This window comes from Oligoflexus sp., assembly GCF_035638955.1.
Classification (GTDB): domain Bacteria; phylum Bdellovibrionota_B; class Oligoflexia; order Oligoflexales; family Oligoflexaceae; genus Oligoflexus.
This window is the reverse complement of record NZ_DASQYZ010000013.1, coordinates 173,015-230,685: the sequence shown is the minus strand read 5'-3', so window position 1 is coordinate 230,685 and position 57,671 is coordinate 173,015. Positions and strand designations below refer to the sequence as shown.

Annotated in this window: 53 protein-coding genes and 3 pseudogenes (2 of these 56 running past the window's edge); 29 read left to right on the top strand and 27 right to left on the bottom strand. The window is 52.7% G+C overall.

What is annotated here, in order from left to right; all coding sequences use genetic code 11:
* The 3 genes from VE954_RS01770 to VE954_RS01760 all read right to left on the bottom strand — a co-directional run.
* A protein-coding gene (locus VE954_RS01770) for a YybH family protein (RefSeq protein ID WP_324949025.1) crosses the window boundary here: on the bottom strand, positions 1-429 show its 5' portion. 45 nt of this gene lie to the left of the window's left edge; 429 of the gene's 474 nt are visible here — the first part of the coding sequence; the start codon lies at positions 427-429; its stop codon lies beyond the left edge, outside the window.
* 33 nt (positions 430-462) lie between these two features.
* A complete protein-coding gene (locus VE954_RS01765; RefSeq protein WP_324949023.1) occupies positions 463-1,065 on the bottom strand; it encodes a type 1 glutamine amidotransferase domain-containing protein in 603 nt (200 codons plus the stop codon).
* A gap of 147 nt (positions 1,066-1,212) precedes the next feature.
* Entirely contained in the window at positions 1,213-2,031 is an 819-nt protein-coding gene (locus VE954_RS01760; RefSeq protein WP_324949021.1) for a metal-dependent hydrolase, read from the bottom strand.
* Between the two features lie 189 nt (positions 2,032-2,220).
* Between VE954_RS01760 and VE954_RS01755 the strand changes: the two genes are divergently transcribed.
* A complete protein-coding gene (locus tag VE954_RS01755) occupies positions 2,221-2,829 on the top strand; it encodes a TetR/AcrR family transcriptional regulator (RefSeq protein WP_324949019.1) in 609 nt (202 codons plus the stop codon).
* Between the two features lie 7 nt (positions 2,830-2,836).
* Here VE954_RS01755 and VE954_RS01750 read toward each other — a convergent pair whose 3' ends face one another.
* From VE954_RS01750 to fumC, 9 genes are all read right to left on the bottom strand, one after another.
* Positions 2,837-3,709 carry a sigma-70 family RNA polymerase sigma factor gene (locus VE954_RS01750; protein WP_324949017.1) on the bottom strand — a complete coding sequence of 291 codons (873 nt, stop codon included), beginning with the start codon at positions 3,707-3,709 and terminating at the stop codon, positions 2,837-2,839.
* Positions 3,709-4,869: an NAD(P)/FAD-dependent oxidoreductase gene (locus tag VE954_RS01745; protein WP_324949015.1), complete on the bottom strand. Its 1,161-nt coding sequence runs from the start codon at positions 4,867-4,869 to the stop codon at positions 3,709-3,711. The genes VE954_RS01750 and VE954_RS01745 overlap by 1 nt, the downstream gene beginning before the upstream one ends.
* Before the next feature lie 86 nt (positions 4,870-4,955).
* Positions 4,956-6,185 (bottom strand): hypothetical protein, encoded by a 1,230-nt coding sequence (locus tag VE954_RS01740; protein WP_324949013.1) that lies wholly within the window; start codon positions 6,183-6,185, stop codon positions 4,956-4,958.
* 211 nt (positions 6,186-6,396) lie between these two features.
* The gene (locus tag VE954_RS01735; protein WP_324949011.1) at positions 6,397-9,180 is read right to left on the bottom strand and encodes a 7TM diverse intracellular signaling domain-containing protein; all 2,784 of its coding nucleotides are present in this window, start codon (positions 9,178-9,180) and stop codon (positions 6,397-6,399) included.
* A gap of 204 nt (positions 9,181-9,384) precedes the next feature.
* Positions 9,385-11,211 (bottom strand): hypothetical protein, encoded by a 1,827-nt coding sequence (locus VE954_RS01730; protein WP_324949009.1) that lies wholly within the window; start codon positions 11,209-11,211, stop codon positions 9,385-9,387.
* A 135-nt stretch (positions 11,212-11,346) separates the two neighbouring features.
* Complete coding sequence (locus VE954_RS01725; protein ID WP_324949007.1) at positions 11,347-11,874, bottom strand: hypothetical protein; 528 nt, start codon at positions 11,872-11,874, stop codon at positions 11,347-11,349.
* Complete coding sequence (locus tag VE954_RS01720; RefSeq protein WP_324949004.1) at positions 11,853-12,215, bottom strand: phage holin family protein; 363 nt, start codon at positions 12,213-12,215, stop codon at positions 11,853-11,855. The genes VE954_RS01725 and VE954_RS01720 overlap by 22 nt, the downstream gene beginning before the upstream one ends.
* Positions 12,212-12,424 (bottom strand): hypothetical protein, encoded by a 213-nt coding sequence (locus tag VE954_RS01715; protein WP_324949002.1) that lies wholly within the window; start codon positions 12,422-12,424, stop codon positions 12,212-12,214. Before VE954_RS01715 ends, VE954_RS01720 begins: the two co-directional genes overlap by 4 nt.
* Positions 12,425-12,639: 215 nt before the next feature.
* Positions 12,640-14,031, bottom strand: a complete 1,392-nt coding sequence (gene fumC / locus VE954_RS01710) for a class II fumarate hydratase (RefSeq protein WP_324949000.1) — start codon at positions 14,029-14,031, stop codon at positions 12,640-12,642.
* Positions 14,032-14,248: 217 nt separating this feature from the next.
* Between fumC and VE954_RS01705 the strand changes: the two genes are divergently transcribed.
* The 3 genes and pseudogenes from VE954_RS01705 (at position 14,249) to VE954_RS01690 (ending at position 16,994) form a co-directional block, all read left to right on the top strand.
* Positions 14,249-15,172, top strand: a complete 924-nt coding sequence (locus VE954_RS01705) for a YgaP-like transmembrane domain (RefSeq protein WP_324948998.1) — start codon at positions 14,249-14,251, stop codon at positions 15,170-15,172.
* A pseudogene (locus VE954_RS01700) lies at positions 15,169-16,352 on the top strand (zinc-dependent alcohol dehydrogenase). The gene VE954_RS01705 and the pseudogene VE954_RS01700 overlap by 4 nt, the downstream one beginning before the upstream one ends.
* A 297-nt stretch (positions 16,353-16,649) precedes the next feature.
* Complete coding sequence (locus tag VE954_RS01690) at positions 16,650-16,994, top strand: hypothetical protein (RefSeq protein WP_324948992.1); 345 nt, start codon at positions 16,650-16,652, stop codon at positions 16,992-16,994.
* On the opposite strand, the gene VE954_RS01685 is transcribed toward VE954_RS01690, so the two are convergent.
* Complete coding sequence (locus VE954_RS01685) at positions 16,970-17,200, bottom strand: hypothetical protein (protein WP_324948990.1); 231 nt, start codon at positions 17,198-17,200, stop codon at positions 16,970-16,972. The two genes, VE954_RS01690 and VE954_RS01685, sit on opposite strands and share 25 nt — an antisense overlap.
* 446 nt (positions 17,201-17,646) lie before the next feature.
* Positions 17,647-17,949 (bottom strand): hypothetical protein, encoded by a 303-nt coding sequence (locus VE954_RS01680; RefSeq protein ID WP_324948988.1) that lies wholly within the window; start codon positions 17,947-17,949, stop codon positions 17,647-17,649.
* Positions 17,950-18,221: 272 nt separating this feature from the next.
* Between VE954_RS01680 and VE954_RS01675 the strand changes: the two genes are divergently transcribed.
* A complete protein-coding gene (locus VE954_RS01675) occupies positions 18,222-19,106 on the top strand; it encodes an OmpA family protein (RefSeq protein WP_324948986.1) in 885 nt (294 codons plus the stop codon).
* 50 nt (positions 19,107-19,156) lie between these two features.
* On the opposite strand, the gene VE954_RS01670 is transcribed toward VE954_RS01675, so the two are convergent.
* Both VE954_RS01670 and VE954_RS01665 read right to left on the bottom strand, forming a co-directional pair.
* On the bottom strand, positions 19,157-19,969 hold the full coding sequence (locus VE954_RS01670) for an Hpt domain-containing response regulator (RefSeq protein WP_324948984.1): 813 nt from the start codon (positions 19,967-19,969) through the stop codon (positions 19,157-19,159).
* 300 nt (positions 19,970-20,269) lie between these two features.
* Positions 20,270-21,700 (bottom strand): sigma-54 dependent transcriptional regulator, encoded by a 1,431-nt coding sequence (locus VE954_RS01665; protein WP_324948981.1) that lies wholly within the window; start codon positions 21,698-21,700, stop codon positions 20,270-20,272.
* A 306-nt stretch (positions 21,701-22,006) separates the two neighbouring features.
* On the opposite strand from VE954_RS01665, the gene VE954_RS01660 reads away from it, so the two are divergent.
* Positions 22,007-22,450 carry a BON domain-containing protein gene (locus tag VE954_RS01660; protein WP_324948979.1) on the top strand — a complete coding sequence of 148 codons (444 nt, stop codon included), beginning with the start codon at positions 22,007-22,009 and terminating at the stop codon, positions 22,448-22,450.
* A 27-nt stretch (positions 22,451-22,477) separates the two neighbouring features.
* Positions 22,478-23,080, top strand: coding sequence for a hypothetical protein (locus tag VE954_RS01655; protein WP_324948977.1), 603 nt, complete (start codon positions 22,478-22,480; stop codon positions 23,078-23,080).
* A gap of 128 nt (positions 23,081-23,208) precedes the next feature.
* Here VE954_RS01655 and VE954_RS01650 read toward each other — a convergent pair whose 3' ends face one another.
* The gene (locus VE954_RS01650; RefSeq protein ID WP_324948975.1) at positions 23,209-24,096 is read right to left on the bottom strand and encodes a phospholipase A; all 888 of its coding nucleotides are present in this window, start codon (positions 24,094-24,096) and stop codon (positions 23,209-23,211) included.
* A 233-nt stretch (positions 24,097-24,329) separates the two neighbouring features.
* Here VE954_RS01650 and VE954_RS01645 point away from each other — a divergent pair, with 233 nt between their 5' ends.
* A complete protein-coding gene (locus tag VE954_RS01645) occupies positions 24,330-24,962 on the top strand; it encodes an outer membrane beta-barrel protein (protein WP_324948973.1) in 633 nt (210 codons plus the stop codon).
* 39 nt (positions 24,963-25,001) lie between these two features.
* Positions 25,002-25,625: a hypothetical protein gene (locus tag VE954_RS01640; RefSeq protein WP_324948971.1), complete on the top strand. Its 624-nt coding sequence runs from the start codon at positions 25,002-25,004 to the stop codon at positions 25,623-25,625.
* 34 nt (positions 25,626-25,659) lie between these two features.
* On the opposite strand, the gene VE954_RS01635 is transcribed toward VE954_RS01640, so the two are convergent.
* From VE954_RS01635 to VE954_RS01620, 4 genes are all read right to left on the bottom strand, one after another.
* Entirely contained in the window at positions 25,660-26,940 is a 1,281-nt protein-coding gene (locus VE954_RS01635; RefSeq protein WP_324949048.1) for a sodium:proton antiporter, read from the bottom strand.
* 124 nt (positions 26,941-27,064) lie between these two features.
* Complete coding sequence (locus VE954_RS01630; protein WP_324948969.1) at positions 27,065-28,033, bottom strand: BON domain-containing protein; 969 nt, start codon at positions 28,031-28,033, stop codon at positions 27,065-27,067.
* A 70-nt stretch (positions 28,034-28,103) separates the two neighbouring features.
* Entirely contained in the window at positions 28,104-28,520 is a 417-nt protein-coding gene (locus VE954_RS01625; RefSeq protein WP_324948964.1) for a hypothetical protein, read from the bottom strand.
* A 214-nt stretch (positions 28,521-28,734) separates the two neighbouring features.
* Positions 28,735-28,956, bottom strand: a complete 222-nt coding sequence (locus VE954_RS01620) for a hypothetical protein (protein ID WP_324948962.1) — start codon at positions 28,954-28,956, stop codon at positions 28,735-28,737.
* A gap of 159 nt (positions 28,957-29,115) precedes the next feature.
* On the opposite strand from VE954_RS01620, the gene VE954_RS01615 reads away from it, so the two are divergent.
* Genes VE954_RS01615 through VE954_RS01595 form a run of 5 tightly spaced genes read left to right on the top strand, consistent with a single transcriptional unit; the run spans position 29,116 to position 35,680 of the window.
* A complete protein-coding gene (locus VE954_RS01615; RefSeq protein WP_324948960.1) occupies positions 29,116-30,564 on the top strand; it encodes a hypothetical protein in 1,449 nt (482 codons plus the stop codon).
* Between the two features lie 20 nt (positions 30,565-30,584).
* On the top strand, positions 30,585-31,628 hold the full coding sequence (locus VE954_RS01610) for a Hint domain-containing protein (RefSeq protein ID WP_324948958.1): 1,044 nt from the start codon (positions 30,585-30,587) through the stop codon (positions 31,626-31,628).
* A gap of 11 nt (positions 31,629-31,639) precedes the next feature.
* Positions 31,640-32,284, top strand: coding sequence for a hypothetical protein (locus VE954_RS01605; RefSeq protein ID WP_324948956.1), 645 nt, complete (start codon positions 31,640-31,642; stop codon positions 32,282-32,284).
* A gap of 36 nt (positions 32,285-32,320) precedes the next feature.
* Complete coding sequence (locus VE954_RS01600) at positions 32,321-33,484, top strand: hypothetical protein (protein WP_324948954.1); 1,164 nt, start codon at positions 32,321-32,323, stop codon at positions 33,482-33,484.
* Between the two features lie 12 nt (positions 33,485-33,496).
* Positions 33,497-35,680: a hypothetical protein gene (locus VE954_RS01595; RefSeq protein ID WP_324948952.1), complete on the top strand. Its 2,184-nt coding sequence runs from the start codon at positions 33,497-33,499 to the stop codon at positions 35,678-35,680.
* Between the two features lie 72 nt (positions 35,681-35,752).
* Here the strand turns inward: VE954_RS01595 and VE954_RS01590 are convergent, their stop codons facing one another.
* On the bottom strand, positions 35,753-36,025 hold the full coding sequence (locus VE954_RS01590; RefSeq protein WP_324948950.1) for a DUF2171 domain-containing protein: 273 nt from the start codon (positions 36,023-36,025) through the stop codon (positions 35,753-35,755).
* A 12-nt stretch (positions 36,026-36,037) separates the two neighbouring features.
* Positions 36,038-37,249: an acyl-CoA dehydrogenase family protein gene (locus VE954_RS01585; RefSeq protein WP_324948948.1), complete on the bottom strand. Its 1,212-nt coding sequence runs from the start codon at positions 37,247-37,249 to the stop codon at positions 36,038-36,040.
* 157 nt (positions 37,250-37,406) lie between these two features.
* Here VE954_RS01585 and modA point away from each other — a divergent pair, with 157 nt between their 5' ends.
* The 9 genes and pseudogenes from modA to rsgA all read left to right on the top strand — a co-directional run bounded on the left by modA (position 37,407) and on the right by rsgA (position 47,117).
* On the top strand, positions 37,407-38,207 hold the full coding sequence (gene modA / locus VE954_RS01580) for a molybdate ABC transporter substrate-binding protein (protein ID WP_324948946.1): 801 nt from the start codon (positions 37,407-37,409) through the stop codon (positions 38,205-38,207).
* A pseudogene (modB, locus tag VE954_RS44045) lies at positions 38,204-38,848 on the top strand (molybdate ABC transporter permease subunit); the annotation flags it as partial. The gene modA and the pseudogene modB, both read left to right, overlap by 4 nt.
* A pseudogene (locus tag VE954_RS44040) lies at positions 38,822-39,428 on the top strand (ATP-binding cassette domain-containing protein); the annotation flags it as partial. The pseudogenes modB and VE954_RS44040, both read left to right, overlap by 27 nt.
* Before the next feature lie 612 nt (positions 39,429-40,040).
* Positions 40,041-41,291 (top strand): hypothetical protein, encoded by a 1,251-nt coding sequence (locus tag VE954_RS01570; protein WP_324948941.1) that lies wholly within the window; start codon positions 40,041-40,043, stop codon positions 41,289-41,291.
* Positions 41,292-41,350: 59 nt separating this feature from the next.
* A complete protein-coding gene (locus tag VE954_RS01565) occupies positions 41,351-42,661 on the top strand; it encodes a cytochrome P450 (RefSeq protein ID WP_324948939.1) in 1,311 nt (436 codons plus the stop codon).
* A gap of 345 nt (positions 42,662-43,006) precedes the next feature.
* Complete coding sequence (locus VE954_RS01560) at positions 43,007-43,921, top strand: TIGR02147 family protein (RefSeq protein ID WP_324948937.1); 915 nt, start codon at positions 43,007-43,009, stop codon at positions 43,919-43,921.
* Between the two features lie 10 nt (positions 43,922-43,931).
* Entirely contained in the window at positions 43,932-44,798 is an 867-nt protein-coding gene (locus tag VE954_RS01555; RefSeq protein WP_324948935.1) for a hypothetical protein, read from the top strand.
* An 8-nt stretch (positions 44,799-44,806) separates the two neighbouring features.
* On the top strand, positions 44,807-45,778 hold the full coding sequence (locus VE954_RS01550) for a hypothetical protein (RefSeq protein WP_324948933.1): 972 nt from the start codon (positions 44,807-44,809) through the stop codon (positions 45,776-45,778).
* Between the two features lie 265 nt (positions 45,779-46,043).
* The gene (rsgA, locus tag VE954_RS01545) at positions 46,044-47,117 is read left to right on the top strand and encodes a ribosome small subunit-dependent GTPase A (RefSeq protein WP_324948931.1); all 1,074 of its coding nucleotides are present in this window, start codon (positions 46,044-46,046) and stop codon (positions 47,115-47,117) included.
* A 40-nt stretch (positions 47,118-47,157) separates the two neighbouring features.
* Here the strand turns inward: rsgA and VE954_RS01540 are convergent, their stop codons facing one another.
* The 3 genes from VE954_RS01540 to VE954_RS01530 all read right to left on the bottom strand — a co-directional run bounded on the left by VE954_RS01540 (position 47,158) and on the right by VE954_RS01530 (position 48,690).
* Positions 47,158-47,280, bottom strand: coding sequence for a hypothetical protein (locus tag VE954_RS01540; RefSeq protein WP_324948929.1), 123 nt, complete (start codon positions 47,278-47,280; stop codon positions 47,158-47,160).
* Positions 47,277-47,705 carry an adenylate/guanylate cyclase domain-containing protein gene (locus VE954_RS01535; RefSeq protein ID WP_324948927.1) on the bottom strand — a complete coding sequence of 143 codons (429 nt, stop codon included), beginning with the start codon at positions 47,703-47,705 and terminating at the stop codon, positions 47,277-47,279. The genes VE954_RS01540 and VE954_RS01535 overlap by 4 nt, the downstream gene beginning before the upstream one ends.
* Positions 47,706-48,132: 427 nt before the next feature.
* Positions 48,133-48,690, bottom strand: coding sequence for a 7TMR-DISMED2 domain-containing protein (locus tag VE954_RS01530; RefSeq protein ID WP_324948925.1), 558 nt, complete (start codon positions 48,688-48,690; stop codon positions 48,133-48,135).
* Between the two features lie 272 nt (positions 48,691-48,962).
* On the opposite strand from VE954_RS01530, the gene VE954_RS01525 reads away from it, so the two are divergent.
* Genes VE954_RS01525 through VE954_RS01515 form a run of 3 tightly spaced genes read left to right on the top strand, consistent with a single transcriptional unit; the run spans position 48,963 to position 52,115 of the window.
* Entirely contained in the window at positions 48,963-49,424 is a 462-nt protein-coding gene (locus VE954_RS01525; protein WP_324948923.1) for a (2Fe-2S)-binding protein, read from the top strand.
* A 12-nt stretch (positions 49,425-49,436) separates the two neighbouring features.
* Entirely contained in the window at positions 49,437-51,743 is a 2,307-nt protein-coding gene (locus VE954_RS01520) for a xanthine dehydrogenase family protein molybdopterin-binding subunit (RefSeq protein ID WP_324948921.1), read from the top strand.
* Between the two features lie 27 nt (positions 51,744-51,770).
* The gene (locus tag VE954_RS01515) at positions 51,771-52,115 is read left to right on the top strand and encodes a hypothetical protein (RefSeq protein WP_324948919.1); all 345 of its coding nucleotides are present in this window, start codon (positions 51,771-51,773) and stop codon (positions 52,113-52,115) included.
* A gap of 94 nt (positions 52,116-52,209) precedes the next feature.
* Here the strand turns inward: VE954_RS01515 and VE954_RS01510 are convergent, their stop codons facing one another.
* Positions 52,210-53,208: a hypothetical protein gene (locus VE954_RS01510; RefSeq protein ID WP_324948917.1), complete on the bottom strand. Its 999-nt coding sequence runs from the start codon at positions 53,206-53,208 to the stop codon at positions 52,210-52,212.
* 224 nt (positions 53,209-53,432) lie between these two features.
* On the opposite strand from VE954_RS01510, the gene VE954_RS01505 reads away from it, so the two are divergent.
* The 3 genes from VE954_RS01505 to VE954_RS01495 all read left to right on the top strand — a co-directional run.
* Positions 53,433-54,107 carry a hypothetical protein gene (locus tag VE954_RS01505; protein ID WP_324948915.1) on the top strand — a complete coding sequence of 225 codons (675 nt, stop codon included), beginning with the start codon at positions 53,433-53,435 and terminating at the stop codon, positions 54,105-54,107.
* Between the two features lie 152 nt (positions 54,108-54,259).
* The gene (locus tag VE954_RS01500; protein ID WP_324948913.1) at positions 54,260-56,332 is read left to right on the top strand and encodes an adenylate/guanylate cyclase domain-containing protein; all 2,073 of its coding nucleotides are present in this window, start codon (positions 54,260-54,262) and stop codon (positions 56,330-56,332) included.
* Positions 56,333-56,434: 102 nt separating this feature from the next.
* Positions 56,435-57,671: the 5' portion of a response regulator gene (locus VE954_RS01495; protein WP_324948911.1), read on the top strand. Its footprint extends 773 nt past the window's final position; only the first 1,237 of its 2,010 coding nucleotides appear in the window; it begins with the start codon at positions 56,435-56,437; the stop codon falls past the right edge of the window.

Sequence of the window (57,671 nt, the reverse complement as noted above, 5' to 3'; positions counted from 1 at the left end):
AGGCACAGAGTTATGCTCGTGCACAATGAGCCATTGACCTTCAACTTTTTCCCAGCCGGTCGTGTTGCGCGTCCAGGCCTCCATGACCTGCCCGTCTCGGGTTTGACCTCGCATGTGGATCATGCAATGGCTGTAGGCGACGTCACCATCAGCATGAACCCGCAGGTCGTGCTGCTCAAACTCGACGGGAAACTGAAAGACGTTGCTGAAGCAGTCTTCCCAGGCTTCTTTCTGATAGGAGCGCTTGTTGATAAATTGTAAAGGCGGCATCATATCAAAAGCCCGAACGTCGTCAGTGTAGAACGACATGATTTTGGCCGAATCGCCTTCGCGTATGGCTTTGGACAGCTCATGTTCCAGCGCACGAATCTCGGATTCGGATTTCGAAGAGTCTTTAAAAAATTCGGGTACGATGGCGTCCAGATCCATGGGATCTCCCTCCTGTATGGTCCAAGGTATCATTCAGGGATGACTGTTGACCGCAGACTGCGACCGATCACGACCCGCCGATGGATCGTGTACGCCTTCGGCAAACTCCTCGATCATTTTCTTATTGAACGCAGGAATGTCATCGGGTTTGCGACTGGTAACCAGGCCCTGATCGGTGACCACTTCCTGATCCACCCAGTTCGCTCCGGCGTTGATTAAATCTGTTTTCAAGGAAGGCCACGACGTCATTTGCCGTCCTTTGACCATGCCTGTCTCAATGAGAATCTGCGGTCCGTGACAGATGGCAGCGATCGGTTTGCGCGCATCGACAAAACTTTGCACAAACTGCACAGCTTCTTCATCGATGCGCAGCTTATCAGGATTCATCACACCACCTGGAAGCATGAGCGCTGCATAATCATCCGCATTCGCGTCGGCCAGCGTCATATCAACATCAACCGACTGACCCCAGTCGGTGTGATTCCAACCCTTGACCGATCCGCCTTGGGGCGAAATGACATCAACTTTCGCGCCAGCGGCTTCCAGAGCTTTTCTGGGCTCTATCAATTCCGACTGCTCGAATCCATCCGTGGTCAGGATGGCGACTCGCTGGCCTTTTAGATATTGACTTGCCATGGTTTCATTCTCCTTGCCGTTAGCAAACAGGCCTTCCAACTTGCAAGTCCAGGGCCACCCTGGGCGTTTTCCTTTCGACCAGACTGAGCCCCAATAAAAAACGCCCGCCTCCTATCGAAGCGGGCGCAATCCCTTCAGTCAACATCACTAGAAACTTCCTGCTGAAGCCTCCGCGCCCAACATCCGGCGCCCGTGCACCACCAGATTGTAATTATCGTGTCGTGCCGGGTGAAAACCGGGAGCAAAGAACTTCAGAATATCCAAGGCGGTCAGACGAACCAAACCCTTCTGACCAAACATCAGACCAAAAATCTGCCACCAGGTTTTCGGTTTGAAGAGCAATCCATCACGTTTCAGCATATGAAACATGCGGGTGAAACTATCCCAGAGAATGCCTGATACGCTATACATCATGGCTCGAACCAGCTGCGAATACGTGCCCCCAGCGGCCAGGAAGAGATCCATGGCAACGGCCTTGTGATCGACTTCCTCCAAAGCATGCCAGATCCAAATTTTTCGCAGCTCGGGATCGATGCCTTCGGGAACCAGATCGCCCTGCAGAACTTTCTCTCCCAGCACAGCGGTGATATGCTCCGTGGCGACGGTGACAGCCAGCAGCGCGATCGGCGGCACATGCTTCTGGCCAAAACTGATTTTTTTATGCAGCTTGTCTTCCATCCAGGCCACATCATAGCCGGCTTTGGTGAGGCAGCGATTATAAGCCTTATGAATAGCCGCGTGATTTTTTTCCTGGGTCACAAAATCACGAATCTGTTCCTTCAGCGAAGTCGATTGCGCACAATTTTCGAAATTTCGAATGGACGCGATGAAAAAATTCTCACCTTGTGGGAAAAGCGTGGATAAAGCATTGAAGAAATGCGTTTTCACGGGATTATTCTGGTACCAGAGCTTTGGCAAACTCATGGCACGCACCGGCACAGGATGAATCGTGAGCGTTGAATGCATGGGCATGTCCTCGGTATTACAATTTCCCTACCAAACCAGTATATATTTGGAAGCCCTGAGCCGATACTCGCGTTCATTCATTGCCTGGGGTCGCATGTAGGGTCCCAATATGATAGAAAAATTGGGAAATCAAGCAAGGTTCATCGGAAACCCTGGGCAGGGATTACTCCGGTTTCATGGAGCGTTAATATGACCATAGGTTTTCGCAAATCTCCCAAACAGAAGCGATCACAGAGTCTTGTCGATGATGTGATGGAAGCGACAGCCAAATTGATTCCTGACTTTGGTTTTGATCGCGCCACCACCAACAAGATCGCGGAGCTGGCGGGAGTCAGCATTGGCTCGCTGTATCGCTACTTTCCCAACAAGGAAGCCATCTTTATATCTCTGATTCAGCGCGTCGAGGAATATCATCGGCAGCAGCTCGGCGAAGCCCTTCAATCTGTACGCGAGCTGCCCCCCAGGGAGCGGGTTGAACCTGTGGTGAGCGCCATCGTCGATCTGGTCATGAAGCGTCGCAAACTGGTCATGGTCCTCTACAGCCATGCGCCGCAGCTGGGGGCGCTCGAATATCTGGTCCAATCCCGGCTGCGTTTTCGCGTGGAAATTGAAATGGTGCTCCAGGAGTTTTCCAGCCACATTCCCAAGCGAGCCCCGAAAACCGCAGCGCGACTGATCGTCGGCTGCGTTCACGGCGTTCTGGAGGATCTCGTGCAGGACGACAGCGCCGACGAGGTGGTGGATACGGTCAAGAAGGAACTGGCGGAACTCTTCTGCTGTTATCTTTTTGCGGAATGAGTGGCTATCATGCAGGTTCATCATTGAGCCGTGCCTGGAGCCGGGCAATCTTATCCGGATTTCGTACAAAATAGAGGTTACGGATACGTTCGCCTTCAAAATCGAGCGAAATCACTGTCTCCAGTTTTCCATCGACCAGGAGACAGGTGAGATCCGGTGGCAGAAAGCGGGCTCCAACGTTGACATTGGGGCCAGCCGCGCGCACCAAACTGAGCAGGAACCTGATGATCGATTTCGCGCCTGCAATGGGCTGAACGGTGGCCGAGACTTTGCCTCCACCATCGGAATATAAAACGGCCTCGCTTTGCAGGAGCTTGATCAGTTCATCGGTCTGCCCCTTGGACCAGTATTGAAGGAAAGCCATAGTCATGTTTTGATGGATCTGCGGATCGGCTTGAAATCGCTTGCGCCCCTGATCCATATGCGCTTCCGCACGCTGCCATGTTTTGCGGCAGGCGGCTTCCGTCATCCCAAGGATCGACCCAATCTCACTGTATTTCATATCGCAGGTCTCACGCAGGACGAACACAGCGCGTTCGATCGGATTGAGCCGTTCAAGGACCACCATCAAGGCCATCGACACATCATCATGGACCTCGCGCACGGTCCTGGCTGATTCGATCAAGGGCTCCGGCAGCCATGAGCCCACATAATCAACTTTGTGTCGGTAAAACGACCGTTTTTGATCAATCGCGGTATTAACGACGATACGGATCATCCAGGCCTTGGGGTTTTCTATGGCTTCACCCTCATAAGCCATGATTTTTAGATAAAGGTCCTGCAGAATATCCTCGGCCTCGCTTTGCGAGCCCATGATTTTATAGGCGACCCGTAACAGCATCGGGCGTTCCCGCAGATAGTCCTGAAGCAGCTTATCCATCATATATCCTTGGGCTGATACCAGCGGTTGAGAGCCAGACCCCAACGGAGCTCCCACTGGGGAACCTGAACCGTTCCGCGACAGATCATTTCCTTGATCCACACGGCGAGTCGACCGCGAAAGAACCAGCGTCGAGGCTGATCCAGCGCATTCACGAGTTGCACCACGGCGGCCCGACGACCCAAGGAAACGCAGCGTCCGGTAAAACCAAAGCGAAAGGGTAACAATTTTTGGCCACTTTGCAAACGGTGGAGCGTATCCGCCGCATAAGTGCCCATGGGGCAGGCCGCAGCACAGGACATGCGCGGGGCCGGACAGGACGCGGCATCAAGTTCGGCGGCGTCACCTACGGCTAGAATATTCGGATGACTCAGTGACCTCAGATAAGGATCCACCTGAATCTGGCCATTCGCGGCGGTGCGAATGCCAGCATCACGGGCCAGGCTGGAAACTTCCAAACCCATGCAGTGGATCGCCACCGCGCAGGGCATGGAACTTCCATCATCACAGTGAATGCGTGCCGCCTCGACCCGAGTCACCTGCCGACCTTCCATCAATCGGATATCGAGCCTGCGCAGCACATTTCGAATTTCCTGTTCTGCACCCGGAGCATAACCTGGGAACGCCCGACCCGCATTCACCAGGGTCACGGCCAGATGAGGGTGGGCTTCCTTGATTTCCGTGGCCGCTTCGAGTCCGGTCAGCCCCGCTCCCATGATGACCACCGACTCGCCCGCTGGCAATTCCTGAAGGCGCTGACGCGTGCGATCCAGTTGCGGACCAGCATCCAGCGTCTGAGCCCATTCGTTCAATCCTGGAATATGATCCCAACGTTTGGTTCGACTGCCAAGACCATATAGCAGCCAATCATAACGAACGATGCGCGCGCCTTCAGCCGCTTCCAGAATTAATGTCTGCTGATCCGGTTGAATCGATTGAATGCGACCCTGGATAAAATCAAGACCATGGCTTGCTAGTAATTCCCGATAGGCGAGCTTCGGCATGGAACCACCGGCCAGATATTCATGCAAACGCACACGCTGCACAAAATGATCATGAGCATCGATGAGGACGACATTCATACCGGAATACTTACGCAGACGGGCCGCAGCGAAAAGGCCAGCGTATCCTCCGCCTGCAATCACGATCTGAGTCTTCATGGGATCACCTCCTGTTGATGGACAACCCAGAGACGAACGGCCCATGAAGAATGGGACAGGAATCTTATAACATAATGTAATTTATACTATTTTACGGATTGATAGGCATTCAAATAGGCGGCCGGCAGCCTTTGCGAAAGGATTGGATGGTTCAGGATATCCTGCTGCACATCGGTCCGGAAATCTTCCATAAGCTGGGGCAGAGCCGCCGTGAATTGCTTGAGAACGCCCATATCCACGCCGGACAAGGCCTTGATTTGCGTATAGAACGCCATCTGTTTCATAATCTTATCGTAGTCCGCGTCGGTCATGGTGCGGGGAAAATGTTCGATCAGATCACGTTCTTCCGCGGACGGAAAAGGCACCAATTCTGTGGCCGCATAGACACCTGGAACCACGACCCCATGTTCATAAGCTTGAAAAACTTCCTGCACGGACGCGGCCACGGCCTGCATCGGAATTTGAATCGCCGGATCCTGCAGCGTGTTATTCCAGAACAGTTGCGAATCGCAGCGGGTCAACCACGTATCCCCGCGGGCGTTGGTCACATGCAAACCATGTTCCCCGGAAACCCGAACCTCGCCATCACGATCATGAACGATCTTGGCCAAAGTTCCAGCTGCCCGGTCGCTTAAATTCGCGGTTTGCGCCCAATTCATAATCTGCACCCGTGGCGCTCGCACATGACCTGAGGCAAATCCGTCGGTCAGGAAATGATCGGCAAAGGCATTCATGAAAAGCGCTTGCGTCAGAAGCTTCTGGGCCAGAGCTGGATGGTCCGTCGCCTGACGGTGGGCCTCCAAAGCGATATGCAAGGCCTGTCCATGATAGTTCACATAAGCCAGCATATTATGGAAACCAAAATGCGAGGCATTATCCAGAGCCAGGGCCAGGTAATCCGGATAATTCCAGGCATAACTCAGATTGAAATCCGGATACGCTTCCTGGGAATGACCGTGCAGAAAATTCTCGATGGTCGCCACTTCCCGCTCGAAACCCTTTTTTGCGTCTTTGATATCATTGCGGTGCCACTTGAAAAATGATTCCACTTTTTCAAAGTAGACGCTTTCCGGTGTCGCATAGAAATCACCGCTGAACGCCACCAGCTCGCCATAGGAAAAACTCTGTTTGCCGTCCGCGCGCACCAGCCGGTTGGTGCATGTCCCCATGAGCTGATCACAGGCTATTTCATAGCCCTGATCACCTAGAATCACATGTTCACCCGAACTGAAGTCCAGCTCGGAATCCGCTTTCTCGACAGGGGCGCAGGCCATCGACACCAATGCGACAAAGGTCGCAGGAATAAGTGGTCGCATAGGATTTTCTCCCGGGCATCCGTGATTTTTTTGATCCGAACTGAGAAAACTAACTACGAATTCTTGACTTGTTCTGCTGCTGAATATGGCAGGGATTTTATTGTTTGGGAAGACCGCATTCCGGTGGGTACAGCAATAAATTTGCTCAGCATGCAAGCCCGCAGGCGCTTACGCTGACTCACAGAAGATCAGGGCCTATGCAGTCAAGGATTTAGGCGGCTTCGTCGATCGACAAGGCTTCCAGAGCTTTGTTTTGTGGCGGTAGAATGATCCGGAATTCACAGCGTTGATAGCCGGGGATGTTCGCTTCCCCGAGCAGCCGCAGGTCAATGGTGCCACGCAACCTTTCGATGGAACCCCTGACGGCATCCATGCCCACGCCGCGTCCCGAGATTTCGGTCACGATCCTGGCACTGGACACTCCAGCCACGAAAATACAGCGCGCAATGGTCAGCTCGTCGGCGTCCTTCGCCATGGCACCTTTCTCCAGGGCCTTTTTCCGTAACGCCGGCAGATTCAAACCCCGACCATTATCATAGTAAAGGATTTCGGTTTGGTCCCGGCCGTGAGTCACTTCAATCGTAATGCGTCCGACATCGCCCAGCATAAAGCCATGATCCAGACTATTGCGCATCATGTGCACGAATACATCTTCATAGTAGTTCAGCTGGTCCGGTTCGATAAAGAAGTCAGCTCCGCTCACCTGCACCTCGGGCGGGGTTTTATTCAGCTGCTGAGCCAGACTGGGAAGCGAATCCACCAGAGGCTGGATCACCTTGATAAAGCTATTGGTATTCAAAGCATCCAGACGTTGGAGCGTCTGCTTATAACGGCGCCGTTTCTCGGGACTCAGATCGGGCCACACATCAGTGAGCATCTTGGATGCCTGCACGATAAGGCTTTCCGTTTCAGCTACCGCGCCACGCTTGAGTTTTTCATCGTGGATGCGCTGGTAGAATCCTATCATTTTTTCAATGCGACCCAGGCCGTGCAGGCTGGCTGCAATACTCTCCTGAGTGATGCGGTCCGGGTTCAAGGCGAACAGATCATTTTCGACTTCATGCACGATGGTCGAAATATCCAAAAGTCGATAGGTTCGGGCATTGCCTTTGATGGTATGAACATTGCGCAACACAATCTGCCAGGATTCACGCGATAAATCGAGATCCAGGCGTTGTTTCGCCTCTTCCAAAAGCACGGACGAGGACTTGATAAAGCGGCGGAACTTGGTGGCCGACAGATCCAGGATTTTACCGATAACTTCCAGTTCCTGTTGTTTGACAGCAGCGGCTTCCTCGGCCTTGCGAATATCGGTAACGTCACGAATGGATACCAACAACTTGTCGATGATGCCGTCCTTATCCTCGATACCCGCCCAGTCCAGTTCCAGAATCCTGGGCTCGCGCTGCTGAAAATGCAGAAGCCTCGGCAGCAGATGATCGTTGATTTCCAGCTGCATCGCATCACTGCCAATCGAGGCCGAGACGGTCGAATGCACGATATCACGCTGCTCCTGACCCAGCTCGCAGTGTTCAAACAGCAGCTGGGTGAGGGCCCGGCCTTCCAAATCAGTCGTGCCTAAAATATCGCCGAGGCGTTTGGAGTGCTGGGGCTGAACCCGCAGTTCGCCATCGACGGTGCAGATGCCCTGATTGATATTATCGAGCATGACGCTCATGCCCTTGCTCTGCTTCCACAGCTCTTCCGTGCGCTGCTGCACCTGCACTTCCAGCTGCGTGTTCATCACTTCCTGCAGACGGTTCGTTTCAATCTGGGCCGTCAGCGCGTCCGCCTGGGCAATCTGCAGTTGCCGGTTGGTCTCATTGATTTTGTCACTGACACCAAGCGCCAGCAGAATCGTTTGCATCACCGTGGCAATTTCAGGACCATAGGTACCCAGAAAACTGACCGGCAGCAGCCCCAGTTTTTGCAGACCAAAGGTAATCGAACCCACCACCATCGCGGACCAGGCATACACGAAATACCGGGCTGGACGGAAGCCTTTCAACTGGGAATACACGCTGGTGACGATGATGAGTGCGGCTGTTGTAATGCCCAGCAGGGTATAGACCTTGAGCATACGATACGGCAGAACAAAGGAAAACAGGACACAGGCTCCATTGAGAGCCGCAAAAATCCGAATGATCAGACGAAAGCGAGGATAGTTATCGATCGGCAAAAAGGCAGCGGTCGTGGTCAATGCTGTAAAGAAGACCAAAGGCACGGACAACGCAACCACCGCGTGAGCCAGGTCAGGCGCATTGGGCCATAGATATTCATAGGCGAAACCGTTGATGGCCATCCGGAAGATGAAAAGGCTGAAAAGGAAAATGCACAACCATGTAACATCCGATTTCCGGGTATTCAACATCATAACAAAATAATAGCCCGCCATGATCAGCGGCAGCCCCAGGCAGATACCCAGATAGAACTGGATATCATGGTCCGCCCGCGCGATGGTCTTCAGATCCTTGAAGGTCATGCGGAATTCCGATGATCCATCGGTCTGCAGGCGCAGAAAAAAATGCTTCTGCTCCTGGGGAGCAAAGTCGACTTTCAGGTAAATGAAGCGGCTTTTCAGATCACGCTGCTCGAATTCGTAGGCATTGCCGGCTTTGCGGTGCACCCACTGACCATCGGGACCCTGGTAGTAGAGATCAATATGGTTCACCAGGGGATATTCCAAACCAAAAAACCATTCTTTGGCCAGGGGAGCCATGTTTTGAGCGGAAAAGCGATACCAGTAGGCATGCCCGGTGAATCCATAATTGGGATCCTTGGCGGTTTCCTGCTGAAATTGCCCAGCGTCCCAGGCCTTCATTGCGGCGTTCAAATCGAGTTCGCGCGTGGGGTCGATCAGGACCTGACTATGCGGCCCGACCAGATTCGCACCCTTGGCAGGATCCAGAGGTATGGGCGTAATATCAGCCGCACGAGCCTGGGTCATGATCCCAAGCAGGCTGATTAAAAAAGTGGCTTTAAGAAGCAGAGACATAAGACTCCCTTACCTGGCATACGATCCTGGTGGTGCATGAGCAGACGGCCGTCACCTCGCATACAGGTGTCCATAGCGCATCGGTCGACCCTTGCTAACAATTAAGGCAGATCCAGGGGGCGTGTTTGGGAAATAAGCGAAAGAAAAGGGAGGGTGAGGTTGGAGAGGCGGGTTGGCGAGGAGCTGAAGCCCCTCGCCCACTGCTTAATGCCCGACTGAGGCCAGCGTTACCTTGGTAACGCGATTCTGATTTTGGTTTTGGTTTTGAGTTTGATTTTTGGCTTCGGGTTCGGTGGTATCGAAGTTCTGCTCAAGCTTGGCAAACATCTTTTTGAAATCAGCAATTTTATGCACGATGACTTCTTCTACGGGTTGAATCGGGGCTTCGAGGCTTTGATTATTGTTATGGCCGCCGTTGCCATGGTCCCGTGTTTCATGAACCGTTGTCTGATTCATGCTGACCACCCAGGTCGCTGCATTCTGCTTGGTTTCATTGGCATGACGGATCGCCGAGGCCACAGCCTGGGAACTTTCCATCAGCAGTTTTTCACAGTGACCCAACTCGAAATGCTGCTTGGTGAGAAGGTTCGAAAGTTTTTCACACTGCAACGTGATATTGCCACTTTCCTCATTGAATCGACGATGCATCGAGCCAACCGCATCGAGCAACATCAGGACTTCCTGGGAAATGCGCGACGTGTCGTCACCCAGATCACGGGTCTCGTTCAATTTGGTCATATGGATATGCACTTCACTGCTGAGCAGCGACAGATCAGACGTGGCATACTTGGCCGCAGCCACATCGTTACGATAGGCTTCCTCGATACGCTTGACTGAGACAAAGGCGTGCTCGGATTTTTGTCCGGCTTCCAGAAGGAAATGCTGCGCCTTGTCGAGTTCCGGCTGGCCCATATCCACATATTCTTTCAGCTGGATGGTGTAGTTGTGGAATTCCACGCCCAGGCTACGGATATCCGAACTCACGGTGAAGTAATCGCCATTGCCATCGGAATTCCGGGCATACTCCATCGAAAGCGACATCATGTGGCGGTTCATTTTTTCGACCAGTTCGTCGATACGCGAGATCACCACGCCCATGTTTTCTGATTTCTGCTTATAGCTGTTCACCAACTTGCTGGCGCTGTGAACGTCTTCACGCGATTCGCTGATGGACTCGACCATCTTCTCGATCGTCTTGTGGACCGAGAACGATCCGCTCTGCACTTCCTTCAGTTTCTCTTCAATCCGGTTCACCTTCTGATGAATGATCTTCTCACTCAGAATGGCTTCATGGAGCAGACGCATGGTGGACGCATGCATGCTGGCAATGCTCTTCGAACGATCCAGAAGCTGGTCATGGTTTTGACGAATTTGGGAGAGGACACCCGAAAGGTTGTTCTTCTTCCATTCGATACGGTTCGAAGCTGTGAAGTTGGCACTGTCGCGGCACATCGCGACCAGAGCCTGAACGCGGGACAGACCCTTGCCCAACAGACCATGACTATTCATCAGGATCTGGCATGTCTGCGAGGTCTGCGACTGCAGCATTTTGATGTTATGCTGATGAATGTGCATGGAAATGCCGGTCCCCACAGGCGACGACTGCTGGCGCAGGGCGCTTTCCAGCTCGGCGAGTCCATCTTTCAACGAGTGGAACAATCCCAGATCGGGTTCTGTCATAGGCTTCTTCACATCCTGTGTTTTCGCCATAACAGCACCGGCCGGAATCTGTCGCTTATTACGATGATGCAGAAGGACCATGGTATGAGCCACGCCCGCAAGAGACAGGAACCAGCAACCCATGGAAGCCCAGATATGGAGCGTCATGTTCTGATTGCATTTCACTTCTCTTTCACGGATAGATGGATCGAAGCGATAATCGGATCCTTCCAGCTGCCTTTGCAGGGCCGCGGCTCTGCCAATGGCGTTGCAGTCAAGGTTGGTTGCCTTGACTAAGAAAAAAACTCCAAGTACATGCAAAAAAACTGCACAGATGAGTCCCGGCAATTTCGACCAATTTAAACCACTCATGTGAATCTCTCCTTTTACTCACGCGTCGGTATTGTATTCTAAGGCGGGTGTCAGTGGATGAGTCCTCCTATCTACTAAATAGAGAAGACTCTTCTGTCAATATCAGGAAAGCTGAAAAGAACGCATGGATTGCGTTCAGCTCCGGCGGCGAATGAGGCTGGTCAAAGAGTTCATGAAGATTTGATGGGCGGCTTCCGAAGCCACGGTCGCAAAAAATCCTCGAGCGAGCTTACTTTTTTTATCCAAGACCTTCTGAGTTTTCTGAACAGCAACAGGGCGCGGAGCTCTTGTCTCCAAAAGCGCACGCGTCATGTGGTGTCGGTGACGACCCCGACGACCGATCAAAAAGCCCAGAGACACACCCACAATAGCTACCGCCAGGAGGGTTTTCGCTGGCTTGGTACGCAAGGCTTGCGGGATTGACTGAATCTTGCTCTGCACGGCTTCTATTTTTTCCTGCATGGCATGAACAGGTCGAGTCACCTGCTGGGTGACTTGATCAGTAGCCGCCAGAACCTTATGCTGAACTTGATCAAGAGTGTCCAACACTTTTTTCTCGGCTTCCTTTTCCAGGTGATAAATATTTTCACGCAGCGACGCGCGCTTGGCGGCCATGGCTTCCTGGAGTTCCGTCGTGTTGTTTACAGCAAGCTTTTCATCCATTGAATGTCCTCTCGTATTTCGCGAAATACTTCTTTCGCATAATGTTTAATTTGTTTGAGTGAACCGGCCGCGACAACGAGCAGGATCAGCGATACGACGAGCAGAAGACCGCCGCTCAAAAATTGAGCAGCCCCTGAGCCGGCGTCGACGAGGCGAATAGCCAATCCATCGAACAGTCGCACGATGCCGAAGATCGAGAGCGACAGTCCCAGGAAGAGCAGTGGAATGCCAACCTTCAATCGCGCGCTCGAACTCTTCATCTGTTCCTGGATGAACGTCACGTGCAGTCGTCCCAGATCCTGGAATTCCTCTTTCACACGCTCAGCGGATTGCATTTTCATGATCGCACACCCAGGTTATAGCCCAGGATGCCCGCGGCTCCCAGGCAAATGCCCAGAACGCTCCAAGGGTGGGCGTTGACCCAATGTCCCGTTTGGGCTTTGAGGTATGGCATGTTTGGATCTATGCTCGCATGCTTCGGACGGAAGATCGCACGAAGACGACTGGTTTTCACGATGCTCTGCTGTAAAGGTTCTTCGTAATTTGACATGGAATCTCCTCCCGGATGAAACTCTCCATCAGGGATTGCAGTCTTTGTGCCAACTCAATGGCCTCAAACGGCGAGACGGTCCTTCGGGGGGCTCTTGACTCGGACAGCCATGTCGTAGGGGTGAGGGCGCCGGGGGAATCCAGCCTGGGTAACGGTCCCGATGGCCGACCAAACGGGGAAGACGGGCCGCTGGTAAAAGACGGCCCCGCGCTGTCTCACAAACCGGGGCGGGTCATGGCTTCAGGATTCGTGGCGGCATCATACTGCTCCGCCGACAAATACCCCTGCTCCACCACAATATCGCGCAAGCTTCTTTGTGTTTCCTGAGCCGCCTTAACTGCCTTGGCTGCATTGTCATAGCCAATGCTCGGCGACAGGGCTGTCACCAGCATCAGGGAACTTTCCAGATATCGTTTCATGACTTCAGCCCGCGGTTCGATGCCGCGGATGCAATGTTCGGTGAAACTCCGGCACCCATCCGCCAGCAAAGTAATCGATTCCAGCAGCGAATAAATCATAATGGGCTTGAATACATTCAACTGGAAGTTGCCCTGACTGCCCGCGAACCCTATGGTCAGGTCATTCCCGAACACCCGGGCCACGATCATGGTCAGGGCTTCCGCCTGCGTTGGATTCACCTTGCCAGGCATGATCGAACTCCCCGGTTCGTTGCCTGGTAACTTCAATTCCGACAATCCACAACGCGGGCCGCTGCCGAGCCACCGCACATCATTCGCAATCTTCATGCAATCCGTCGCCAGCGTACGCAGACATCCACTGGCATGAACGATCGCATCATGAGCGGCCAGGGCCGAAAATTTATTCCGCGCTGCCGTTAAAGGAAAACCCGTGAGAGATGCGAGCGTGGCGGCAACCTTGTCCGCATAAAGAGGATGGGTATTCAGTCCCGTGCCAATGGCACTGCCACCGAGAGCGATTTGATAAAGAGGCTGCCTCGCATCAGCGATCTGCTCGCGGCAAAACTCAATTTCTGCCGCAAATTCACTAAACTCCTGACCCAATGTCATGGGTGTCGCGTCCATCAGGTGAGTTCGTCCAATTTTATAAACTTCGGCGAACTGATCCGCTTTGGAGGCGAGCTCCGTTTCAAAGTCCAGCAGGGCCGGCAGGAGTTTATTTTGCAGCTGGTCCAGCGCTGCCAGATGCATGACAGTGGGAAACACATCATTGGATGATTGAGAAAGATTGATATCGTCATTGGGATGAATGGGCTTTTTACTGCCCTTCGGCGAGCCCAGGCGTTCATTGGCACGGTTGGCTATCACTTCATTGGCGTTCATATTGGATTGGGTGCCACTCCCGGATTGCCAGATCAGCAACGGAAATTCCTGATCCAGATCGCCGCGAATAATTTCGTCACATACAGCGACGATGGCTTCCGCTTTGAATGGCGGCAGCAGATTCAAGTCGGCATTGGTTAAGGCCGCTGCTTTTTTCACCAAACCAAAGGCTTTGATGATTTCGCGCGGAAATTTATGGTGAGCAATTTTAAAGTGATCCAGCGCCCTTTGGGTTTGGGCTCCATAGTATCGTTCATCGGGAAGCTCGACTTCGCCAAGGGAATCGGACTCTATACGCATTTTCATGAAGACCACCTCTTTCGCAGAGAAATCCCTGCCTTAAAAAACCTACTCTCCTGTCTCTATTCTCCTGCATGGCCTTTCTGTCGCGGAGTGAGGCCAAGCGTAAAGCCCGAACGCACATGCATGGGACGTGCCCGGTACAGGTTTTCCCACGGAAGGAATCTTGGAAAATCCATGATATCGTTCGCCTAAACGCTACCATTCCAACCAGGAGTTTGATATGTCGAGGAATTCTGCTCAAAAGAAAACACAAGCCACAACCATGGACACATCGTCCACTGCGGAAAGGGAACTCAAGGCCGAGATACTCCCGACTTCCGAGCCTTCACTTCAGGACTATCCCGAAACTTCAAAACACAACGTTTCCAAACGTGAACGCGTGGCATCAGGCGTCATCGGCGGCGGCTTGCTGATGTATGGAATACCCAATTTCCTAACCATTCCTGGCCAGGTTTCAAACCTTGCCGGCGTCCTGCTCTTGACGCGCGGCGTGACGGGCCATTGTCCTGTTTATTCCAGGTTTGGCATTGACTCGACCCCGAATGGCCGCATGCACCATCGCGGCATCAGCGACCCCCATCCGCTGCAGCTGCGGCAGACGATGAGCACCTCGCGATCGATGCATGAGGTTTTTGAATTCTGCCATCATCAGGAGCAAGTCGCCCTGTGCTTTCCCAACGTGAAGGAAGTCCAAAAAATCGATGAGCGCCGCAGCATCTGGATGTTCATGGACAGCGCGGAACTCATCTCGTTCCCCGTAACTGTCGAGATCACGCAGGATGTCGAAGGCCAGCAATTGAGCTGGACGGCCATGCCGGATTCCCGGTTTCGGATCCACGGTACCCTGCAGTTCAAAGCCGGGCCCCATGATCAGGAAACGGAAATTATCACAACAGTCCACATGGTCCCGCCCGCCGGGATTCTGGGCAGCACGTTGATGAAACTCCTAAGCCCTGTGACCCAGGAAGCACTCAACGAAATTTTGCACAAAATGAAACAGATGCTGGAAACGGGTGCCATCACCACCAGTCAGAACCACGTTTCCAAAGAGATTAAGGATCCGATCGGCGGCTGGCAAAATCGAGTGAAATCGCATCTGCACATCCGCACCATGCAGTCTCTTGCGAACAGGAGGATCTCATGAAAGCAGTTGTATGGCATGGGAAGGAAGACGTTCGGGTGGAACAGGTCCCGGATCCAACCTTGCAAAATCCAAGTGACATTATTGTGAAAGTCAGTCTCACGGCTATTTGCGGTTCGGATCTTCACCTCTACGATGACGTTATTCCAACGATGCACAGAGGTGATATTCTGGGCCATGAATTCATGGGCGAAGTGGTGGAAATAGGCGCCGGCATTCGCAACCTGCAGATTGGGGATCGGGTCGTCGTCCCCTTCCCGATCGCCTGTGGACATTGCTATTTTTGCCAGCATTCCATGCATGCCCACTGTGATAATTCCAATCCCAACGCGTCGATGGCTGAGAAGGTGTACGGGTATTCACCGGCAGGAATCTTCGGCTATTCGCATATGATGGGAGGTTATCCAGGTGGGCAGGCTGAGTATGTGCGGGTGCCTTACGGCGACGTTGGACCATTTAAAATTTCTGAATCTGTGACAGACGAACAGGTTTTGTTTCTCGGCGACGTTCTGCCAACCGGCTATATGGCCGCCGAAAACTGTCAGATCAAACTAGGTGATACCATTGCCGTCTGGGGCGCCGGACCGGTCGGGCAGTTTGCGGTGCAGAGTGCGTTGCTCCTCGGCGCGGAACGCGTGATTGTCATTGATCGTATTCCCGAGCGGCTCGATATGAGCCTGATGCGCACGCCGCAGGGTCGGGTGATACCACTGAATTTTGAGGAATTCGATATCCAGATTGCGCTGCGTGATCTCACGGGCGGACGTGGCCCGGATGCCTGCATCGATGCGGTTGGTCTTGAGGCGCACGGCAAAGGCCTTTGGGCCCAGTATGATAGCTTGAAGTCAGCTTTGAAACTGCAAAGCGACCGACCGGTTGTGCTGCGGGAAATGATTCAAGCCTGTCGTAAAGGAGGAACGATTTCGATTCCGGGCGTTTATGGCGGTTACATGGATCATGCCCCGATTGGAGCTATATTCAACAAGGGCCTACAGATTCGTGCGGGCAGACTCATGTGCATCGTTATATGAAAACGCTTATGGACCATATTGAGCGGGAGGAAATCGATCCGACGATGATTATTTCGCACCGCCTGACTTTGGATGAGGCGCCATCGGCTTACGCAATGTTTGCAGCCAAAGATGATCGCTGTACGAAAGTTGTCATGCGAACTCTGCATTAAGAAGGCTTGGGACGCCCCTCAGGGCGTCCGCCCTCAGTGACGTTCCAACAGCCAACGCAAATATTCCACATCATTCTCCAGACTACACTGCCGATAGCGGCCTATCCGATGTGGACTACATAAATACTCGACTAGATCAGAAATAGCCGCTGTCGCCGCTTCTCCCTTGGATTTAGCAGCGGTTTGTGATTTCTTTTCTATAACGGGGTAAAGATTTCGCCCGACGGTTGATTGAAGAATTCTCATGGCTTTCCCTTTACCTCCCGTTGTTCATTTTTCGATGGAAGGAAGCCGCCCATGCTTGAATATTCTGAAATGCCGCCATTATCAAGGATATATCACGAAGCATTTCTGATTTCTGCTGTGACCGGTGTGGGTGAGAATCCGTCCTCATCCTCCCCAAAATTACCTGTTCAGCCTGTTAAAGACACGGAACTGCAGCCGTCGCGTGAACAGGAACTTCCGTCCACAAATCCAAAGCCGAACCCTCCGGGACAAAAACGTCCCCGGCGCGGCCCGGCTCAGCTGGATAATCCAGACCCGATCTTACCGGGTCTGCAGATCAAATTATCCCATGATTATCGGGTGAAGATCATAGTGTATGCGCGCTGCGGGAATCAGTGGATGGGTCCCACGGCATGACTGCCGCCCCAGGCTGGTGGATCACTGGCCGGAAAGGAATCTTCTGAAGTGATATCGACTCTGTTTGATTCCTTTCTGCGCGTCTGCAGCTCTTCGCGTTTCACTTTCACCTTGCTCTGCAGGATGCCGAGTACCTGCTGACCCGCGTAAAATACGGCGGCCAACTGCACAAGTGACCATACTTTGCCACTAAAACTTCTTTGCATGTTAAGACTCCTTAGCCATCAAAATTGCCAGTCATCTGGAATTTCCGTTGTCAATGATACGTTCCGAGCCAGCTGCCATACATCGGCAATATGTCCCCACAGAAAAGTCAGGGACAAAGCTTGAACCATTCCAGCCAGGAAGAGTTTGCCTTGAGCTTCACTCCAGGGCCGGAGGTGAACGTTACGTCGAGTCCAAGCGAACTTATTGCCCAGGTTCATCAGTCTGTTCCTCCCCATTCAAAGGACCACGAACTGATCCTACCCGTTGACTTTCATGAAACGTACCAAACTCAAAGCTTTGCACGGCAGTGGCCCATAAAAAAAGGTTGGGACGCCAGCGCCTCCCAACCTTTGCCATTCAATCAACCCTCTATTCATTCATGCACGATACCATCACAACTCTTGTCTAGTGCTCAGGATTCTCGCGATGCTTTCGAACATACGTATCAAGTAAAATCACGTGAAGATGATGATTTTGCTTTCAAGTACAGTCCCAGTCCCAGACCGGCAAGGCCAGCGCCCAGGAGATACATATAGGGTTTTTCATGCATGTGGCTGTCCACATTCTGCCAGCGGCGGCGGGCTTCATTGGAAAGCGCTTCGAAGCGCTCGGTGAGGACTTCGATCTGCTGATCGAGACCTTCAATGGCCTGGCCGACCACGGCGTCTGTTTTCTCTTTTACGGTTTTGACGATCTGATCTTTGCCGTCCACCACATTGTTTGTCACTTGCGCAAGTCTATCACTCATCTTGTGTCCCTTTCCTCTTGATCGAAATAATGAGCCTGGAGTTCTATCCTCCCAACTTCTCAGTTCCCTATCAAGGATCGTGCCAGACCTGAAGTCGAGGTTTGCAGGGCTTCACGTATTAGACATGAATGGGATCTCCTGTCCTGAAATACCTGCGGTGGATCTTCTGTTCAACAGGTGGCACTCCGACTGATCTGCGTACACTGGACAGTGGCACAGCGTATGCAAATACAAGGACGCGATATTTGTTTGATGTGATTAAGGAGGACTTCATGCGCTACTTTACGATTCGAAACGGTCTTTTGTTGGTCGGCCTACAATGCTTAGGTTTTGCTTGTGCAACTGTGCCTGACGAAGCTCCTCAGGAGTTCCACACGGCGGCGTCTGCCCTGGAACGCGCTGATGAGCGTGACGTCGATGATTACATGCCTACCACTCTTGACAAGGCAGAAATCCAGCTTGAAGAAGCTATGGCACTTTGGAAAAAAAGCAAAGATACCGACGTGAAAAAAGAGGAACGAGCTGATTTGCTGAAGTCGGCCACCGACAAAGCCAACGCTGCTAACGCCATGACAGAGCAGGCGATCAAGCTGCAAGATCAGGTTAAAGCTTGGGATAACAACATCGAAAGCTATACCCAGATGCAGCAGGAACGCCAGGATGCAATAGCTCAGCTGAAGCTACTGCAGGATCAAAACAAGGACTTGGCCATCGCCAGCGCCACGGCACAAAATCAGCCGCAGCAGCAGCAACAACCCACCACAACGGCTAGTCCTGACGTGACTTTGCGTGGACCAGTGGCCTACTTCAGCGCTGGTTCGACTGACGTCGATCCACGTTATGAAGCCAACATCAACAGTCTGGCTAAAACCTTGACTGCGGATACCACTGCAAAGGTTACTCTATCTGGTTTTGCCGATCCTCGCGGCAACAAGGAATTGAATGACCGTTTGGCTCGTGAACGCGCTGAAGCCGTAGCCTCTATCTTGCGCGACAAAGGCGTAAGCTCGGATCAGATCGTGGTTAAAGCTTGGCCGGGATCAACTGGCAAAGGTAAGGCTGCCAGGTCACAAGGTCAACTGCAACTCGATCGCCGCGTGGAAGCTTATATCTCCACCGCTGCGAACCAAGGTCAGCAAGGCCAACCTGCTCAGTAATTCCCCAGGTTGTCGTGCGAAGGGAGCCCTTTTGAGGGCTCCTTTTATTTTTAGACTGTCCGATTCTCGAATCCATCCAAACCGCTCTGCATCCGAATCCCCATCCCGCGCATATGCTCCGCCTGCTTACGAATGGTCTGCACGGCATGGACATCACGCCGGGCTTCCTTGGCTGTATGCTCCATCTGGGCTGCGATTTCAGACACTTGGGGATAGCCATAGGTGGCGGCCGCGCCCTTCATCTGGTGCAGGGCAAAACCTAATTTTTCCCAGTTCATATCATTGATCAAAGCCACCATGTCCTCGATCCGCTGCTGAAAGCTTCGGACAAACTCGATGATGATCGACCGATACATCTGATTGTTGTGATATTTGGACAGAAGGAACGGTTCACTGTCTTGTATTTCCACTGCACTTGTTACAGCGGGCGCCGGTTCCGGGCTGGCTTCAGGCGCAGCAGCCTGTGGTTCCGGACGGGTATACTTGATAATGGTTTGAACCAAAGTCTCAATTTGGATGGGCTTGGCCAGGAAATCGGTGATGCCAGCCTTGGCTCCCTGTGGCTTCTCGAGCTGCAGGGGATGCGCCGTCACGGCAATGATGGGTCGCGTGAAGCCGGCGTTCCTGAGCCGCTCGGTGACCTCGTAACCATCAATTTCAGGGATTTGAATATCCATAAGGACCAGATCGATGGATTCGTCCTGAAGCGCGCGTTCCAGAGCCGACCGCCCATCCTCAACGATGAAAAAATCGGCTCCCGCCATCTTGAGAAAATGGCGAAATATACGCTGGTTGTCCGCGCCGTCTTCGACGACCAATATGGAAAGTCCTGCCAGTTTTCCTTGAATAGGATTTGGTTTCACGGAACATCCGCCTTTATATAAAAGTCAATGGAGTCACTCACAAACAGGGTGCTGTCTGAAATCTCCACCGCCACGGTAAACGAAATAGACTATATCGATTCGATTCACTCTGCGAATTGTGGGCCAAAAGCAAGGCCATAGGAAAACAGAGGAAAGAGAAGGAGAAGGAAAAGCAAAATGCTGACCCGAATCGGGATGATTCCCCGTCCTGGGTCAGCATTGTCGGAAAAAGCCTCAGAACAAGAAAACGGCCCACCGCGCTTCGAAAGTCAAATGCGGTGTGCGCCATAGTCCCAACCCTTAACGGAAGCTATCGATCTGGAGATCGTAGCGCTCGAGCAGGCGGTAGATATCAGCCCTGTAACGTCCGGCTCGCTTCGAGGTCTCGGAAATATTGCCATGTGTTTCGCTCAGCTGGGTTTCCAGATAGATCTTTTCAAAAACCTGCTTGGCTTCTGTCAAAGGCAATTTGAACAGCTCGCGGCTGATGCCGCTTGGCAGCTGATTGGCGCCCTTGTTGGGATCGACCGGAACATTCTGCTCAGCGGCGTTGTTACGATGCGACGAATGCAAATGATGGAATAGATCTTCGATACGAAGATGATCATCCTGGGTCAGCACCACAGCGCGTTCAATCGCGTTGCGCAGCTCGCGGATGTTGCCTGGCCAATCGTAAGCAATCAAGCGTTTCATCACCGTCTCAGCCGGCTTGTTGATGGAACGACCAAATCGGGCATTGAATTCGGCTATGAAGGATTCCACCAGCAGAGGGATATCTTCTTTGCGATGGCGCAAAGGTGGAACATACAGAGGCACCACCGACAGGCGGTAGTACAAGTCTTCCCGGAAACGTCCGCTTTCGATTTCCTCGACAAGGTCGCGGTGAGTTGCTGCGATCACGCGGGTATCGATTTTAATGGCCTGGGAGGAACCAATGGGAACCACCACTTTTTCCTGGAGGACGCGCAGAAGTTTAGCCTGAAGCGAGAGAGGCATGTCGCCGATCTCGTCAAGCAAAAGGGTGCCTTTGGAGCAAAGCTCAAAGATACCTTTACGATCAGCCTTGGCGTCGGTGAATGAACCGCGCTTGTGACCAAAAAGCTCCGATTCCAAAAGATTTTCTGGAATCGCCGCGCAGTTGATGGCTTCGAAGCGTTCGTTGGCGCGATTGGAAATCTTATGCAAAACGCGCGCGATGACTTCTTTACCGGTACCCGATTCACCCAGGAGCAGAATCGTGGAATCCACATCTTTCAATTGCTTCAAGCGAACGCAGAGATCCTGGAACGCTTTACTCTTACCAATGAATCCGAATTGAGCAAATTCTTCCACGGTGGGATCGATCACATCGCGACTTTGAGTCTGCATATGTTTAAAGATCATTTCGGCTATGACACCAGGATCCGTATCTTTGGTGATATAGCCTGTTGCACCGTCCTGCAGTGCGGATACTGCAGTTTCGATGGAAGCATGCGCCGTGAGCATGAAAACTTTCGAGTAAGGCGTTCTCGAAACGAGGAAGGGAATACCATCCAAACCGTTTTCATTTTTCAAATTCATATCGAGGAGAACCACATCAATCGTATAGCGCAAGACGATTTCTTTCATCTCGTCCAGATTGTGGGCAACATCAACGATGAATCCTGCTTCGGAAAGCGCCAATTTCCAGAACGCACACGTTTGGTCATCATCGTCCACGATCAACAGGCGGCCTTTGTAATCGTTCATCATATTAACGTTCTCTCAAAAATGAAATGATGGTCCAGATTCACAATCCCTGGCCACTCTGCACGGAATAGATACCCAATACATACCCATTTCCGCCGGAACTTCTAGCGAGAAGTAGCTTGTAAATCAACTAAGTCAGTATGGCAAGCATTAATTGATGTCCTAGCCGAGGGCACCTTACCATAAATATTGCGTTAGACGAACGCACAAAATGCTAAGGCACGCAAAATGCAATGCAGGGATGCGCCTCCAGGCGAAAACTGCAAAGCTGCCTCGGAAGCTTGTTTTACAGCACACAAGGAGTTGTCCATGATCATGAAGTCGATTTCGTCGAAGACGCGCTGTATGGTTTTAACTACGGTCGCTTTGATCCCTGTTTCGTTCTCCGTTGCCCATGCGACGGACACGCCCGCCAAGGCCCAAACCCAGCCAGCAGCAGGTGATACAGCCACAACCACCGCTCCCGACAATTCTGCGAATAATGCCAAGGCCAACAGTGAAACTGGCCTTACCGCCGAGCAGGCTGGTAATTCAGAAACCGACGTGAAACTCACCGCTAAAATTCGTCAGGCTTTGGTGAAAGACAAGAAGCTCTCCACCTATGCTCATAATGTAAAAATCATTACGGAAAATGGCCAAGTCGTCCTTAAAGGACCCGTGAAGAGCCAATCGGAAAAAACAGAGGTGGAAACGAAAGCCGGACGGATCGCAGGAGTTGATCGCGTACGGAGTGAGTTGGAAGTGGCCAAGTAACGAACATTCAAGGAAAGGACAACGATCATGGCTAAGAACACAGCAACATTCGCAATTTTTAACAGCCGCGCCTCGGTCGAGCGCGCTGTGAACGCGCTCAAAAGAGCTGGATTCCGTCACTCAGATATCTCGGTGCTTTTTCCCGACCGCGAGAGCACTCGCGAATTCGCCCATGAAAAAGCTACCAAAGCTCCTGAAGGGGCTACGACAGGCACGGCAACCGGCGCAATCCTGGGCGGAACCCTGGGTTGGCTCGTCGGCATGGGATCGCTGGCGATTCCAGGCATCGGTCCCGTCATCGCCGCCGGACCCATCATGGCCGCGCTGGCCGGAGCTGGTGTCGGCGGAGCCGTGGGCGGTATTACAGGTGCCCTTATCGGCATCGGGATTCCCGAATACGAAGCCAAACGTTATGAAGGCCTGGTCAAAGACGGTGGCATCCTTATTTCGGTCCACTGTGATGACGACAAATGGGTTCAATTGGCTAAAGACATTTTCAAGGTCGAGAACGGCGACGGCATTGCATCCGCACATGAAGCCTCGTCCGATGAGCCTCGAACTGGCTCTTACGACCGCGACAGAACCATGACACCTCCATCATCGCCGATGACACCACCGTCGATGTTGTAATGGGAATAATAGATTATTGGATTAGATCTCTTGGTCCAATAAAGCCTCAGGGCTTTCGCAGAGCACGGCAGAACCAATCTCTTTTCAACCTCCCTCGCCGAAGGCATTTGGGAAGGGAGGACTTTGTTTTAGAAAGCTAAACCAATCCGATACGACTTTTGTAGCTCATTATATTCAATCAGCGACTCCATATACCCGTAATAATACTGGAACATGACATACGGCATGATATCGGAAAGACCGAAACGGTATTTCATAGTGAATTCCACAGCACCCCGACCGTCATCCGTATTGGGAACCCCACCCGGAAGTAGGGTCAGGTAGATTTCACCCTTGGACGGAAAAAGCTCCTGCGTGATCCCCTCAAAACTCACCCGCGTCGAAACATAGCCCGTGTACCGCCTTATGTCCGTGTTATTTTGCCAATCGATGTCGTAGAGCCAGTACAGCCGAACTGTCCCATGCATGCGCCACGCTCCACGACCGAGCTGAGCCTCGACTTCAGCAAAGATGCGATCCAGAGACCGTGATTCCTCTTCATCCTTCCCGTTCGATCGATGCTCCAGACCTAGACTGATCCCGCGAAGGACAGGATGATCCAAAGATTTGGCGTAGTACAATTCTGGGTTGAAATCAATATCTTCAAACGGTCGGGAATCTTTCGTGACTTCCCAGAACATCATTTGATTGTAAGCAAAATAAATCGGCAGACTTAAAACAGGTCGGAGCTTAAAGCTAAGCTGCACCTTGGTGTTCGGTTTGCCTCCGATGGCGTAAATATCCCGATGCCGGAAGATATTCTGCTCTTCAGCACCATCGATTTTTTTCAAAAGTGAAGGAGCTGCCTTTTCCACGGATTCACCCGCAGCTGGAGCCTCGATATCGAGCTTGATATTCTCCCGAGTCTCGGACGCTGTACCCGGTGGCGGCTCCGGGTCTTCCGCTTGAGATATTTGCGGCCAGAAAACGAGGAGAGGCGCCAGCAATGGACTGAACAGAGATTTTTGAGACAACACGTAAACTTCCCTTGCTTTGAAAGAAGTGAGCTCAACCGGGTTGCATAATGTAGACCATGCATTTCGGCCTGCTTCCGGCTCTGGGCCTTGGCTCCTAGGCAGGTCTGTTCGGGAGCCACCCCCTGCCGACGCCAATAAACGGGACATCGCCAGTATTTGAGGCAACTTGTGCTGGCACGATGAGTGCAGAACACCTGTGGGACTGCACCGTTCATTTAACAAGGAGAGCCTTTATGTTTAATAAATCCCTGATGGGAATGACCTGCGCCTGCTTTCTTGGACTTTCCGCACAGGCTTTGGCTCAAACAACAACCGGCACAGATTACAAGCGCATCGATGTGATGCGCGACGCCACCAACTGGGCTTTTGGCGTGAATCTGGCTGCCGCGGATGTGAATACAATCGACAATAATGTCTTTTCGTTCGGTGTCTTTGGAAACTACTTCACCGCACCTAACTTTTCCCTGGGCCTGACGCTGGACTACTGGAATGATTCCTTCAGCGAAACAGACCGCCGTGTGGAAGTCGAAGATCTGGCCCTCGGGGCCAACGGTAGATTTCTCTTCAGTGAATTCACAACCGGTTTGCGCCCGTTTGCTCTGGCCGGTCTCGCCGTCCACCGTTTCCAGGTGGATGTCGCCAACCGCGATCCCAACGCCGATCCGCTCCTGGACAAGTTCAATGAATACGACCGCAACACGGAAGATGTCGAAGGCGAACTGGGCGCCGACTTCGGTGCAGGTGTGATGTATCGCGTGCAGACAGCCATGGATATGCTGGCGGAAGTTCGCTATCGTCGCATTCTCGACCGTACGGTTGACCTCGACCAGGTGAACTATTCGGTCGCGCTTTCCTACGTTCTGTAATGTGATGGCATGATCTTCATGCCCATCAAGGAGACGACCATGGCCCGATCCATTCAATTCCTTGCTGCTTTGGCCCTGCCTTTAGCAGCCATGGCTTGTAAGAAGGACGAAAAGACCAGCGAAACCGGCAAAAAGCTGGAGAGCACGCCTGCTGAGTTGCGTGGCACCTGGCAATCCGCCTGTGTACCCACCACCACGCTGAGCATGGTGGCGACCCAGCGTGAATACGTGTTCAATGCCATTGGTGACTTCGATCGCATCGAACGTTATTTCAGCGATGTCCATTGCCAGAATCTGGTAGCGGCTTATAAGGTCGTGGGAACGGTCGAGACCAAAGGCTCCAATCCTGACAAACCTGATGTGGACATGATCAACTTTACAGTGAATGAAGCCTATATCACGGTCAAGTCGGACATAATCCTGAACGATCTGAATACCATGAAGCTATGTGGTAAAACAGACTGGAAGATCAACGAGGATGTCCACGTAACCAATGCTGAGTGCGAGGGGTCCAAAGTTCAAAAAGGTGGGGTTCAGTTCGATAGCTATGACATACGAAGCGGCCAGCTTTATTTAGGCCAAAAGCTTATGTTTCTGGCCAAGGATAATGCCAGTGATCGCCCCACGGAGCTTGATGCCAAGGTCGCTTTCGTGAAGAAGTAAATCCCACACCGCCCCCGGTACCCGGTATCGGGGATCACCCCCTCGAAAATAAGTTCCGCAGTCGATGCAATCGCTTTTGCCGCTTTTCATAGGCTTCCATCAAAGGTGTCACCGATATTCCGTGCAGGATGATGGAGCTCACCACGATGCTCAGGGTAATGGAAACCATCTCCCGGCTGTGCGCAGGCGATAACCCATGATGAACGCTATAGGCCAGCCAATAGATGGAACCCATCCCTCGAATTCCAAACCAGCTGATGAGATTCTTCTGCAGCTTATCCACCGACTTGCATCCGAGCAGACCGAGCCGGACCGAAAGGGGACGTATTATGAAGAGCAGGATAAAGGCAAAGAGCAGGACCTGGGGTGTGAAGTCTTCCCAGGAAATCAAAGAGCCAATAATCAACACGACGGTGATTTCCAGCAGGCGCTCCAGCTGCTCATTGCTGCTGAGCAGCGCTCTTGTCAGAAAAGCTGGACCGCGCTGGGGATCAGAGGCCACCTCATCCCTGGGACCTTCCAGCTGCGATGCATCCAGAATACGATCGCCGCTCTGGAGATGCTCGATGCGGCGCAACGCCAAGGCCGAGGCGAATACTCCCAAAAACCCATTGGCATTGATGGCTTCCATAGTTCCATAGGACAGCGCAATCAAACCCAAAGCCAGGAATTCTTCGTAACCCAGAGCATTCTTATGATGCCGCCGCAGATAGAGCACGGCCTGACCAATCACGAGTCCCAAAAGATAACCGAGTGATGGTCCCACCACGATGGCCCAGATCACGTCCACGCCCAACCACTTTGAACCAAAACTGCCGATCTCATGATAACCAATCAAACCAAGGCCAAGCAAAACGAAGGGCATGGTCGTCCCATCGTTTAATCCGGCCTCGCCCGTAAGACTGAAACGAAGTTTGTCGCGATCCCCAGGCTCCGCAATCTGAACATCCGAAGCCAGGACAGGATCCGTCGGCGAGAGGATGGCAGCCAGGACAATGGCCGCACCTAGGGAGAGGGAAAAAAGCCAATAGCCGACGACCGATAGGAGCACGATGCTGATAAGCATCGAGACCGTGGCTAACCGTAACGCGACCTTCCATAACGGATTGGAAAATGACAAGCGGAGCTTAAGACCGGCAGTAAAGAGCGAGATCACCACAGCCGCGCCCATGACCTGTTCCAGAAGAGCCGCTCTTTCATAAAAATCAACGCGCAAAAGGTCGAGCCCGTGTGGGCCCAACCCGACTCCAAAGGCGAGATAGACCAGTGAGCTTGTGAGTGGCATGCGTTTCAGGGCTGTTCCAAAACAGACCATCATGATCAGGAATAGACCGATCAGCAGGTACCAGAGGGCAACGCGATCTATGGGGCACCTCAAAGGCATGAAGGAAAGGGGGCGGCTCCCTGAAGAGCGCCCCCTTCACTGCGTTACCAATTCATTATTTGCTGGTGGAATTGAGAGTCGATTTATTAGGGTCCTGTTGCTGCTGTCCGGCGACCGACATACGGTTCGATCCACTCATGGACGCATTGCTGCCACTTCTTTGATCGGCGCTTTGACCTTGCTGCTGACTCTGAGACTGACTCCGAACGCGCAGCTGATTCTGAACATCGTGGACGCCCAGAACTTTTTCAGCCAGTTCTTCCGCAATGCGTTTGTCCTGACGGGAAGCCACCTGACCCGTCAGCGTTACTTCACCGTCTTTCACTTCGACTTCGATATCCGAAGCATCGATCCGACCATGGCGAATCAATTCTTCATGAATATCGTCTTTCAAGCGCTCATCACTGCGCTTGTAGCTCTTGGGCCAACGATTTTTATCGTTGAAATGAGTCTGCTGGTTGTTTTGCCCTTGGTTTTGATCAAAGGCGCGACGACCCCAGTTGTGATTTTGATCGTCAGATCCAAAGCGATTCCAATCGGCGTGGCCCATGCCAGCGCCTGTGCTCTGCCAGTCGCGACCATAATCGGAGATGCCGCGGCCTCCAAAGTTGCTATATTCCTGCTGGCCCCGACCGTAGTCGGACATGCCGCGACCGAAGTTATTATGCTCCTGCTGGCCCCGGCCGTAGTCATAACGATGAGATCCTTCATATCCATGACGATCGGATGACCGCGAACGATAAGGACGCTGCCATGCGCTGTCCTGGTCGTAGTCCCGGCCATAGTCAGATCCGCCGCGGGATCCGAAGTGCGGCTGGCCTGGACGTTCAATGTCCAGATCACTGTCATAGTCAGGCCGGGTATAACGTCTTTCCGAATCGCTGCCGCGATAGCGATTGCGGTCCTGGCTTTCATAACGATCATCATGACCGCGGACGATGCTGCGGCGATCCCAGTAAGGTGTTTGCGAACGGCGACCCTGTTGAGAATAGCGATCTTCATTTTCAAAGCTTTGCTCAAACATACCGTGCTCCTTGTTTACCTTGTTGCAATTGTGGCTTGGCTGTTGGCCCTTGCCCGATAGCTGTGGGCTATCAGCACCACACAAGATTCCATTTACGCTTGTAGCTTAGATTGCGATATCTAAGCCTAAAGCTCGTACTCTTCATCGGAATAAGGCGCTGAACACTGCGCACATCAAAGTGTGTCACGATCAAGCCTCGCAATTTGCGCCGTGCATAGGGCGGCAGAACCGTATTTACGTTGTTCCGTTGCAATTCCCGCATCACAAAAGGCGGTGGTCCTGGTTCTGGTGCAGCGTTGGGAGGTGAAGGGTCGGAGCCAGGATGGGGCACAATAGGCTGCGGGATGGTTGTTGGGGGACGGTCTGGAGTACGGCGCGGAATGGGCTCATGTTGGGGCGGAGGCGTATCGGGCAGTTCCGTCATAAGACGGCCTCGGCGACGCTCCAACAATATAATGTGTCTATATTTGGATGGTTTTCTACTCATGGTGATTCTCTTCATGTCTTGAATCGGACGGTATCCATGGCCTGCATTTGTATTGCAGGAACTCTGCCAAGCCCAAAAGCAAAGGGAAAAGCAAGGGGGAGGTTGGAAAATGTTGGTTTTTTCCAGCAGTAAGGTGCAACATTTTGCATGCAGGGGCTGTTGGTGAAAGACAGCTGCGTGGCTTTCACCATGTAAAAATTCGCTGAACACCCTGCTATCGATTATCCTTCAGCGACTCGTCGCGGCTCTGCACCATAGTAAAGCTAAACCAGCTCCACATTGTATGACCGAACAGCAACATGAAAGCAACTATCGCGAGCCAGGCATACCATTGAGGGAAGTGCCGGATCGTGAGGAAAACTGCCAACAAACTGATAACAGTCAAGGCACCATTCCAATAAAGTCGCCGTGGAATTTTAAGTGTGCTTTGTTCCATAGGCTCACCTCCTCACTCTCGTCCATGATTCCCTGCAAGAAGACGACCGCCTGATGAGTCAGCAATAAAAGGTCTGGATTGCCTGCGCACACTCTGCTAAAAAACGCTAGTGCATCAGAACTAGCCTCATATGCCCTATCCGTTGCGAGGTAATTAAGCATGAAACAAAGCCTGGGACTTTGGTCCGCTCTTCTCGTTCTGGCGTCCGCATCAATCCTAACCAACTGTCGGGATCGCCCTCGCGATACCGCTACTGACCTGATGAGTGAGGTACCTTCCACCCACAGTGATACTGGTATTCCTGGACAGGCGTACCACGGTGACAAACGCAAGCTGCTTAACGTTTCCTGCGTCGAAGGGGAAATCAGTGAACTGCTGGGCAATGTCACATCTGAGTTCGAGTTAAGGCAAGATCTTGGTTTCACGGACTTGATCGATCGCCTTGGCGGAAAGCTTTCTGTGGACACGAATTTTCCTACGGTAAGGGCTGGAGCCTCGGCACGATATGCGACGGAGAACACCGCCGGCGTCAATGCCAGTAGCTACAACTTCTTTTGGCGTGCGACTCCCAAGAAGCGCGTCCTGAAGAGTGGCCCGGACGGAAGCTATCGATTGTCTGCATTTGGTCAGGAAGTTGCCAAACAACCCGCGTTTGCCTTGAATCGTTGTGGTGATGAATTTATCACCAGCATCGAGTATGGGGCTATGCTGAACGTCACGCTGAAAATGGAATTTCGTAATGAGCAGGACAAACGGGATATCGGCGGCAATCTCACTGTGGATGTGACCGGCGGTATCGTGAAGGTCGACGGAAAGCTTGATTATCTGGATCAGACTGTAAAAAAATCAGTCAAGATCACGGTGGAAGCGCAGCAGCACGGCGGTGACCCGCTGCGGCTTTTGCAGGTCATACCGGATAATCTCGTAACGTGTAGCCTTGATAACCCGTCCCTCTGTTTCAGCGTGTTCGCCTCAGCAATCCAATACGCGAAAAACGATTTGGCGGGACAGTTCACCAGCCTGGATTCGTATAACGTTGTGAAATACACAACGCAGAAGTATGCGGAATCCGGTATCTACACCCTGCAACCCCCCGGAGGCTATCCAACCGTGGATGCCTTGGTGGAAGACGCACGCCAGAACCTGGATCGCGTTTTTCAGCAGGCGCTCATGGATCGCTCCCGGGCCCGTAAGCTGATCAATTCGTATCGCGAATGGTTGAGTGATGAACTCTACCAAAAAATTATGGATCTGGAAGCCAAGGCCAATCGCAACACCTCGCGACTGTCCAACGCTTCGGTCTTCTGCTTCGATAACCCTTATGCCGGTTGTCTTGAGCAGGCGGAAAGCACCTTCAAGGTGCTGGAAGCCTACGACGCCAGTCTTCTTTCGATCAAAACTGTACCGCTGGTCGCTTACCAACGCTGTGAATTGGCAAGACAGGCTGCGGTTGCCGCGCAGGTCGTGACGGAAAACTGGTCCATGGGGTATCGGCGCAAGGGGTTTGCTCCCGTGTTTTTTGACAACAGCAAACCAGACCTCGGGGTCGAGGTATGGGGTCCCTGTGAAGAAGCGCTTGCATATTATGGTGATTACTTTAAGGTCTGAACGCCCCGTTGGGAGTTTTTATGAAACGTTCATCCGTGCTGACAGTATTTCTGTGTATAGCTGGTGGAACATCAATCGCATGGGCCGTGGATTTTCCACCACATGACCAACGACCTGATCCGGTCGGTGACCCCGTTGCATTTCCAAAACCCAAGTTCCCAGCCCATCCTACGACGTTTTACGCATCGATGGTGCCGCTGAATTTGGGCAAGATCAAAGACCGTTGCGAGCAAGACAACCTGTCGGGACCTGAAGCATGGGAACGTCTACTGTGGCTGAAAAACTGCCACAAGGGTCTGCTGGTCGCGACCTACAACAGCATCAATGGTGACGACGGAACCTCGGACGAGGCAAAAATCGCGATCATTGAAAGCGAGTGGTTTTACGTGGGTGGCGATCCCGCAAAACCTAAAGCTCGACCTAATTACTTAACCTTTGGCACTGCAACCTACGAAAACCCTTTAAACTGGTTTGCGCCACGTGCCGCGAGTGTCGTGTGCACAGAATTTCCAGCAGGCTATCAAGTCCTGGGGGAATGCACATCATCGTGTTACGAGCCCGACCAGAAGCTGCTTTTCAGTGAAGGCGAAATCCCTATAGCTGAAGCGTTGGATAAACTTCAGGATCAGATCGTTACCCTGACTGACGAATCTACGCTCGACTTTGTGAATTTGCAAAACCGAAAGGTTAAACACTATGCACGCAGCGCCACACCAACCAAGCATGAAATCCTTACAATCAGCTCCCACAGCGGTGGACAGTTGAAGGTCACAAAAAATCATCCGATTTTGACAGCTGAGGGCTTGATGATTGAAGCCGGTGAACTTAAAGTAGGGGACAGACTGGTGCAGGTTGATGGTCAAACCGATGCGATCGTATCCATCAGCGAGAAGGAACACTTCGGTCGTGTGTTTAACATTCAGCCTGAAGCCGATACACAACCAGGACAGATTGTAATTGCACAAGGATTTTTAAGTGGTTCGTCCTGGTTCCAGAATGATGGTTATGAGTTTATCAATCGACTGATCCTCCGGAGAAACGTTCCTGTGGAACTGTTTCAGTAGGAAACTGTCTCATGAAGTTTGTTGGGTTCTTCATCGTTATTCTGACTGTCGGTTTCTGTTTCTTTTGGAAGCGCGGGCCCATAATTTTGCATGGTGACCCTCCCGCTTCCCCAGTCACTGAAACCGCCGCGACTGTCCCGACGGCTGCCGTCGGGATACCCTCGCGGGCCCCTGCTCTCCCTCGACCTGCACCATCCCCAAACCCTCATGATATAACGCTACGTGTCCAGAAAATTGCGGAACTCGCGCGTCCTGCTCTCCCGACCCAGAAAGGGCGTGAAGCTCTGATCCAATCCCTTTCCGATCAGCAGCTCCAGAGCGCTCTCGGCCGTATTCTGGAGGCCAGTGATCGCCTCGAATACAATGCCGATCAAGAAAAGCAGCGGATGAACGCCGTTTCTGTCCTGGGACTGATCCTCAAACATAAAGACGTTAGTCACCGCGAAGACATGGTGCGCTGGATCAGACAGCGCGTCCTCACGGTTGATTTTGATAGGATGAAAGATATTCGGGTTAAACAAAGCGTCTACGGAGATATCACCGAACTCTTGATGATATTGAAGCAGCATGACCCGGAAGCATTTGATGACGTTGCGCAACGCATTAGCGAAACGAATCGAAAAGTCTTGAAGACCGCACTGGCCGCCAGCCGTTAGAGCTCGGGCTCGTGCTATAAAAGGAAAATTCAGCCCATGTTAAGGCGCTTGCTCCTGCTATGCCTTTTTTTGCTGATGAGGGACGGTTACGCCGCGCAAATCTTCGTGGGGCCCGATTCCTTCAGCCGTATTGGTTCTGGTCTTGATTCTGCCAGCAATCAATGGCGCCCTTCCTGCTTCGACGGCATCATCCAACCCGCCACGCCCAACCGTAGTATTACCATGAAAATATATGCCTCACAATCGGCATCTGAAATTCTCGAGGACCAGCGTGGCTACGGCAGCGCTCAGGTCGACTTCTGGGTTTTGGGAGCCAAGGCTCGCAGTGAATTTATCCTGCGCAATAGCGAAAGTGAAACGCAGTCGACGCTTATGTGGAGTCTCGATTATCGTGGCGCTTCGGTCTATTTCAACAAGCGTGAGCTGAATGCACGAGGCCGAGCCGCGGCGGCCCTTCCCATGGCCGAGCAAAGGAAAATGTGCGGCGATCAGTTCATCATTGGGGCCGCATTGGGAGCGCGTTTTTATCTGGCTGCGTCGCTTCTATTTGACAGCCAGACCAAGTACCGTTATTTCAAAACCAAAGTTTCAGCGTCGGCGTTCGGTGGTCTTCTCAAAAAGGAGAAGAAATCGATCGACGAAGTGCGACAGGTCGCAGGGGATGCTCATCTCTCGGTTCAGGTTTTTCAGTACGGCGGAGAAACATTTGATCTGGATTTACTGTCGGCATCTCAAGTATCGTATTGTTCCATGGACAACCTGGACCCTTGTTTGGAGCGCTTTTCAGCCTTGCATCGCTATGCTTTCGGTCCGGATGGCTTCCGCAAACACGTGGATTCGCGCAAGCCGGAGCAGCTGGCCGTGCTCTACCTGAATGCGAGTTCGTACCAGGATGCCGGACATTTCCTGAGCGCGGATGCGGTCAAGCCAGGAACCGACCCGGGTTTCGTTTCGCTCTCCGAGCAACTGTTCGAGTGGAACCGTACGGTCCAGCAAAGTATCTCACGCGTGAGTGCGCTGCTCCTGTCCAATGCCAGTCGTTCTGTGGCTGATAAAGCGATGGCCCAGCAGGAATTGACCGCACTCCAGAATAAAGCTCGAGCTATTCAGGCCGCAGTGGTGGCTTGTTCGGATTCTGAAAATTACGAAGCCTGCAAAACAAGGCTTGATTCCATACACGCTATGGTTGCTTCACCATAGAAAGGATGACCCATGAAACGCTTGATCCAAGCACGTCGGTATCGGAGTCTGGTGCTGATCTCGACCTCTTTCCTCAGCGCCTGTGGAGGCAGCTCGCATGAGTCTGAAGCTCCAGGCCCGTCGGGCGTCCAGGAGGTTGTTCCGGTCATCGCCGAACCTATTTTCAATAATAGGACTCACGTAACCCACGCTTTCGAGGGGCTGGTTCAGGCGTGTACGACGGTCGGCGGAGTTTTCGACGAACGCGAGCGTAACTGCGCATGCCCCGACACAGGATCAGGCGTTGCCCAATCCTTTCAAGCCCTGTATCGCATGGACCCGACCCTTGGCCTCAAGCGCCGAGTGTTTGATCGATATGCATGTGCCGAGGACTATCGGCTGAAGCCGACCAAGGCCCAAACCAACTTTTCGAGCCTTCTGGCCAGCGGACGCGATCTGCTTTTGAAAGATCTGCGGGAAGTTCGCAATATCGGCAACGGCCGTTCCCTGGTTTTTGAAGTGGATGATACGCTGCCTGACGCGCAGCTGCGCGACCTTGCGGCTTATCTTGATGAAAAGAAACCTTATATTCATATTCCCAGCGGCAATCAGTGGCGGGAGATGTATCGCGTGAAGCTATTCAAGGCTGATGAAAGCCTGGATCGCATCAAGCGTCTGCCGTACTTTGACTTTGAGGACACGGGGCTCATCGAACGCTATGGGAATGAAGTTTTCGTCTGGTCGCTGGACGACTTCGAACATCTGGGCGCGACACCACCTCCTCCGGAACTTTCGTTACCAGTCCTGCCTGTGGCTGCCAATGCCCTGATGCCGAAGCTGATGGAAGGGCTGCAGGCTTATCAGGATTATCTGAAGGGCATTCGTCCTTTGGATGTGCAGGAAAATGTGCTGATCGTGGATGAAGGCTGTCACATCCTCTGTGACTACAAGGCCTCCTTTTATCTGAACGGCCAGTACTACTGGTACGAGAAAAATTACGCCCGCGGCTCGGCGTTTCGTCACGCCTTCTATCTGGGACGAGAGGATGGGACTCTGGATGCCATGACCCTGCTCTTTCCGGATTTGACGCCGTCTGTTTACATGACCGAACATCGCAGCATCGGCCCCGACGGCCGTCTGGACGTGAATTCCAACGCCATGGATTCCAACGGTGATCTGCTGCGTTTTACCGAGTATCCACCCCTTGGTGATCCACGCACCTTTGCGACCAAATTGCAGAAGCTGAAAACATTTCAGCCGGAGCAGCCCACGACCACCGTTCTTGTGCTTGAAGAATCCACGCAGCTCGAGGAGGACTGGGAACTCGATTACTGGATCCGTGGGCCCTATGCGGCGGACCGTCCCACCGACAAGAAAAGTCTTTACGGCTGGATTGTACCTGAAGAATCCGATGGCAATCCCTTCAGCTTTTACTTTGGCGCCATGGACCTTAACTGGACCACCGACGCCGCGCATGGGCGTGAAGTCCTACGGGATCTGATGCGGGACATCAAGCCCGGCGATGCCTATGGGATCAGCACCGATTTCACCTGGCTTTTACAAGGCCACCGTTTCAATGAACTCGTATCCATGTCCAAGGCTCGTATTGCCACCATCTCAGCCATCCTCTCGGTCGAGGAAGAGGAATGCCATCGCCTGACAGCCGCATTGGATGCGGATATCCTCTGGATCGCAGGAGCCGGCAACGAAGCCAAGGAGAATCCACGCTTCCGTTGTCCTCAGAAACTGGAGCGGAAAGATCTGCGCATTGTCGCCGCCGCAGGCTCACGCGGTGAATTGGCTTCTTTTGCTGAATTTGGTCGCGATTATGCGGATATTACCGCGGATCCGGTCAGCTATATGGGACGCCGAGGATCATCGTATTCGGCACCCAAGGTCGCGAACGTTGCCTTAAAAATTGTCAAGCAGTGGGGCGATGCGCTCAACAATCGCGAGGTTCGACTCGCCATTCTTCTTGGCGCTGATGTGGATACCCAACATCGTCTGCAGGTGAGGACAGGCGGAGCTCTGTCGGAAACCTTTGCCATGAATGCGGCGGCCGCCATTGCCGGACTTTCACCCACGGCCCGACGTCAGCTGAACGATAGGACACTGGATCGCACCGAAATCTTTAGTAAGATTATTGCAGCATCGGGCGCTCTGCCGCCTGCAGAAGCCAAGGGTCAGGCCCAGTACCTTGTGCAGAATGGCCTTTGAAAAGAGAAACCGCGCGTTCCCATGAAGGACGCGCGGTTTCTGTAAACTTTTCTCAGATGGGAACCAATCCCTTCAATGATCATGAAGTGGGCGCGTATCCAGGCGCGTCGTTCGAAATTCATTTTCGCTGATTTTTAAATAGATGGCTTTGTCATCAGCGTAATCCACGCTGTCCAGATGAATCCAATGAAAATTTCCTCCGTTCTGCCCATTGCCATTTTTAAGCTTAACAAAAGGTCCATCCACTTGCTCCACACTGCCGACTGTAATGCCCTGCAGTCCGGGAACAGGACCTGTGCCTTTCGCTTGTACCAAGAGGTTGGGTTTAATTAGTGCGAGATCCATAGCAAAACCTCATTAAGTGAAGGCACTCATGCCTGTCATCGTTCGATTCCATATCGAGTGATTCATGTCGCGGGTTGCTTCAAAGGAATAGAGAGCCTCAACGTCCCCTAAAAATTTAGCTACACGGTTTGAAATGAGAATCCCATGAGCTCCCATCAAATCCTGTGCCAGGCTCAGAACACTTTTGCAGCTGGCTCGACAGAAAAGCTGAGCCAACGAAGTCTGGGCGTCATCCAGGATGTCCTGATCCTGAAGCTGACTCAATCGAGTCACGATGGTTTGCATCGCCGTGATTTGCGAAGTCATCTCGTCCAGCAGAGCCCGGGCCGCATCATAGTCATAGCGGAAAGCGCCTGGACGGCCATACGCCTGGACCTCAGCCGAGGCGACTTCATGAATGGCACAGGCGCAGCCGACCGCTTGCCAGGCAATGCCGGCACGTGACTTTTCCAAAATAAGACAAATATCCTTCAACCCATGAGCGTGAGGCAGGCGGCATTCTTCGGCGACCGGACAATCCACCAATTCAAGGACCGAGTTCGGCAATCCCCGCTGGAAAATTTGAGTGGCTGAGCTTGCAAACTTGATCCCGTTCGTCTTACGATCAAGAATAAAACCCTTCATTTGATGATCAAGCACATCCCGCGCCCATACAATGATGTCATCGACAGGCGCAGAAGCGTTCCATTGTTTGACGCCATTCAGAATCCATATATCACCGCGGCGCCAGCAGCTGGTGCGTAGGCCTGTGGCCAAAGTGGAAATGGGATCCGGTTCGCTCAGGACGAAGGCGCCCACTCGATCCATCCGCGCCATCGCTGGCAAAAACTCGTTCTTCTGCTGCTCGGATCCACACAGCGCAAGAGTATGCATGGCCAGATCATGGTGCATGCTGAAAAACATCCCCAGCGAAACGTCCATGCGCACCATCGCTTCCGTCACCAGCCCATGCAGGAGCGTTGATCGTCCCTGGCCGCTGTATCGAAGATCCAGGGTTAAACCTGCAATTTTCAAACCTTTAAAATCTTGAAATATTGATTTTGGAATCTCCCCCTGTCGCGCAGAACCCGCACCCATGGACTGGAAGGTATGGCTCAGATAGCGCATGACCTTGTCGAAAATGAATCGTTCGGTTGGGACTAGCAAAGCTCGCGCTTCAAAGATATCCGCCGGCAGGTGGGTGACCCGCGCGTGTGAATCGATATCCTGGAAAGCCTGGTCCATCGAGTCGGCCCCGTTGAGTGTTGCAAAAAAGCCCCTGGAAAAAAGGCCACCCCCAAGGGGATGCAAAAAAAGTTCCATAGGTCATATGAACTTGACAGATGACTGGCCTTTGCTGAAATCTACCGGGGGAAACCTCAGCAAAGCAAAGGAAGGCCTTATGTTAAGACACCAAAGCCGCATACAAAGCTTTGTCCTCATGATTTTCACCAGTCTGGCTGCATTCCCTGTCAAGCTGCAAGCGGAAGGCAGGCCAAAACAGGAGATCCTAGTCGCCGCTGCCGCCAGCTTGAGAGAGGTTTTGGACGAGCTCGAACCTGCATTTGAGAAAGAGAATCCTCAGATTCAGCTGTCTTTTCATTTCGCGGCGTCCGGAGCTTTGCAGCAACAGATCGAACAGGGCGCACCTGTTGATGTCTTCATCAGCGCAGCGCGCAAACCCGTCGATGCTCTGCTCGAAAAAAAGTTATTGGTCCCATCCAGTGTAAGGATCTTGTGCAGCAATGAGCTGGTCTTGATCGTGCCTCAGGATAAACCCCTGCCTCAGAGTTTAGTAGACTTGAAAAAATCCAATTACCCGCGCATTGCACTGGGTGAAAGCCGCACGGTACCTGCTGGCGAATATGCAGAAGCCTGGCTTGCGAAGGCTGGTCTGCTGTCGAGCCTCAAAAATCAACTGGTTCCAGCAGCCAGTGTTCGCCAGGTCCTGACGTTTGTGGAATCAGGGAATGTCGCCGCTGGATTTGTCTATGCAAGTGATGCCCACGCCTCAAAGCGAGTGCGGGTTGCCTTGCGTGCCAATCCCAGTGACCACCCGCCGATCATCTATCCCATGGGTCTTGTGAAAAAATCCCAGCACCCCTCGTCAGGCTTGGCCTTCATCCAATATCTGCAAAGTCCTCTGGCCCGACAGGTTTTCAAGGCCTTTGGTTTTATCCCACCTGCTGAGACGACTTTGTGAATGCCTTTGACGCCATCACATTATGGATCTCGCTGAAAACAGCAAGCGTGGCCACGGTCATCGCAGCTGTTCTGGGCCTTGCCATCGCCGCCTGGATGGTCCAGCGCGGTCCACGACCCGGCACGCGATCCTTTGCCCTTATGGATGCTATCCTGATAGCACCGATGATTTTACCGCCAACAGTTCTCGGTTTTATCCTGTTGATGATCTTCGGCGTGCACAGTCCCATCGGCCAGGCCTGGGAAGCTGTGTTCGGTGATCCACTGGTCTTCTCATGGGCGGCCACAGTTCTGGCCGCGAGCACGGTCGCGTTTCCTCTCATGTATCGCACCACGCGGGCGGCTTTGCTCCAGGTCGATCCGCAACTGATGGCAGCGGCACGCACACTCTCGAATCAGGAGATTCGGATTCTGTTTCGAGTGATGTTGCCTTCAGCCTGGCCAGGCGTCCTGGCAGGAACGCTTCTGGCCTTTGCACGGAGCCTCGGTGAATTCGGAGCGACGCTGATGCTGGCTGGCAGTATTCCAGGCCGCACGCGCACCATGCCCATGGCGATCTACTATGCGGTTGAAGCTGGTGATTTCGCCGAAGCTGCCTTCTGGTCCGTCCTGATTATGCTTATCAGTCTTTTCGTTATTTTCATTGCTGAGTATCGCCTCGAAAAACCTCAGCGTCACGGGCCTCGGCGCAGCGCTTTACCACCCAAACCTTTGACCTCAGACAATGGAGTGGGCCTGCATCTCACTAAGCAATTGCAAGCTTTCGCGTTGGATATTCAAATTCAAACGTCCAGCCGGCGCGTGGCGATCCTTGGTCCGTCTGGTGCGGGCAAAAGCCTTTTGCTGCGCTGCCTCGCTGGTTTGGAACAGCCTGATCAGGGTTGGATCGAAATCGATCACAAGGTCCTTTTCGATAGCCGCTCCCAAACGCAGCTCAAGCCTCGGGAGCGTGAGATTGGACTTCTCTTGCAGCATTATGCTCTTTTCCCGCATATGAGCATCCGCGATAATATTCTGTTCGGCATGCGCGTCCCATCTCAGGACAGGGCTGATGCCTTACTGCAGAAAATCGGGCTTTTGCAAATGGCCGAACAAAGACCACCGCAACTTTCGGGAGGGCAGCAGCAGCGCGTGGCACTGGCTCGCGCCCTGGCCGCGGAGCCGCGTCTTCTGCTGCTGGACGAGCCTTTGACAGCTCTGGATGCGCATCTACGGGATCGGCTGGAACAACAGCTGGTTGCCGATCTTTATACCTTTCCAGGTCGTCTTTTTCTGATTACCCACAATGTGGAAGAAGCCTGGCGACTTTGTGATGAATTCATTCTTCTTCATGAAGGCAGGGTCATTCGACACGGACCTAAAGCAGAGGTTTTCGCAGATCCCCGCAACGTTGCAGCGGCGCAGCTGACAGGTTGCAAAAATCTGGCGGAAATCACCGGCCGTGCGGGATCGACCGTGATCATTGAAGCCTGGCAGTGTGAGCTTGAGCTGCCTGCTGATACCAGGCCTTGCACATGGATTGGGATTCGCGCGCATCATATCAAGCTGACTGAAGAAAATCAGGCAACACCCAATACGTTCCCTTGCTGGCTGGCTCGAGTCAGTGAATCCCCGCACCGATTAACCTTATTTTTGAAATTGCAGTCACCGCCGCAGGATGCGTTTGATGCGCATGTGCAGGTGGTTTTGCCTCGTGAAAAAGCGCTGCAATTTCAATCCCGCCCGCAGCCCTGGTTTGCCACCCTTCCCGGCGTCGCACTTTTGCCTTTAGAGATACTGAAGTCCTAGTTTTTACGCAAGGATGGTCAAACCTTGAAGGTCATTCGGAAGCACGATGACAGTCCTTGACCTTTGTCCTGGGACATGGTTGAAGGGGTTTCGTACATATAATTTCGAGGCCAAAAAGCAGAGTATGAATGTGCTTTGCCGTGATCTATCGTCACTCCTTTTCCTGGCAACGGTGCTGACACTTGCACCCATGCCCCACCCTGCCCTGGCGCAGTCGAACCCTGATGAGCTCAGTCTCTGGGAATCGAGCTCGGGCATTCTCGTATTTGAAAAACCAGCTGCGGCCCAAATATCCTACCCATGGTTGAACGAGCTGCGGGCGATTATGCTGCGTTCTCTCAATAGTCCCGATCAGGGCCGGGATTTAACCAATCTCCATCATGCGTTGGGAACCAAAGCGCAGTCGAGTTACGCGAAATATGTCGGCCCTCATAAAATTACGGTCAAGCCGCAAAATGGGATCGAAATTCGCCGCTCCTTGATGAAATCCATGCGGCTTTATGCCCAGAAAGAAACCAAGGGAAACATATTCCCTCAATCCTGGAAAGATGGTCTGCGCTTTAATGTAGGCGGTGGTGTCAGCCCCAGCAGTCCCGCGGCCAGCCAAGGGTATATTCATAACGGCAATCCTGAGATGCGCTACGGATTGCGACTAATAGATGTTGAGCCCAGCCAGGACAACTTAAAACTCGCCAGCCTCGGCATGGAAGATTACGAGTATCTGGCCTATGCGCCCAAGGCCAATCTCGTTTATGAAATTGGCGAAGTCTATCCAGATGGGTATGCACGCAGTTTTCCCGTTCCCATTGCTGAGATGGTCACTCCGGAATATTCCATCTGGCAATCCATTCCCCGACTGCCTGAACATAAATTCAGTGGGCGTATGGCCCCGCGGGGCCTTCCTGGCCCTGGCAGTCCCTTGCCACCGCAGTCGCTGTTTCTGGATCAAAGCCAGGGTTATTACCAATTGGAAGCGCAGCTGTCTGGGAACCTGAAGCAGGAAAATGTTCTGCATCGCTTTCGAATGCCCCTCTACGGAAAGATGAACTATCGCCAGGAACGCAACAAGGACTGGCAGTTCACCAAATCCACCTTCGAAAACCTCTACAGTCATGATGATGGGTATGCTGTCCACCTGGAGCGTTATCACTTGGAACGCCGGTACCAGCTTGCCTTTCAATTCCACAAGTGGATCAACCACTTTGAGCTGTATGCCCATGTACCCGACGCGGCCTTGGAAAAGGACAACTTTTGGCGTCAGCATCGCTGGGAAACGCGCTTCGATCTTCACTTCTAATTGACCGCTGATTTTTTCCCAATTAGAGTTTGCGAAACTGCACAGAAGGTGGGATTCGTATGTCTGTCACTCTATCGTCGCCTTTGCCCCCGTCTGCTACAACTTTCTATCCACTCGATCTTTATCATTTTTACACGGATTTTCTAGGCTCGATTCAGCAGCGCTATCGTGAGCATGGCAATGTTTTTCGCTGGTATGCCTTGAGTAAATTCACAGTCCTGCTAGGTGCCGAAGCCAACCAGTGGGCTCTGGTCACCCAGCAAAAGTCCCTGTCAGCAGCCAAAGCCTGGCAGCAGCTGATTGGTCAACTTTTTCAAGGTGGTCTTATGCTCCGTGATGGCGCTGATCATAGGCAGCAGCGGCGGCTTTTGATGCCGGCGTTTCGCCAGGAGGCCTTGCAGTATTATCTGACCAGCAGCGAAGCCTTGATCGGTCAGCATATTCAACAGTGGCCCGCGCGCTGCCCGAATATTTATACCAGGGTCAAAGAGCTGACTTTGGAAATTGCGGTGCAATCCTTTTTCGGGATTAGCCATCCCAAGGAACTTCAGGTTTATAATCGACTGATCACGGATGTGGTCGCCGGATCCATTGCGTTCAATCGCTTGCCGGTGGTGGGACGGGTGTATCAGCGCGCAGTTCAGGCCAGGCGGGATCTCGTCAAACTCCTGAAGCCACTGGTCGGCGAGCGACGGCGCCATCCCACTCAGGATATGATGGGACAGCTTTGCCAAAGCGTGGATGAAGAAGGTCGGCAACTCTCAGACGATGAAATTGTGGATCAGCTGATTTTCATTATGATGGCGGCTCATGATACGACCGCATCCACACTATCCAGCATTTTCTATGAACTGGCCATGCACCCGGAATGGCAGTTACGGGTTCGTGATGAGGCCAGGCGCGCCCTGCCTTGGCCCGTGGCCCAGAGGCCAGATCAGCTGCCGCTGACTTTGATGGTCATCAGGGAAACTCTGCGGCGCCACACACCACTCAAAGTGCTGCCTCGCGTGACACTCGAGGATCTCGAATTCCAAGGATTTGCGCTGCCGAAGGGTTCGCATATTTCAGTGTTCCCATCCTTCACTCACTACATGGACGAATACTGGACGCGTCCTCAGGACTTTGATCCTTTGCGATTCAGCGAGGAACGCGCGGAGCACAAGAAGCATCCTTTTTGCTACGCTCCCTTCGGTGGTGGCATGCATAGCTGTCTGGGTCAGTTCTTTGCTGAGAAGTTTCTGTCCGTAATTTTGGGGAAAATCACCCTGAAGTGCTCGTGGCGGGTTCCGGATATCGACCGCGTCCGCTTTCAGCAGATACCCATTCAAGTGCCCAGGAGCAGCCTGCCGGTTCACCTCTATTCCAGCTAAATCGTGAAGATGACAGCCAACTCCAGCTCCGAGCCGACGTTTCCATCCGTATGCTCGGAAATTTCTTACCTCACGCAATTGTTCAGCCCAAGTCCTCGACTTTCCACAATATTTATACCCCCATTCAAGTGCGCGCAAATTATGCCGTAAAGAGATATGTAGGGCATGCGATACCCCTGCAGGAATCACGGAAGGGCACCCATAGAGGAGACCGAGATGATCATGATCAAGTATGCGACATCTGACCTCTTGATCCCATCAGCAGGGGCGTTTGCGACCGCTCCTGCTGGCCGTGGGATTCCTCGTTCCACGGAAGTGGGCAATCCTTCTTAAGTTGAGGCGTGCATGGTTCAGAAGCCTAAATCGGACAAGTCTCGCTCGGTGCAAGACCGGTTCGATAGCGCACGCGCCCAAATTGATGTGACGCAATTCACAGCCTATCGAGAGTTCCTGAAGCACCTTTACGATCAAATCAAGACGGGCCGCAAATCCTATTCGTATGTACGATTTGCCACCGATCTGGGACTGTCGACCAGCAACGCGCTCTGGCTGGTGCTGACCATGCGTCGCGATCTGAGCGAAGCCTCGGCCCAGAAAATTGCCACGGCTTTGTCCATGTCCCACGAATCCCGCAAATATTTTATGCTCCTTGTCCGCCATAACAATGCGCGCGACCCAAGCCAGCGCGAAAGCTACATGAAAGAACTGGTCGTTCTCAAATCCCAACATTTTACCGACAGCGGCAATGATGAACACACCCTGGAATTCTTTCAGGAGTGGTACCATCCTGTGCTGCGCGAAATGGTGGCTTTGGATGAATTCAAACCTGATCCTGACTGGATCAATGAACGGCTCTTCCTGCGGCTTCTGCCCAAACAGATCGAGCGAAGCCTGGAATTACTTCAGAAACTGGATCTCATTCGGTTCGATGACAATCGCCAGCGATTCGTCTCGACTGGCGAACAGCTCTTCCCAAGTCGCAAGGCCGGACCTTTGGCAGCTGTTCGTTTCCATCAAAAAGCCTGTGAAAATGCCCGTGAAAGCGTGACCGCGGTGCCATCCCATCGGCGCGATCTGAACGTCATGACGCTTTCCATTTCCGATGAAGCGGCCCAGAAGCTGAAAGCGATTTTCCATAAGGCTTGTGAAGAAGCCATGGCGCTGGAAAGTCAACCGCAAGCGCGGTCCGAAGTCTATCAAATCAATGTGCAGCTCTTTGCGTTGACTCGCAAGGCGCCTGGCACAAAAAACGAGACATGAGGGACGGCCCGTGAGACCAAGGCTAACATGTTGGAACAAACAGCGGTACCGTTCAGTCCTCACTGGACTGGTCGCCTGCCTCATTGGAATCGGGAGTCCATCCTGCGGTTCCTGGAGCGGCAATCCCCCGAGCAGCAAAATCCAAACCGGCATAACGCCCGCTGTGGAAAAACAAGGCACCGTGGAAATCGTGGTGCAGGGCACGGGGACGACGCTCAAGCTGGCCAACAATACTTTGTCTGTGATCGATAAAGGCGGCAAGGCTGGTGGTCAGATTATTTTGACTTCGGCCCAGCTCGTCCTGAGCGATATCGTGGTGCGTCGCGACCCCAGCGATCTTACGCCCAGGCCCAGGCTGTCCGGTCCCTTTGTGCTGGATCTTTTAACCAACACGATCACCCCCAAGCCTGAAAAATTAACCCTGCCCGAGGGCGAGTATAAGGATATTACTCTGCAGCTCTATAAACAAACAGGAGGCAGCGTTCAGCTCACAGGAACGTATATCACTCCCAATCAAAAAAGTTCAAGCCTCCGCATCACGCTGGATGCCGATGATACGCTGTCCTTGATGAAGGAAGCGCAGGCCAAGGTTATCCAGGTGACCTCGGGATCGAGCCAGCAGATTGCCCTTACCTTTCAGCTGGATCAATGGTTCAACTTCAATGGCAAGGACGCGGATCTATCCCATATCAATGGTCAGGACATGACGATTGATGCCGCGGCCACGGGTGACAATCGGAAATTACGCGATGCCTTCCTGACTAATGTGAAGGCTGCTTCTGATTTTGACAAGATCACCACGCCAAGTGATAATAAGGATGGCAGGGATACCAAAGATCAAGACGATCAGGATGATGATAATCGTGGTCGTCGCTGAGAGTGGACATGGCGACTGGACTGAATGACTTTCTCAAGCATATTAAGAGCAATCCCCAGAATGATGTGCTCGTGGATCGCTTTACGTCTTTAGTCCTGGAACTGGATGCCAAAGCCCGGCAACCCTATTTCGATAAACTCTTCACTCTGCTGGAAACCAGTAACCCACATGGTGCCTTGCGCGCCGCCTATTTTAACCTGCAATCTGCACGTGCAGAAGGTGCGGGGACAAGTTTGGAAATCGAAGCTCTGCAATGGATAGAGCGCGCCTTTATCAAACTGGGCAGGAGCGACAACGCCTCACTGGTGCAGGAGGAACTGGTCCGTCTGAAAAAGAAGGCTGCACCACCGCCCCTCCCCGAGCGACGCCGCAAGAAAACAGTGGTGGAATCCAAACCCGAATCCAAAGTCAAGTCCGGCCTCCAAAAAACTCTCGCGGAAATCAAAGGCAAGTTCAATCCAGAGAAAAGCCCTGCCGAATCAAAGCCCAAAGTGGACGTTGAGAACAGCGCATCGGAACAAAGGTTCACCACACAGCGCGCGGATTTTATTGCCAATCTTTATGAGAGTTTCGCGAAGCAGCTGCTGGATGCCTTGAATGCCCAGCTTGGTAGTTTCAAAGGGCGCCCCCAGTCGGATGCCGCCGCGGCCCATATTATCAAGGCCTTTCGCCATATTTATGCTGAAATGAAATCAACCCTCCGCAACGCGGTGGCAGTCTTTGGGCATAATCCCTTACTCGTTGATGATAAGGACCGCTTTCGTGAAGAACTGGTGCAGGTCCTTTTGGAGTCATCCATTTTTACCCGTAATAATGATCGCATCGTCGCCCAGCGGGCAAGGTTGATCGCTTCCCTCCTGACCGCCTGGTTCGATCAGCAGCAGCATATGCCGGATGGGATTCATTCCTCTGAGCAGGAACGTCTGCAAAATAAGCTTCTCGAGATCGCCATTGCCAGTGTGATGAGGTTTGAGGACTGACGGCCCGTGCCATGAGTTTTGAGGACCTTTGAGGACAGAAATTTATGCTTGCGGATTGATTTTTCCCCAAACCCCGTATAGTTTCGGGGCGTGTAAGCCGATAAACCATCAAACGCAGGAGTCGAATATGGATGTCAGAACTTTGAACATGGGAAAGACCTGTTAAGTCAGTCTCCATACTGGCATTCCTGACCTTGACTGGCCTTTCCCCCTAAAAATCCCCATAAATTTCATAGATTTCCATTTTTTGGGAAAGGCTACGGCTTTGACTTCACTCAAACTATTAGGTTTTGACGCAACGTTTTATGCGTCCGTTCTTTCCACTCTGGAATCGGATCGGGTCCTGGCCCGTGTCACCGAACAGCAAAAAGGTCTCTTCAAGGTCACGGGCGAGTCGCAGGAGTGGTGGGCGGAGCCCAGCGGGCGGCTTATGTTCGAAGCCCGCGGGGCTGAAGACTTGCCAGTCGTGGGCGACTGGGTTCAGGTCAGCGTCGGCGGTCCCAACGATCGCCTGCAGATCCTGGCCATCCTTCCTCGCAAGACCTTGATTGCCCGTCGCGCCATCAGTCAGGACCACGAGGCCCAGCTTCTGGCTGCCAATGTTGATCATATTTTTGTCGTCAGTTCACTCAATTACGATCTGAATCCAAAACGCCTCGATCGCTATCGTGCCCTGGTTCGCCAGGCCGGAGCCGCGGGCACTCTGCTGCTCACCAAATCCGATTTGATAGCCGAGGACGCCATACCACCTCTGATGGCGAGCGTCGCCCATAGTTTTCCCGTGCTGGTGGTGAGTGGTATAAGCGGCCAGGGCATGGAGGCCTTGCGTGAAAAACTGCCCTCGGGTTCCACGGCCGTCTTCATTGGTTCATCGGGTGTAGGTAAGTCCACGCTTCTCAATGCGCTGCTGGGTGAAGAGCGCCAGGACACAGCCGGCATTCGTGAAAGTGATAGCCGCGGCCGTCATACCACCAGCAGTCGCAGTCTCATCGCGCTGCCGTCGGGCGCCTTGCTGATTGACACGCCGGGCATTCGGGAACTGGGGCTTTGGAATCTGGATGAGGAAACGCTACAGGAAAGTTTTGACGAACTGGAGGGCTGGGGTGGACGCTGCCGGTATCGGGATTGTCAACACGAAAGCGAACCGGGTTGCGCAGTGCAGGAGGCGATTCAGAAGGGTCAACTGAATGCCGAACGTTTAGCGAGCTATCGCAAATTGCAGAAGGAGCAGGCTTTTTATGAGAGGCGCCAGGACAAGGTTAAAATGATCGAAGAAAAAAATCGTTGGAAATCCATACATAAAGCTATGCGTCGCGATCGCAAAAATCGCGAGAACTGAAGACATCGGGAGGAAGGCATCGGGAGCAGCAGCCTCCCGGTCAACCGGCTTTGGCTGTGAGCTCGTGGGGAGCGGCAGCCTTCACCCCTTCATGATCTATGAATTGGTAGTACAGCCGGGTCGCGGCAGGGTCATCCCGAACGATGATCTCACGCTCCTTCAAATCAACCTTCTGAAAGCCCTGCCGATGGCTCGGGTCAAGGCTGCATAAACCACATCCTGAATGATAATGACATTGCGGTCCATCTCGCCGTTAAAGAGCGCCTTGCGCATGGCTTCATAGCGGGTTGCCAGCACAATCGCGGGCCCAAAAAGGTCATATTTCTTGGTGCCAGATTCCGGATAGAAGCCCGTCAGAGTATCGAGCGCAATCCCGATACTGCAGCAGATAGGGACTTCCGAATGCAGAATCTGGCTCTCCCGGGTCAACGTCTGTATGAATTTTTTAGCGATATCCAAAGCATCATTGGCCGGATTTTCGGTTTTCGAGCGGAACGGATAGCCAATGGAACATAGAAAGCCGTCGCCCATTTCCTTGATGCGATAGGCATTGGCCTGCAGTGAGATACCATCGTAGCCTTCGGCCATGACCTATAACAATTGGCAAAGAGCTGCCGAAAGAATTCCCTGGCCTTGATATGACGAATTTTCGAACTGCCGACGATATCAAAAGAGATCACACAGGCATGAGCTGACGTCAAAGGCATGGTCTCTTCGAGTGACATACCGCTTTTAATCTGTCTGATCTGATGCGGATACACGACCTTCTCCAGCTGCTTAAAGGCATGGATCGTGCTGTCCAGAGCGTCTTTCTCCCGGTGTCGCGCTTCGTTTTCGGAATCCAATAAACTTTTTCGAATCTCTTCGAAACGCATGCCGACCCCAATGGAGATAAGAACGCTTTCAACAGCGCCGCCAATCATCATGCCCCAGTTGGACAGGAAACTATAATCCGATATTCCAACATAATAACTGACTGTGAAAGCATCACCTAAAATAAACGCCAGCCAGGCGGTCAGAGCGTGATGTAGAAGAAGGCGTTATAAAGAGGCAGGATAATGAAGAAGCCTAAAAGTATCCGAATATAAAGACGTTCACGATCCCTGTCCTTATAAAAGGCTTCGGGATCCCATAGGACAAGCCGGGAGCCGAGGATATTGTCGCTTTTGTAGTGAGCGTAAAAGGTGGACGACCCGCGTGGGACCTGCAGTTTGAAAATGGGCAGACGATGATCGAGATCTTTTTCCGCAAAAGGCACAGCCTGGCCGTCCAGCTTCCGCCTCAGCAGAACGCCTTCATGAAAGTGAAACAGTTCCAAATGAAATATCGGCGCCCATTTATCCTCTAAAAATAATTCAGCGGCAGCATCGCCGTCATGCACCAGTTGAAACCGAACCCAAAGCGCCGCATGCGAGAATCCGACGATTGGTTTTTTCCCACGAATCCACAGAATATCTGACTTGTGAGACACGTCGTCGATCGTGAGCTGACCGCTCTCATCAACTAAATATTCCAGGTTATCCTGCAGGGAAATCTGCGCCAGTTTTCCTTTAAAATCGTCCAGCTTCAGCACGGGCTCTGCCTGCAGGCCGCTGCTACCGCATCGCAGCAGAAGGGATGCCCATATCAGAGCAAAGTGTCATCTCAGGCGTGACATCTCCATCCTTCCTTGGCCCTGGCCCCATGCATCTCAACATGATGAACCCACGACCCGTGCTCGGCTCATCGTCCATGCTTCGGAAAACAGGAGAGGCAACATTTACCTACATATTTTTGGCGATTTCTTTTCGGAAGGATCCATACCACATTTCTCTTTTAGCCCTTCGCCGTAAAAGGAATCGAACCATGAAAATGAAACTGACGGTCAATGGCCGGGAAATGGATACGGATCTGGATCCGGACATGCCACTGCTCTGGGTTTTACGCGACGTCATGGGACTTACGGGCACAAAATTTGGCTGTGGCAAGGCCCTTTGTGGTGCATGCACGGTGCACCTGGATGGTGCTGTTGTGCGTTCGTGTGTGACCCCGATTCGCGCCGCGTCGGGGCATAAGGTGACGACAATCGAAGGACTGTCAACCGACGGCAGCCATCCCTTACAAAAAGCCTGGGTGGCTTACGGCGTTCCTCAATGCGGATTCTGCCAGGCTGGGCAAATCATGGCGGCAGCCGCACTTCTGCGGGATAAGAGCAAACCGACAGATGGCGATATCACTCAAGCGCTGTCAGGAAATCTTTGCCGCTGCGGAACGTATAACCGCATCCGGGACGCCATCAAAAAAGTCGCTCAGGAATCCAAAGCGTAAGGAGGGGGCATCATGCAAAAGATAATCAGCAGCCGGCGAACGTTTCTCGAAGGCGTAGGTGTCTCCGCCGTTGGCCTTTTCTTTGGGCTCTATGCGTATGCAGACCAGCCTACCAATGAACCGGCGGGCGATACGGATCCCAAGCCGAAAACGAGTTCCGCAGCGGTGGAAAAAACCAGCGTGGGATTGAATCCAAATGTTTTTATTCATGTCGCCCCGGACGGTTGGGTGACCATAGTCTGCCATCGCTCCGAAATGGGTCAAGGCATTCGCAGCTCGCTGCCCGTGCTGCTGGCCGACGAACTGGGCGCGAGCATGCAGAAGGTGAAAATTGTTCAGGCTGTTGGTGATAAGGCTTATGGGGATCAAAATACCGATGGCTCCAACAGTATCCGCGGCATTTACGAAGACATGCGCACGGCTGCAGCGACCGCCCGCATGATGCTGATAGGAGCGGCTGCGACACGTTGGAAAGTGGCAGCTGATACCTGCACGACCGACAATCATGCCGTGATTCATGGTCCGAGCAAACGGCAACTCGGCTTCGGCGATATCGCCGTTGAAGCCGGACGCATGCGTATTCCGCAACCCGCCGAAGTCAAACTCCGACCCACACAGGAATTGAAAAATGTGGGCAAGGATCTGCCACTCCTCGATGGACCGGCGTATGTTACAGGCAAGGCCGTGTTTGGCGCCGACCTGCGTTTGCCCAATATGCTCGTCGCGGTCATTGCACGGCCACCTGTCGTAGGAGGCAAGGCCGGCAAATTTGAAGCCAAGGCGGCTCGTGCCGTTCCGGGAGTCAAACAGGTCATCGAACTGCCTCTGCCCAAGCAACCCTACATGTTCCAACCCTGGGGCGGCGTGGCTGTTCTGGCCGAAAATACCTGGGCTGCCATGAAAGGGCGTGACGCCTTAAAGGTCAATTGGGAATCAGGACCCAATGCGAGCTATAACAGCGCCGACTATCGAAAGTCACTCCTGGCATCCGTTCGAAAACCGGGCACACCTTTGCGCAAGCTGGGCAATACCGAATCGGCTTTGGCCGAAGCAGCCAAGACCATCGAGGCGGAATACTATGTGCCTCACCTGCCCCATGTGGCGATGGAACCTCCGACCGCGTTGGCGCATTATCGCAGGGACAAGGGCGGCAGCTGCGAAGTCTGGGCTCCTACGCAAAACCCTCAGGCAGCCCGCACCGAGGTGGCTCGGGTGCTGGGTCTTGATGAATCGCGGGTTACCGTGCATGTCACCCTGTTAGGCGGGGGATTTGGTCGCAAGTCAAAAGCGGATTTTGTTTCGGAAGCGGCCTTTTTATCCAAGGCAGCAGGCGTTCCCGTGCGTGTTCAGTTCACGCGTGAAGACGACATTCACAACGACTATCTCAACACCGTCAGTGCCCAGCATCTGACGGCGGGCCTCGACAAAAACGGTAAAGTGATTGCCTGGCGTCATCGTACGGCCTTTCCACCGATCGGTTCGCTCTTCAATCCTCAAACCAAACGACCTGGCCTGGGCGATTTGCAGCAGGGAGTCCTGGATGTGCCACTGGCCATTCCTCATATCAGTGCGGAAGCGTGCGAAGCCGAATCCCATGTGCGCACGGGTTGGCTGCGCTCGGTCTATAATATTTTTCACGCCTTTGCGGTGAATTCCTTTATCGATGAGATAGCCCATGCGCGGGGTCAGGATCCACGGGAGACCATGCTGGAAATTTTTGGGCCGGCGCGAACTGTTCCATTAGCTGAATTAGGTGTTGAACAACTGCAAAACTATGGGGCATCTTTGGAGAAGCACCCGGTGGATGCGGGTCGACTGCGTCATGTGGTGGAAAGGGTCACCCAAAACGCGGGCTGGGCGAATCGAAAAAACCTTAAAAACCGTGCGCTTGGCTTGGCTGCGCATCGAAGTTTTCTGAGTTATGTCGGTGTTGTGGCAGCCGTTACCAGGAATGATGGTGGTACACTGCGGGTTGATGAAGCGTGGCTGGTGGTGGATGCGGGTACGATCATTAACACCGATCGGGTGCGGGCGCAGATGGAAGGTTCCCTCATCAATGGCATGAGCCACGCCTTTTATGGGGGCGTCACGCATAAGAATGGAGCGGTGGAACAAAATAATTTTGATGGTGTCCGACTGATCCGCATGGGCGAGGAGCCGACGAAAATTCATATTGAAATCGTGAAATCGTCTGGCGCACCGGGTGGTATTGGAGAACCCGGCGTTCCTCCTGTCGCTCCAGCCATAGCCAATGCCATCTTTGCTTTGACAGGCAAACGGATCCGGGAATTTGCCATGCTGGATCAAAAGTTTTCTTAACCGACCAGCCGGAAACGGAGTTTTTTTATGAGCTATGATCAAGAGACAGAAACCGAAAACCCCTCCGGGCAGAAATTGACGAAGAAGGAATTTGCGAAAAAACTCCGTCGCGAAGCGTATTTAAGGGCCAAGGAATACAAAAAAACTGACCCCAGGGAAATCGCCCGTAAGGAAAAAGCGAAAGTGCATCGGCGCGAGGCTTATCAAAAAGCCAAGGAGCGGAATAAAGCAGCGAAGAAGGAAAAAAAGGAGAAACCCGATCTGAAGGACCAGATCATGCTGGCGGTCGAATTGGACGAGCGCCCCATGGCCCCGGTGATTTCGCTGGATAGCGCTCGACGTAAGGCGAGCGGAAAAAAACCGGCGACATGAGATGATATTTGAAGGAGCAAAAAGTCAGTGAATGGACATTGGGCACGATGTGAGCCGGCGCAATGTCCATTAAACCATGCTGGATGGGACGACCTTAGCGATACAGAACCGCAAACTCATTTTCCTTGGTCCGATCGCTCATATTCACCCAAATGTTCATGGCCTGGGTGGTGCGATCGACCATAGCATTCACTTCTCTGACTTCGGCTTCGCTCACGGGCAAGCCGAACGAATAGCCCTGGGGGCACAAGCGCGCAGCATCGGCAAAGGCTCCCTCGGCGTTACTTACAATCCATTTTGCAGCTGTGGCGCCAGCGCTTGTATTGCGGCATAGAAAATTGTAACGCGTGCTGCATGCAATATCATTCATTCGACCTAGCGGGCCTGTGACAAGGCCTGTCGTATTTTGATGACTGATTTTCATGGCCGCATTACTAAATTCCACGCAGTCTTCATCGGCATTCGCTAGAACCGTGTTGCTGGGTTCGCCGCCCAACCAGAAGGCCGCTGAGCGCGTCAGAGTCAAAGGCGTGGCTATGGTCGTGGTCAACGAAACAGAAATCGCGTTCAAGGCACTCAACACAATCTGGACTCGATTATAAGGGAGCGTGGCCGCAGTTTCCTGCACAGTCCATTTCAAAGCCAGAAGATCCTGATTGAGTAGCGTGAGCGGTGTGCGATTGCCTTGGGCATCAAGTTTGAAAAATTCGGCTTTGGCAATCAGTGTTTTGACTTCGGTCACAGGACTGATATCGCAATCCATTCGATAGTTTTCGGCACCCTGGGTTTGTCCTGTTTGATAGCGGCAGGTGAGATAGGCGCCGCCGATGGGCACAGGTTCCGCTGCCACCTGTCCAGCCTGCTCCTCGTCCTTCATTTCCGGTTCTGCAGGCATTTCAGTGCCGGCTTTTTCCGCTGGAACTTCGGCGGCGGGCCAGGCTACCGTTTGCGAACTGATAATGGGCTCGCCATCGGCACTGCTAGGATAGGCTTCCGACTTTTCAATTTCACCCTGTTTGAGTTTACTGCCAGGATTACAGGAGCTCAAAAGCACCAGGATCAGGCTCAAGCCCGCGAATTTATACCGCAGCATACGTCCTGTCCTCCGTTTTGATTCCTATCCTACCTATCGGCAGGACCGTGACCTGCCTGTCAGGATTCGCTTTTTAACTTTGTTATTCCCATCTTATAATCACTAAATTATAAGGCCCGCCAAGCCCCTGACATCATTTAAGACAGTGGCTCTTCATAATTCTTTACCCGACCGCGCACAGTCCAAGCCGATATGTTTTCTTTCCCAAACAGAGTGAGGCATCCATGTTGGCAAAGCTAGGGCTTGTTCTGCTTGGACTGGGATCCATGACGGCCTGGGCGCAGGACGTCATCCCGCAGCCAGCAGCTCCAACCTATCGTGGCCTCTCTGAGGAAAATAGGCAGATGAAACGGTTTGGTCTTTGGGGTGGTCTGGGGTTTCGCTCCGTGAATTACGGGTTGGCCATTGTCTCTGCAGAGGCCGCGTATTTTTTGGCTCCGGACGCCTTCATCACTGTCCGTGCGTCCCATATGGGAGGTGGAGCTTCGAGTTCCAGTCTGACGACGGATCCTGATTATAGCTATTATTTTGCCGATGCGAGGCTTCATGCCGAGGGTCAATCCCAGGCCATTTCCTATCAGTATTTTCTGGGGAATTCGTTCTTCGTGAAAGCGGGACTCGAAAATCTAAACATGACGGGCCGCCTTGAAACCTTTGGTTTGATGAGAACCCACATCGGTGATCTTAACCAACAGAATGCGCTTCTGGGCATCGGCAATCAATGGCAGTGGCGAAGTTTTACCCTTGGGTGCGAATGGATCGGCGCTGCCGCTCCCTTGAGTTATACCTACTCGTCCTACGATAATACGGTGACCCACCGCCTCGTGGATCAGTTCATTGATTCCAAGGATCAGGTGGCTCTCAACCTTCTGTATTTCCATTTGGGAGCTGCGTTTTAGTCCCAATGGCTCCTACCCCACACGGCAATCCGAAAGCAGTCAACAGCCGGGAATTTATGATTTTTCAGAATTCCTGCTCATGACACGTGCGAAACCTTAGGTTGCGTCAGGCGCGGTCGATAGAAGCCTCAGGCTCCTATGAAGGATTTCTTATGTTTCGCCTTGGTCTTTGGCTCACTCTTACCTTGCTGCTCCTGAACCCCAAGGCGGGCCGAGGCAACCCAGACCTATCCCAGTTGATTGCCGTCGGCGAGCATAGGCTCCTTGATGATCCCTCCGCGGCTCTCCGTTACAACCTTGACCTTTTACAGAAGTCACCGAAGGACGACCCGGACGTGTGGCTGCACATCGCTGTGAATGTGATGGCAAGCTATGCCTATCTAGAGCGAACGGACGAAGCGGATGCGTTGCTCGCAAGCATCGAACAGCAATTGCCGAGGACGCGGACGCCACGTTGGAAAATCCAGATCCTGCTGCAGAAGGCCGCGATTCTGAGCTTCCAACAGAAAGCCGCCGAGGCCATCCAACTTATCGATGAAGCGATCGTTCTGAGTCAAACTTCGGAGTTGCCCCTGCTGGAAGCACGAGCCCGCAGCCACATGGCACTGCTCCAGGCTCGCACCAACAATAAAACGGCAGCCATCGAACAGTTGGCACAGTCCATTCGATTGCTGCGTGGCACAGAAAAAGGCGTTATCTATTTCGTGGCCATGAATCAGATTGCCACAAGCTTTCTCGTCCTCGAAGGACATAACCTTTCCAAAGCGGTCGATATCCTGAATGAGTTAAAAGCTGAAGCTCAGACGCGAGGCCTCAGATTTCTTGCGCATCTCGCCGCCTACAATTTAGGCGATGTCCATGCCGAGCTGCTCAATGAAGATGCATCCATTCAAAACTTTGAACAAGCGGCAGCGTATGCTGAAGCCATTCATGACGATCTGAGTCAGGCCTATGCCCAACTCGGACTGGTGGATGCCTACCGCAATCGAGGACAGCTGGATAAAGCCCGGCAGGTCCTGCTTCACGCCGCCGCTACTTTCGAGGCGCACGGCAACAAAAGCCAGGCCTTTGAAGTTCACAAAAATCTAGTCACATTGGCCCTGGATCAGAAGAAACATGAGCTCGCGTGGACGCATCTGCAGGCGATTGACCAGCTGGGTTTGGACCCCAAGCAGATTGGTGCTTATAGCGACCTGAACCTTTTGCGCTCACGGTACTACGAATCCCTGGGTGACACGAGGCTTGCCCTGAAATCCCTGCAGGATCATATGCGCGCCGCCTTTCGAGAGTCCAGCCAGTTGGAGCACGAAGCCGCCCAGAAATTCGCGGCGCAGTTTGAGCTGGAGCGCAAGGAACAGCAGAACATTCTGCTGGCCCAGAAGAATGAAATCCAGCAGCTTACGATTCGCCAGAACGAACGCGATGCGACCATCAAGACCCTCATAATTTTGAGTTCCTGCCTCCTGCTCCTCATCGTTTCGGTCGCCTTCCTGCGCATTCGTAAAAAAAATCGGGAGATTCATCGCTTGAATCAGCATATCAAAACCGATGTGTTGCAGCGTTTCCTTCCACCGCAGATGGTCGACGATATACTCGAGGGGCGCTCGAGCCTGAACAATATCCCACACCACCGAGTCGTGACTGTTCTGTTTTCTGATCTATGCGAATTCACCAGGGCCACCGATCTGCTGGATGCTGATACGGTCGCGGCAATTTTGAACGAATTCTTTGTCGCCATGACCGACGTGATTTTTAGCGAAGATGGAACCATCGATAAATTTATCGGTGACGCCATCATGGTTCTCTTCGGGGCTCCCAACGCCATGACGGTTGAAGAGCAGGCTCTGAAAGCCGCCCGCTGTGCACTTAAAATGCAGGATGCGCTTGATACTTTGAACGAACGCTGGACGAACCTTTATGGCCATCAGATTCAAATGCGCATTGGACTGCATCAAGGACCAGCCGTCGTGGGCAGCTTTGGTGGCAAGAAGCGGTCTGATTATACTGCTGTCGGACGCGCCGTGAATCTGGCGTCAAGGGTGGAAAGCATTGCCGAACCCGGTAGCGTTTACTTAAGCGAAGCCTTGGTTCGTTTTCTGCAACCTGATGCGGTCACCAGCATGGGCCTCCATCACCTGCGCGGACTTGCAGAACCGATCGGAATTTACAAGCTTCGGCCCCACAACCTCAATTCCAATCGTACGGTCGCGGCTGAGTCTGCTTAAAGATCCATTCAAAAGATTGCCAAAAGCGAAAAACGAAGGTAAAGCCTTAAACAACGCATCTGCACTTTTGAATTTATCCCGACAGGCCTGGCGGAAAAAAGTATGCTCACCACTTTTTTTAATTCCGATTCCTTTATGCCCCATGGTCACTGCTATCTTTGGCGACCCGATATTCTTTGGTTGCACGTCGTCTCGGATACACTCATTGGCTTCGCCTATTTCATGATTCCGTTGGCGCTGGTGTATCTCGTGCGGAAGCGCGCGGACCTGGCCTTCAACTGGCTCTTCCTCCTCTTTGCTTCGTTTATCGTAGCCTGTGGCACGACGCATCTCTTTGGAGTCTGGACCGTCTGGAATCCCGATTATGCCACTTCCGGTGTTTTGAAATTGGCTACAGCGTTGATATCAATGGGCACCGCCGTCACCGTTTGGCCGCTTTTGCCCCGCATCCTTGAGCTTCCCAGCGTTGAACAATATAGAAGCATGTGCCATAGGCTGGAGCAGGAAATTGCCGAACGCGAGAAGACCCAGGAAGAGCTGGAGCGTCGGCAAAACCAGCTTCGTTTGATCATCAATCAGCTGCCGGTGGCTATCGCTTATCTGGACCGGGACCTGCACTTCCAGTACTGCAATGCAACGTATACGAGATGGCGGAAAATGCGCAAAGAACAGATCATTGGGCGGCATATAAAAGACGTCATACCGGAAGAGGCTCTGCAACAGACCGCCTCATCCATGTTACGGGCTTTGGCTGGCGAGACGGTTCGTAGCGAGAATAAAATAAACTTTTCCGATCACGAACGCTACGTTTCCATCCATGACATTCCCGATATCGATCAGCAGCAGCAGGTCAAAGGTGTGATCCGGCTGTTTACAGATATTTCGGATCATGTGGATATTGAAAATCAACTGAAGCAAGCCAAAGACGCGGCTGATGCTTCAAACCAGGCAAAAAGCGCCTTTGTAGCCAATATTAGTCATGAAATACGAACCCCCTTGGGAGCCGTCGTCGGTTTCTCGGATATGCTCGCTCGCGAGGGTCTGGCATCCACGGAACGTCACAAATATAGTGCCGCCATCAAACGCAACAGTGAACTCCTGCTTCATATCATCGACGATATTCTGGATATTTCGAAGATGGATGTGGGCAAGATCACGCTGAATATTCAGGACGTGGATCTGCAGGAGATCATTGCCGATGCAGGGCATTTCCTGCAGCAGAAAGCTCTTGGTAAAGGTTTGAAATTGAGCATCCTGGCGGAAAAACCCTTGCCTCAAAAGATAAGAACCGATCCGTTCCGCCTGAAGCAAATTTTGCTGAACCTGATCGGCAATGCCA

What these genes read in the sequence shown, in the direction of transcription:
- VE954_RS01765 (WP_324949023.1), bottom strand. Translation starts at nt 1,065, where the DNA reads ATGGCAAGTCAATATCTAAAAGGCCAGCGAGTCGCCATCCTGACCACG.
- VE954_RS01760 (WP_324949021.1), bottom strand. Translation starts at nt 2,031, where the DNA reads ATGCATTCAACGCTCACGATTCATCCTGTGCCGGTGCGTGCCATGAGT.
- VE954_RS01755 (WP_324949019.1), top strand. Translation starts at nt 2,221, where the DNA reads ATGACCATAGGTTTTCGCAAATCTCCCAAACAGAAGCGATCACAGAGT.
- VE954_RS01750 (WP_324949017.1), bottom strand. Translation starts at nt 3,709, where the DNA reads ATGGATAAGCTGCTTCAGGACTATCTGCGGGAACGCCCGATGCTGTTA.
- VE954_RS01745 (WP_324949015.1), bottom strand. Translation starts at nt 4,869, where the DNA reads ATGAAGACTCAGATCGTGATTGCAGGCGGAGGATACGCTGGCCTTTTC.
- VE954_RS01740 (WP_324949013.1), bottom strand. Translation starts at nt 6,185, where the DNA reads ATGCGACCACTTATTCCTGCGACCTTTGTCGCATTGGTGTCGATGGCC.
- VE954_RS01735 (WP_324949011.1), bottom strand. Translation starts at nt 9,180, where the DNA reads ATGTCTCTGCTTCTTAAAGCCACTTTTTTAATCAGCCTGCTTGGGATC.
- VE954_RS01730 (WP_324949009.1), bottom strand. Translation starts at nt 11,211, where the DNA reads ATGAGTGGTTTAAATTGGTCGAAATTGCCGGGACTCATCTGTGCAGTT.
- VE954_RS01725 (WP_324949007.1), bottom strand. Translation starts at nt 11,874, where the DNA reads ATGGATGAAAAGCTTGCTGTAAACAACACGACGGAACTCCAGGAAGCC.
- VE954_RS01720 (WP_324949004.1), bottom strand. Translation starts at nt 12,215, where the DNA reads ATGAAAATGCAATCCGCTGAGCGTGTGAAAGAGGAATTCCAGGATCTG.
- VE954_RS01715 (WP_324949002.1), bottom strand. Translation starts at nt 12,424, where the DNA reads ATGTCAAATTACGAAGAACCTTTACAGCAGAGCATCGTGAAAACCAGT.
- fumC (WP_324949000.1), bottom strand. Translation starts at nt 14,031, where the DNA reads ATGAAAATGCGTATAGAGTCCGATTCCCTTGGCGAAGTCGAGCTTCCC.
- VE954_RS01705 (WP_324948998.1), top strand. Translation starts at nt 14,249, where the DNA reads ATGTCGAGGAATTCTGCTCAAAAGAAAACACAAGCCACAACCATGGAC.
- VE954_RS01690 (WP_324948992.1), top strand. Translation starts at nt 16,650, where the DNA reads ATGCTTGAATATTCTGAAATGCCGCCATTATCAAGGATATATCACGAA.
- VE954_RS01685 (WP_324948990.1), bottom strand. Translation starts at nt 17,200, where the DNA reads ATGCAAAGAAGTTTTAGTGGCAAAGTATGGTCACTTGTGCAGTTGGCC.
- VE954_RS01680 (WP_324948988.1), bottom strand. Translation starts at nt 17,949, where the DNA reads ATGAGTGATAGACTTGCGCAAGTGACAAACAATGTGGTGGACGGCAAA.
- VE954_RS01675 (WP_324948986.1), top strand. Translation starts at nt 18,222, where the DNA reads ATGCGCTACTTTACGATTCGAAACGGTCTTTTGTTGGTCGGCCTACAA.
- VE954_RS01665 (WP_324948981.1), bottom strand. Translation starts at nt 21,700, where the DNA reads ATGATGAACGATTACAAAGGCCGCCTGTTGATCGTGGACGATGATGAC.
- VE954_RS01660 (WP_324948979.1), top strand. Translation starts at nt 22,007, where the DNA reads ATGATCATGAAGTCGATTTCGTCGAAGACGCGCTGTATGGTTTTAACT.
- VE954_RS01655 (WP_324948977.1), top strand. Translation starts at nt 22,478, where the DNA reads ATGGCTAAGAACACAGCAACATTCGCAATTTTTAACAGCCGCGCCTCG.
- VE954_RS01645 (WP_324948973.1), top strand. Translation starts at nt 24,330, where the DNA reads ATGTTTAATAAATCCCTGATGGGAATGACCTGCGCCTGCTTTCTTGGA.
- VE954_RS01640 (WP_324948971.1), top strand. Translation starts at nt 25,002, where the DNA reads ATGGCCCGATCCATTCAATTCCTTGCTGCTTTGGCCCTGCCTTTAGCA.
- VE954_RS01635 (WP_324949048.1), bottom strand. Translation starts at nt 26,940, where the DNA reads ATGGTCTGTTTTGGAACAGCCCTGAAACGCATGCCACTCACAAGCTCA.
- VE954_RS01630 (WP_324948969.1), bottom strand. Translation starts at nt 28,033, where the DNA reads ATGTTTGAGCAAAGCTTTGAAAATGAAGATCGCTATTCTCAACAGGGT.
- VE954_RS01625 (WP_324948964.1), bottom strand. Translation starts at nt 28,520, where the DNA reads ATGAGTAGAAAACCATCCAAATATAGACACATTATATTGTTGGAGCGT.
- VE954_RS01620 (WP_324948962.1), bottom strand. Translation starts at nt 28,956, where the DNA reads ATGGAACAAAGCACACTTAAAATTCCACGGCGACTTTATTGGAATGGT.
- VE954_RS01615 (WP_324948960.1), top strand. Translation starts at nt 29,116, where the DNA reads ATGAAACAAAGCCTGGGACTTTGGTCCGCTCTTCTCGTTCTGGCGTCC.
- VE954_RS01610 (WP_324948958.1), top strand. Translation starts at nt 30,585, where the DNA reads ATGAAACGTTCATCCGTGCTGACAGTATTTCTGTGTATAGCTGGTGGA.
- VE954_RS01605 (WP_324948956.1), top strand. Translation starts at nt 31,640, where the DNA reads ATGAAGTTTGTTGGGTTCTTCATCGTTATTCTGACTGTCGGTTTCTGT.
- VE954_RS01600 (WP_324948954.1), top strand. Translation starts at nt 32,321, where the DNA reads ATGTTAAGGCGCTTGCTCCTGCTATGCCTTTTTTTGCTGATGAGGGAC.
- VE954_RS01595 (WP_324948952.1), top strand. Translation starts at nt 33,497, where the DNA reads ATGAAACGCTTGATCCAAGCACGTCGGTATCGGAGTCTGGTGCTGATC.
- VE954_RS01590 (WP_324948950.1), bottom strand. Translation starts at nt 36,025, where the DNA reads ATGGATCTCGCACTAATTAAACCCAACCTCTTGGTACAAGCGAAAGGC.
- VE954_RS01585 (WP_324948948.1), bottom strand. Translation starts at nt 37,249, where the DNA reads ATGGACCAGGCTTTCCAGGATATCGATTCACACGCGCGGGTCACCCAC.
- modA (WP_324948946.1), top strand. Translation starts at nt 37,407, where the DNA reads ATGTTAAGACACCAAAGCCGCATACAAAGCTTTGTCCTCATGATTTTC.
- VE954_RS01570 (WP_324948941.1), top strand. Translation starts at nt 40,041, where the DNA reads ATGACAGTCCTTGACCTTTGTCCTGGGACATGGTTGAAGGGGTTTCGT.
- VE954_RS01565 (WP_324948939.1), top strand. Translation starts at nt 41,351, where the DNA reads ATGTCTGTCACTCTATCGTCGCCTTTGCCCCCGTCTGCTACAACTTTC.
- VE954_RS01560 (WP_324948937.1), top strand. Translation starts at nt 43,007, where the DNA reads ATGGTTCAGAAGCCTAAATCGGACAAGTCTCGCTCGGTGCAAGACCGG.
- VE954_RS01550 (WP_324948933.1), top strand. Translation starts at nt 44,807, where the DNA reads ATGGCGACTGGACTGAATGACTTTCTCAAGCATATTAAGAGCAATCCC.
- VE954_RS01535 (WP_324948927.1), bottom strand. Translation starts at nt 47,705, where the DNA reads ATGGCCGAAGGCTACGATGGTATCTCACTGCAGGCCAATGCCTATCGC.
- VE954_RS01525 (WP_324948923.1), top strand. Translation starts at nt 48,963, where the DNA reads ATGAAAATGAAACTGACGGTCAATGGCCGGGAAATGGATACGGATCTG.
- VE954_RS01520 (WP_324948921.1), top strand. Translation starts at nt 49,437, where the DNA reads ATGCAAAAGATAATCAGCAGCCGGCGAACGTTTCTCGAAGGCGTAGGT.
- VE954_RS01515 (WP_324948919.1), top strand. Translation starts at nt 51,771, where the DNA reads ATGAGCTATGATCAAGAGACAGAAACCGAAAACCCCTCCGGGCAGAAA.
- VE954_RS01510 (WP_324948917.1), bottom strand. Translation starts at nt 53,208, where the DNA reads ATGCTGCGGTATAAATTCGCGGGCTTGAGCCTGATCCTGGTGCTTTTG.
- VE954_RS01505 (WP_324948915.1), top strand. Translation starts at nt 53,433, where the DNA reads ATGTTGGCAAAGCTAGGGCTTGTTCTGCTTGGACTGGGATCCATGACG.
- VE954_RS01500 (WP_324948913.1), top strand. Translation starts at nt 54,260, where the DNA reads ATGTTTCGCCTTGGTCTTTGGCTCACTCTTACCTTGCTGCTCCTGAAC.